We start from the raw sequence: 55,049 nt of genomic DNA, 5'->3' as shown, positions 1-55,049 counted from the left end.
GCGGGCGCGAGATCATCTGGAAGCAGGTCTGGCCCTGGCCCGGATTGGTTTCGATGATGCGACCACCCCAACGTACCGGGGTGCCCACCTGCTGGGTGGGAACCGCGTCGCGCGGGCTGACCATACTGAACTGCCCCTGCAACGGCTTCGGCGCGGTGGCGCAGGCAGCCAGTGCCAGAGAGGCAGCAAGGGGAAGCAGGATTTGAATCTTCATGGGGATGCTCCGGAGGTCGGGCGATGCCTGCGCAGGTCGCGCAATAATGAAGTGAGGTCGACGTCAGCGCCAGCGTAGCGCGCCTGGACGAAACGCGCGCTGAGCGACAGCAGCGCAGGATCGGGTCGCTGCCGGTCCACCCGGCGCGCCCACTCGCCAGCGGGTTCGGCGCTGGCGCGGGACAGCCCATAGCGTGCGTAACGGCGTCCCAGCCGATGCCAGGCCCGCAACAGCGGGTCGCGCTCGCGTTCGCCCCGGGCCAGCAGCCATGCCATCCAGCCTAGCGCGGTCAGCGCGAAGACGATGAAAATCCCGACCAGTTGGCTCGGATCCAGCCGTTTGAAACCAAACGGTTCAAGAAGCTGCTGCTGGCGGTTGGCGTCGAAGGACAGAACCAGGTCGTTCCAGCCCCGGCGCAGCCAATCGCCCATCTGTCCGATCTGCAGCCAGCGGCTGTCGAACATGGCGTCGGCTGCGCCGGCGGCCAGGCGGTCGTCGATCGTGTCGTAGACGCGTTCGGGCGCCACGGCGGCGGTCGGGTCGACCCGCACCCAGCCACGGCCGGGCAGCCACACTTCGGCCCAGGCGTGCGCGTCCATCCGGCGCAGCACCCAGTAGTCACCGTAGGGATTGCGCGTGCCGCCAGCGAAGCCGGTCACCACCCGCGCGGGGATGCCGGCGTTGCGCATCAACACGACGAAGGAAGAGCTGAAGTGCTGGCAGAAGCCGGCCTGCTGGTCGAACAGGAATTCGTCCACGCCATCGCGGCCCGGCTCGGGCGTATCCAGGGTGTAGACGAAGCTCGCCCGGACCCAGTCGAGCGCGCGCTGCACGATCACCGCATCGTTGCTGCCGGCCTCCTGTCGCCATTGGCGGGCCAGCACGGCCGTGCGCGGGTTCACGCCGGTGGGCAGCTGCAGCGTCAGCCGGCGCTCGTACGGCGTCAACGCTTCGGTATAGGTCACGGCCGGCGCGGAGGTCAGCCGCCAGCGGGTCAATGCGTTCAACGGCGCGCGACTGCGCAGGCTGTGGTTGGCATCCAGCTCGCTGCCCGGCGGCGCCTGCAGCGGCAGGTCCAGCGCGACCAGCTGGCGGCGGTCGGTCGGCTCGTAATCGATCTGGTACTCCCACTGGGTGGCGGCACGGGTCACCGCGGCGGGCGCGCGTTCGCTCTGCCGCGTGTCCTGTTCCCAGCGCTGGCCATCGAAACGGGTCAATACCGGGCCGCGCCAGTACCGCTGCTGCGGCGCCGGGATCGCACCGAAGAACTGCACGCGCAGCGCCGGGGTGTCATCGGCCATCAGGTCCAGCCACTGTCCGGGCTCCATCGTGTCCGACAGGCCGGGCTTGCCGACCGCGCGGTCCGGGATGCCCCACAGCGGTTCACTCAACCGCGGGAACAGCCAGAAGCCGGCCAGCGCCAGCGGCAGGCCGAGCAGGACCAGCCGGCCGATGCCGCGCAGTTGGCGCTTGAGCGGCGCCGGCGGTGCCTGGCCCTCCAGGTGTGCCAGCCGCTGCAGGGCGAGCAGGGCGACCAGGCCGGCCATCACCGCCAGCGCCATGGTCAGCGGCCCTTGGTCGAGCAGGAACGCAGCGAACGGGCCGAACAAGCCGAAGCCGACCAGGCTGCGGGCATCGCGCAGGCTGCGCAGCTCGCTGGATTTCAGCGCGAGCATGGCTGCCAGCAGCGCGCAGCCGGTGTCGCGGCCGGGGCGCGGGCCCATCTGCCAGTAGATGGCGGCGAGCATGCCCAGCACCAGCAGCAGGCGCAGCGCGCCCGGCAGCAGGCGCTGGCGTGAGGCGGCGGCGGTGAGCAGGGCGACACCGGCGATGACGACGGCCAGCACGGTGGGCAGCTGCAGCAGCAGCGGCACCAGGCCCAGCGCCGCGCTGGCCAGCGTCCAGGCGCGCGCCCCGGGGCTCAGCAGGGAGGCGGGCGTGTCAGTCATGGGGCAACAGCGCCAACGCGCGCTGGCACAGATGGTGATGGGCGCTGCCGTTGCCGGGGCCGAGCACCGGTTGGCCCGGCAGCTTGAGCGTGTAACGGCGGCCTTCGCGTTCGGCCAGGTCGACCCAGCGCGCCATCCGCGCGATCCGTGCTTCGGTGCCCAGTGGCGCCAGTCGCCACCAGTCCAGCACGATCTCCACCCCGACCGGTTTTTCGTACTCGCGCACCAGCAGGGTGTCGCGCCGCGCCGAGTGCTTCCACGCGATGCTGCGGGTGGGGTCGCCGGCGCGATAGGGGCGCAGCTGATGCAGCTCGTCGCCGCTGGCGTGCACGCGGGTATGCAGCGGATCGCCGCCGCTCTCGGGCAGTGCGGGGGCGTGCGATTCCGGTGCGGCATAGACCAGCAGGGGCGTCTCCGGCCACACCCACGACCACGCCCGCACCAGGCCGAGCGGTTGGGTGGTGGCGAGGCGGATCCGGTCCAGGTCGAACCAGCCGCGCTGGTGGGTGGGCAGATCGAGATCGACTTCGATCTGGTCACTGTCGACCAGGTGCCCGAACGCGCCGACGCCGGCGTGCTCCACATGCAGTCCGCGGCGGGCACGGGTATCGGCGCGGGACAGGCTGATGCGCAGCCGCAACGGCGCGCCCGCGGTGACCGGTTCGGCCGAGACCGCATCCACCTGCAGGCCGGACAGCTGCAGGTGCGCGCTGATCGCACTGGCGATGCTGACGGTGGCCAGCAGCAGCGCCAGCAGCAGGGCCGGGTTGTTGTTGTAGTTCAGTGCGCCGATCAGCATCGCCGATAGCAGTGCGGCGACGAACAGGCCGAAGCGCGTCGGCAGCACATAGATGCGGCGCCGGTCGAACCGGCACGGCAGGTGCTCCGGTCGGCGCGGCCGCGCCAGGTGTTGCAGTTGCTGCCAGCGGGCTCCCCAGCCGCGGCGCATCTCAGTCGACCTGCACGGTCTGGAGGATGGCGCGGGCCAGCGCGGGCCCGTTGCCGGCTTCGGCCTCCGGCACCAGGCGATGCCCGGCCACCGCGACGAACAGCGTCTGCACGTCTTCGGGCACCACGTGCGCGCGGCCCAGCAGCAGCGCATGCGCCTTCGCCGCGCGCAGCAGCGCCAGGCCGGCGCGCGGCGACAGGCCGACGCGCACCCCGGCGTGCTGGCGACTGCGCGCGAGCAGGGCCTGCACGTAGGTGATCAGGGCTTCGCTGGCATGTACCTGGCCGACCGCCTCGCGCAGCGTGCGCACCTCGATCTCGCTCAGGCGCGGGGTCGTCTGCGCGATCAGATGACGGCGATCGGTGCCGCGCAGCAGCTCGCGCTCGGATTCCGGATTGGGGTAGCCCAGCGCCAGCCGCAGCAGGAAGCGGTCCAGCTGGGAGTCCGGCAGCGGGAAGGTGCCGGACAGGTCGACCGGGTTCTGGGTGGCAATGACGAAGAACGGATCCGGCAGCGGATGGGTCACGCCATCCAGGGTCACCTGCTGCTCGGCCATCGCTTCCAGCAGTGCGCTCTGGGTGCGCGGTGGCGCGCGGTTGATCTCGTCGGCCAGCAGCACATGGGTGAAGACCGGGCCGGGGTGGAACTGGAACTGGCGGCTGCCGGCGTCGTACACCGAGACGCCGAGCACATCGGCAGGCAGCAGGTCGGAGGTGAACTGCACCCGCTGGAAGCCCAGCCCGAGGCTGGAGGCCATGGCATGGGCGAGGGTGGTCTTGCCCAGCCCGGGCAGGTCCTCGATCAGCAGATGGCCACCGGAGAGCAGCGCCACGAAGGCCAGCCGCACCTCCTGCGCCTTGCCCAGCACCAGCCCGTTGACCTGATCCTGGGCGGCGCGAAGGGACTGTCGCAGTACATCGGTTAGCATGGCTGGCACGGGGGGCGAATGATCCATGTCCGTCTCGATTCGATGATTCCACTGATTCTATAGAGCAATGCAGGGCGAACAACGCGCACGCACCATATTCCTGTTGTTGTGGACGCTGGTCACCGCCGTCAAATTGGTGGTGGCCGCACGTCTGCCCTTGTTCGTGGACGAAGCTTTCTATTGGCAGGAAGGCCAGCACCTGGCCGCGGCCTATTCGGACCTGCCCGGGCTGACCGCATGGCTGGCACGCCTGGGCGTGGAAGTGGGCGGCAACCATGTGCTCGCGCTGCGCCTGCCGTTCCTGGCGATCGGTGCGTGGCTGCCATGGCTGGTCTCGCGGATCGCCACGCGCTGGTTCGGCGCGGTGGCCGGCTGGCAGGCCGGCAGCCTGACGCTGTTGATGCCGCTGTCGGCCACGCTGGGCATGCTGGCCGTGCCGGATGTGCCGATGGCGCTGGCCGCGGTGCTGTGCCTGGATGCCGGCGCGCGCCTGCTGCGCAGTGTCGATGCGGCGGCGGCAGTGAAGCTGGCCGCTGGCCTGGCGATCGGCGCGCTCAGCCATTACCGCTTCATCGGCGTGATCGTGGTCGGCTTCATCGCGCTGCTGGTGCTGCCGCAGGGCCGGCGCATGCTGCGCGATCCGCGCGTGTGGGTCGCATTGGCCGTGGGCGTGCTGGCGTGGTTGCCGCTGCTGTCGTGGAATGCCGACAACCATGATGCGGGCCTGAAATTCCAGGTGGTCGAGCGCCACCCGTGGGCGTTCGAATGGAGCGGGCTGTGGTTCCTGGTGATCCAGCCGATGCTGGTCACCCCGATCCTGTGCATCGCGATGTGGAAGGTGGCCCTGGCCGGTACCCGCTCGGGCGGTGGCGCGCGCGCGCAGTGGCGTTACTTCGGCCTGATCGGCGCGGTATCGACGCTGTCCATCTTCGGCCTGGGCTTCTTCACCGATGTGGAGCGCATCAGTTTCCACTGGCCGCTGCCGGGTTACCTCGCGCTGCTGATCGCGGTGCCGGTGGTGCTCAACGGCTGGCCGCGCTGGCTGCGCCGCACCGGCTGGTGGTTGGCTGGTGCCGGGCTCGCCCTGGCCTTCGGCTACTACCTGATGGTCTCCATTCCGAGCGTGCGCGAGCAGCTGGCGGGCTACAAGTATTACCCGCGCAACTTCGCCGGCTGGGAACCGCTGGCCGGCGCAGTACGCGAAGAACTGAAACGCATGCCGCCCGGTACGCGCGTGCTGGCCGGCAACTTCAAGGTCGGCGCGGAACTTGGGTTCCAGCTGCGCGATCCCTCGATCGAGGTGCTGCGCCATCCGTTGAACGACAAGCATGGCCGCAGCGCACAGCTGGGCCTGTGGGGGTTGCTGCACGACGGCCAGCGCGATACGCCGATGCTGCTGGTGCTCTCGCCCAGCGATCAACGCTATCGCGATCTGCTGGAGCGTTACCACGCGGTCTGCGAGCAGGTGGGGCCGCTGCCACCGCCGCGCGTGGTCAGCAACGATCACGGCTATCAGCGCTTCCTGCTTTTCAGGCTGCCGGCCGAGCGCGCCGAAGGGCCGTGCGTGACCCCGGCGATGGCCTGGGTGGATACGCCGCAGCCCGGCGCCGCAGTCGGCGACCCACTCGAGGTGCGTGGCTGGGCCTTCAAGGATGGCGTCGGCATCGACCGGGTCGAGCTGCTGATCGATGGCATGCCGGTCGGCGATGCGGTCTATGGGCGCGCGTATGACATCACCGGTGCCTGGAAGATTTCCACCGATCCGCAGCACCCCAACGTGGCCTTCGATGCCACGCTGAAGACCAACCACCTCGCGCCGGGCCGCCACTGGCTGGGCATGACGCTGCACGGCAAGGACGGCAGCGTGGAGCAGTGGCAGGAACAGGCCTTCACCGTCCCCGCGCGCTGAGCGCACGTGCTCTTCCATGGATGACACCCTCATGCGCAATGCGCCGCAGGAATCTGCCCCCTTGTCTGCTGCCCACGCGCCTGCCGCGAAGGTGTCGCCCGTGCTGACGCGCCTGCTGTGGTGCGCGGTGGCGGCCGTCGTCGGGGTGGGCCTCGCGGCCATGGCCTGGCTCTCGCCGCGCGTGCTGTACGCCGATCCGTGGCGCTTCACCCAGAAGCTGCTGGAAATGCCCTGGCCGTCCAACGTGCTGGTATCGGACAACGGTCACCGCGAAATCCTGCCGAACCTGGTGCGCTACGCCGAGCTGTGCTGGCTGCACGGCAATCAATGGCTGCAGATCGGCACCGGCATGGTGTTGGCGCTGGCGACGGTGTGGCTGCTGGGCCGCATCCTCAAGGCCGATGCGCTGGCGCCGTCGGTGCGCGCCGCGGCAACCCTGGTCGGCGTGTTGTCGATCTTCTGGCTGGGCAGCCAGCGCGCGCTGACCCATGGCAACGAGTCCGTGCATGCCTACCTGATCACCGTCGCGCTGATGGCCGGTGTCGCCCTGCTGCTGCGTGGGGATCGCCGCGGTGCGGTGCTGGCCGCCGTGTGTGGCGTGGCGGCGACGTTCTCCTTCGGCAGTGGCGTGGCGGTGTTCGTCGGGCTGGCCGCGGTGCTGGCGGTGCGTCGTGCACCGGTGTCGCACTGGCTGCCCTTGATCGCCGGGCTGTTCGTGGCCGTCGGCCTGCACCTGGGCATGGGGCGCACGGGCATGCCTTCGCAGATGGGGTTGATGCCGTTGGCACAACTGGACGTGCTGCTGCGCTGGCTCGCCTCGCCCTTCATCTATCTGGCGTGGCCGGCACTGGATCCGGCGGCGGCCCAGCAGCTGCCGTTCGCGCCGGTGCGCAGTGCGGTGCATGCCGTGGCGAGCGCGTACCAGTCGCTGTTCGGACCGGTCATGACCTCGCGCTGGCCGCATCTGCTGATCGGCGCGGTCGGCGTGGTCGGCCTGCTTGGCATGACCTGGCGCAGCGGGCAGCGCGGGCGCGGCGCCGGGGCAGGGGAATCCGTCGCGCTGGCGATGGCCTGGTTCGGCCTCGCCGTGGGGGGCCTGGTCGCCCTCAGCCGCTGGTCCTATTTCGCCGACTTCCCCGCCCAGTTGGCCGCGCCGCGCTATGTGCCCTGGTCGTGGCTGTTCTGGTCCGGCCTGCTGCTGTGGACGCTCGTGCGCGTCGGCCCGCGCCGTCCCCGCGTGGTGGCTTGGGCGGCGCTGCTGCTGGCCGTGGCGGCCCTGCCGAGTACGGCATGGATGGCCTACCTGGGCGCCAGCATGCAGCGCGTGGCCAGCATGACCGCCACGGCCGCGGCGGCCGGCGTGGTCGATCCGGACCAGACCCATGGCGAGAGCGTGCCCGCCGAAGTGCAGGCCGCGCTGCCCAGCCTGCGTGCGCACGGCAGCGCGATGTTCGCCTGGCCGGAAACCCTTCATCTGCAGGGAGAGCGAACGGCGTCAACGGCCGTGGCCGTCCCGATCCGCGATGTGTCCCTGGTGGCCGTGCGCAACACGCTCGGTGGCACGGCGTGGCGCATCGACTTCACTGCGCAGAGCAGGGCGCCGCGGCTGGTCCTGCACTGTGCGGGACGGCCGGTGGGCCTGGCCATGCCCGTGGCCGGGCGCTGGGTCGGCTGGGCGACCGGCGACCTCGATGCGGGCTGCCTGCAGGCGCTGCAGCTGCGCTGAGGCTCAGGGCAGGGTGTAGCCGGCCTGGCGCAGCAGCTGGCTCAGCGCGATCAACGGCAACCCGATCAGGGCGGTCGGGTCGCGGTTCTCGATCGCCTCGAACAAGGTGATGCCCAGGCCCTCGCACTTGAAGCTGCCGGCGCAGTCCAGCGGCTGCTCGGCGGCCACGTAGCGGGCGATCTCGGCCGCGCCCAGGGCCCGGAAGTGGACCCGGGTCAGGTCACAGGTCTCCAGCGCCTCGCCATCGCGCACCAGGCTCACTGCGGTGTGGAACTCCACCACCTGCCCGGACATCGCGGCCAGCTGTGCATGGGCCGCGTCGACCGTACCCGGCTTGCCCAGCGGGGCGCCGTTCAGTTCCGCGACCTGGTCCGAGCCGATCACCCAGCGGCCGGGGTGGGTCCGGGCCACGGCCTCGGCCTTGGCCCGCGCCAGGCGCACCGCCACGGCGCGTGGGGCCTCGCCGGGGGCGGGCGTCTCATCCACCTCGGGGCGGGCGGTCTCCAGGGGCAGGCCGAGCCGCTCCAGCAGGTCGCGGCGGTAGCGGGAAGTGGAGGCAAGCAGCAGTGGGGTCATGCGACAATACCGGGCACGGAAGGTCGGCAGTCTGGGCCCTTCGGGCGGGGATCGGCAACCTGACTGCGCAGGTATTTGACAGCAGCCCGGACGATCCTTAACATTCAGCGGCTTATGTCCGCAAACGTGCCCGAAATGCTGGATGCTTGGCGGATGGTCGCAGCACGCAGGTGCTTCGACGGCCAGGTGGATCTAGCGCAATTGACCCGCCTCCAGGGCCTTGTCGCCGATACCGAAGGAACGTGCACCTATGCACTGGAATTCGCGCACGACGACATCCTGCAGGTATCCTATGTTGAACTGTCCATCGACACCGCGCTGCCGCTGATCTGTCAGCGCAGCCTGCAGCGTTTCCTGTTGCCGGTTTCGATGGTGCAGCGGCTCGGCCTGATCCGCAGCGAAGAGGAAGAGTCCTCGCTGCCGGAAGGCTGGGAACCGTGGCTGGTGCCGGAAGACGGCATGCTGCGACCGCTGGAACTGGTCGAGGACGAACTCGTCCTGGCCGTGCCCGTCGTGCCGCTGTCTCCCGATGGTGAGGCCGTGGACAAGGACTGGGCACCGACCGAAGAAGAAATCAGCAAGGCCAATCCGTTCGCGGCATTGGCGGCACTGAAAAAACAATAGCAGCCGGATTGTCGTCGGCGGCTGCGGCGAAAGCGAAAACTGTGCTGGGCGCTGGCGTCCTGCGCGACGATACGACGAAGCAAAACGAACCGAGTTTGGAGCAATCCCATGGCTGTGCAGAAATCCCGTGTCACCCCGTCCCGCCGCGGTATGCGCCGTGCGCATGACGCCCTGAGCGCCAAGCAGCTGTCCACCGATCCGACCACCGGTGAAGTGCATCTGCGTCACCACATCACCGCTGACGGTTTCTACCGCGGCAAGAAGGTGATCACGACCAAGTCGAACTCGGCCGTCGAAGAAGATTGATTTGTGAAGGCCGCTGCCCGGTCGGGCGGCGGCCTTTACCCCATTCTTCCCGATCACCACGTTTGGTGATCGTGCTACAGGACATGTAATGAGCAAGCGGATCTACTCGAGGATCGCGGGCACTGGTAGTTATTTGCCCGAAAAAGTGTTGACCAACCAGGATCTGGAGAAAATGGTCGACACCAGCGATGAGTGGATTCAATCGCGCACTGGTATCCGCGAACGGCACATTGCGGCCGAAGGCGAGACCACCAGCGACCTCGGCTACCACGCCGCGGTACGTGCGCTTGAAGCGGCCGGTATCGACGCTTCGCAGCTCGACATGATCGTGGTGGGTACCACCACGCCTGACCTGATTTTCCCGTCCACCGCGTGCCTGATCCAGGCCAAGCTCGGTGCGACCGGCTGCCCCGCCTTCGACGTCAACGCCGCCTGTTCGGGCTTCGTGTTCGCGTTGAGCGTGGCCGACAAATTCATCCGCTCCGGTGATGCACGCCACGTGCTGGTCATCGGTGCGGAAACCCTGACCCGTATCGTCGACTGGACCGAGCGCACCACCTGCGTGCTGTTCGGCGATGGCGCGGGCGCCGTCGTGCTCAAGGCCGACGAAGACACCGGCATCCTCAGCACCCACCTGCATTCGGATGGCAGCAAGAAAGAGCTGCTGTGGAACCCGGTCGGCGTCTCGGCCGGCTTCGGCGAGGGCGAGAATGCCCGCGGCGCGATCCTGATGAAGGGCAACGACGTCTTCAAGTACGCCGTCAAGGCGCTGGACTCGGTCGTCGACGAAACCCTGGAAGCCAACGCGCTGACCAAGGACGACCTGGACTGGCTGATCCCGCACCAGGCCAACCTGCGCATCATCGAAGCCACCGCCAAGCGCCTGGACATGTCCATGGACCAGGTCGTGGTGACGGTGGACAAGCACGGCAACACCTCCTCGGCCTCGGTGCCGATGGCGCTGGACCACGCGGTCCGCTCCGGCCGCGTCGAGCGTGGCCAGCTGCTGCTGCTGGAAGCTTTCGGCGGCGGCTTCACGTGGGGTTCTGCTCTGCTGCGCTATTGATAGCGTCAGTTACGACAACGTGACGCTGTCGTTACGGCCCCATTACGGGGCCGTATGCATTTCAGGAGAACTGTCATGGTTGAGCCCATCGTCATTGAAGGGCAGCGCGCCTGGCTGAAGCAGTACGGCGAAGGAAGCCGCGTGGTCGCGCTGGGCCTGCTGAACTTCATCGCCCGCCGCTTCCAGCTCGATGCTCTGCGCCCGCCGCCGCACCGTGGCGGCGACGCCGCGCGCGAAACCGAAGCCCGCCGCCTGTCCGAACTGCAGGCCCAGGGCGTCAACGTCCCCAGCGTGATCGGCAGCGGCCACGCGGCCCTGGTGCTGGGCGACAACGGCTCCTCGTTCAACACCTGCCTGCGCGAAGCCGACGATGCCGGCCGCGACCGCCTCGTGTCCGCGGCCATGCATGCGATCGCCCAGGCGCACAGCAAGGGCGCCTATTTCGGCCAGCCCCTGCCGCGCAACCTCACCTGGGATGGCAGCGCCATCGGCTTCATCGATTTCGAGGAAGACCCCCTGGAAGTCATGGACCTCGCCCAGGCCCAGGCCCGCGACTGGCTGATGTTCGGCTACGGCGTCGCCAAGTACTACGAGGACCGTCCGCAGCAGCTCCAGGCCCTCATGGCCCAGGCCATGGACGGCGCCGAAGCCCCGGTCCTCGCGCATGCCCACGACGTCACCGGCCGCCTTCAGGGCCTGGCCCGCGCCAGCCTGAAGATGGGCCGCTCCGCCCGCGCGCTGGCCCACTCCATCCTGATCGTCCACGGCGCCACCACGCTGGGCGTGCTGATGGTCGTGGCCCTCTGCTTCGATTTCTTCACCGACGGCGACCTGGACATCCTCCAGCTGTTCACCTGACGAAGGGCCCGACATACGCGGCAGTACAGACGAAGGGCGACGTTCCCCTTTATCATTCGCCGTTCGATTTTTGCAGGCGGATGATCGCGTGACCGATACCAATCTCGCATTCGTGTTCCCGGGCCAGGGCTCGCAGTCGCTGGGCATGCTGGCCGAACTGGCCGAGCTGCACCCGCAGATCCGCGAGGCCTTCACCGAAGCCTCCGACGGCGCCGGTGTCGACCTGTGGGCGCTGTCGCAGGGCGGTCCCGAGGAAATGCTCAACCGCACCGAATACACCCAGCCGGCCCTGCTCGCGGCCAGCATCGGCGTATGGCGCGCCTGGAACGCCGTGGGTGGCGTCCAGCCGGCCGTGCTGGCCGGCCACAGCCTCGGCGAATACACCGCCCTGGTGGCCGCCGGCGCGCTGACCCTGCGTGACGGCGCACACCTCGTGCGCCTGCGCGGGCAGCTGATGCAGGAAGCCGCCCCGACCGGCGTCGGCGCCATGGCCGCCGTGCTCGGCGCCGAAGACGCCCTGGTCGTGGAGGTCTGCGAGCAGGCCGCCGGCAGCCAGGTCGTGGTGCCCGCCAATTACAACTCGCCCGGCCAGATCGTCATCGGTGGCGACGCTGCCGCCGTGGACCGCGCGCTGGCCCTGCTGGCCGAGAAGGGCGTCCGCAAGGCCGTCAAGCTCGCCGTCAGCGTGCCCTCGCACACCCCGCTGATGCGCGAAGCCGCCAACCGCCTGGCGGAAACCATGGCCGGCCTGGACTGGCGCGCTCCGGCCCTGCCGGTGGTGCAGAACGTCGATGCCCGCGTGCATGACGGCGTCGACGCCATCCGCCAGGCGCTGGTGCAGCAGCTCTACCTGCCCGTCCAGTGGACCGGCTGCGTGCAGGCCCTGGCCGGCCGTGGCGTCACCCGCGTGGCCGAATGCGGCCCGGGCAAGGTGCTGAGCGGATTGATCAAGCGCATCGACAAATCGCTGGACGCGCGCACACTGTCCACGCCCGCCGATTTCGAGACGGCCCGCGAGACCTGGGCTGCCTGATGTCTTCCGATCGCGTCCGTGCTGGAATGGCTTCGTGCCAGGCCGGCCGGACCGGTCCCGTTTGAGGAAATGAGATGAGCAAGCCCCTTCAGGGTGAAATCGCACTGGTCACCGGCGCCAGCCGGGGTATCGGTGCCGCGATCGCCGACGCACTGGCCGCGCAGGGCGCGACCGTCATCGGTACCGCCACCACCGACGCCGGTGCCGCCGCCATCGGCGAACGCTTGGCCGCCGTGGGTGGCCACGGCCGCGCGCTGAACGTCACCGACGCCGCTGCGCTCGAGGCCGTGCTCGACGGTATCGCCAAGGAATTCGGCGCCATCAGCATCCTGGTCAACAACGCCGGCATCACCCGCGACAACCTGTTGCTGCGGATGAAGGAAGAAGACTGGCAGGCGATCCTGGACACCAACCTGACCAGCGTCTTCCGCACCTCCAAGGCCGTCATCCGCGGCATGATGAAGGCGCGCAAGGGCCGCATCATCAACATCGCCTCGGTGATCGGCGTGACCGGCAATGCCGGCCAGGCCAACTACGCCGCGGCCAAGGCCGGCATCATTGCCTTCTCCAAGTCGCTGGCCAAGGAAATCGGCTCGCGCGGGATCACCGTCAACGTGGTCGCGCCGGGCTTCATCGATACCGACATGACCAAGTCCCTGCCGGAAGAGCAGCGCACCGGCCTGGTCAAGTCGATCGCCCTGGAGCGGCTCGGCGAGCCGTCCGATATCGCCAACGCGGTGGCGTTCCTGGCCGGTCCTTCGGCCAGCTACATCACCGGCGAAACCCTCCATGTGAACGGCGGCATGTACATGCCGTAAGCATGTGGCGCATGGATTGCGCCGCAAGTGGTTGATCCGTTTGATGTTTTGCTGCAATGCAAGGTGTCGCTGGTTTCCACTACACTATCCCACGGTCATCCCTCACCGGATGGCGTCATTTTTGAACCACTACTCCATCTGGAGCGATATCCAATGAGCACCATCGAAGAACGCGTCAAGAAAATCGTCGTCGAACAGCTTGGCGTCAAGGAAGAGGAAGTCACCAACAGCGCATCGTTCGTCGATGACCTGGGCGCTGACTCGCTGGACACCGTTGAACTGGTGATGGCGCTGGAAGAAGAGTTCGAGTGCGAAATCCCGGACGAAGAAGCCGAAAAGATCAGCACCGTGCAGGCTGCGATCGACTACATCAACGCCCACGTCAAGGCTTGATGTCAGGCGGCTCGCGCGCGGCCGTGGCGATTGCCGCGACCGCGTGCGGCAAACCCATGGGGCCGCGCTTGCGGCCCTGTGCTTTTGAGCGTTATACCGCGTGATACCCGCAACATCCGGGTCAGGAGAATCTGCAATGAAGCGTCGCGTCGTCGTTACCGGCATGGGCATGGTCTCGCCATTGGGCAATGATATGGCCAGCAGTTGGAAGGGCATCACCGAAGGCCGTTCCGGCATCGGTCCGCTGACCAACGTTTCGCAGTCCTACCTGGACCGTTTCACCACCAAGATCGCAGGTGAGGTCAGGGACTTCGACATCACCGCCGACAACGAACAGTTCGGCAAATTCCGGGTCACTGGCAAGGATGCCAAGAAGATGGACCCGTTCATTCATTACGGCCTCGGTGCCGCCTTCATGGCCTTGAACGATTCGGGCCTGGAAATCACCGACGGCAACGCCGAGCGCATCGGCGCCATCGTGGGCGCGGGCATCGGCGGCCTGCTGGGTATCGAAGAGCAGACCATCGATTTCCACGAGGGCAAGAAGATCTCGCCCTTCTACGTGCCCAAGACCATCATCAACATGCTCCCGGGCCAGCTGAGCATCATCACCGGCCTGAAGGGTCCGTCGTTCTCGGCGGTCTCCGCCTGCGCGACCTCGAACCATTCGATCGGCACCGCGATGCGCATGATCCAGTACGGCGATGCGGACGTGATGGTGGTCGGCGGTGCCGAGCGCGGCTCCTCGCCGACCGCCCTGGGCGGCTTCTGCGCGATGAAGGCGATGAGCACCCGCAACGATGCCCCGGCAGAAGCCTCGCGCCCGTGGGACAAGGAACGCGACGGCTTCGTGCTCGGCGACGGTGCCGGCATCCTGATCCTTGAAGAGTACGAACACGCCAAGGCGCGTGGCGCGCGCATCTATGCGGAACTGGCCGGTTTCGGCGCCAGCTCGGACGCGTACCACATGACCGCCCCGAGCGAGAACGGCGAAGGCGCGGCACGTTGCATGACCATGGCGTTGAAGGACGCCGGCGTGACCCCGGACCAGGTCGGTTACCTCAACGCGCACGGCACCTCCACGCCGCTGGGCGACCTGGGTGAAACGATGGCCATGAAGACCGCGTTCGGCGACCACGCCTACAAGATGATGGTCAGCTCCACCAAGTCGATGACCGGCCACCTGCTCGGCGCGGCCGGCGGCGTGGAAGCGATCTTCTCGGTGCTGGCGCTGCGCGACAACATCATTCCGCCGACCATCAACCTGCATGAAGCGGGCGAGGGCTGCGACCTGGATTACGTGCCGAACACCGCACGCGAGGCCAAGGTCGATGTGGTGATGTCCAACGGCTTCGGCTTCGGCGGCACCAACGGCACGCTGGTGTTCAAGCGCGTCTGACCGCCCGTTCCGTGTCCTCCCACCCGGGCCGCCATCATGGCGGCCTTGGTGTATCTGGCCCCCGCGCACGCTGCGCGCCCTTCCGGTGTCCTGCCATGTTCCAGACGCTTCCGCTGCCCGCCACCACCGACCTGCTGGCCCTGCAGCGCCTGGCCCCGCAGCGCTACCCGCTGCTGATGGAGTCCACCGCCTCGGGCACCGCCCAGGGCCGCTGGGACCTGCTGCTGATGGGCAACGGTGAAGCGCTCGCACTGCACGCCGACGGCGTGGTGCGCGATGCGGACGGCGTCGCCCATGACGGCCGCTTCCTCGACGTACTGGACGCGCACTGGGCCGCGCTGCGGCTGCCGCGCGAAGAAACCACGCTGCCGTTCCGTGGTGGCTGGGCACTGATGCTGGATTACGAACTGGCTGGCCAGATCGAGGACGTGCTGGCCTTGCCGGCACGCGCCGATGGGCTGCCCGCCGCGCTGGCCCTGCGCTGCCCGGCAGCGGTGCTGCATGACCGCGTGCTCGGCCAGTTCCACGCCGTCTGCGAGACCGGGCAGGCGGCGCTGCTGCAGACCCTGCAGGACGACCTCGCCGCGGCCGCCACGTTGGCTCCGCTGCCGACGTGGCAGCCACCGGTCGCGATCGGTGAGGACGCGCCGCAGCGCTTTACCGATGGCGTCGGCAAGGTGATCGACTACCTGCGTGCGGGTGACGTGTTCCAGGTGAATCTCTCGCGGCGCTGGAATGCGCAGTTCGCCGGGACGCTCTCGCCGCAGGCGCTGTACGCGCAGCTGCGCGTGGCCAATCCCGCGCCGTTCGCCGGCCTGTTCATGGCGCAGGGCAGGGCGGTGGTCAGCTCCTCGCCCGAGCGCCTGGTCTCGGTGCACGGCGATGACGTGCAGACCCGCCCGATCGCCGGCACCCGCCCGCGCTTCGCCGGCGATGACGATGCCGCGCGCATCCAGGAGCTGGTCGGCCACCCCAAAGAGCGCGCCGAGCACGTGATGCTGATCGATCTCGAGCGCAACGACCTCGGCCGCATCTGCGCGCCGGGCAGCGTGGAGGTGGATGAGCTGATGACCGTGGAGAGCTACGCCCACGTCCACCACATCGTCAGCAACGTGCGAGGCCGCCTGCGCGAGGACGTGAGCCCCGGCCAGGTGATCGCCGCGACCTTCCCCGGCGGCACCATCACCGGCTGCCCCAAGGTGCGCTGCATGCAGATCATCGCCGAGCTGGAACAGAGCGCGCGCGGTGCCTACACCGGCGCGTTCGGCTGGCTGAACCGCGATGGCGACCTGGACCTGAACATCCTGATCCGCACCGCCGAAGTGGCCGCCGACACCGCCAGCTTCCGCACCGGGGCCGGGATCGTGGTGGATTCGGTCGCCGACAGGGAACTGGACGAAACCCGTGCCAAGGCCCGCGGCCTGCTGCGTGCGCTGGGCAGCGATGCCTGAGCCGTTTGGCGGTGTGCAGTACCCGCGCGGTATGCTGCGCGGCGAAGAATTTCATTCGAGGTGACCATGGCGGGTGCGAAACGCGGATGTCTGGCCGTACTGGCCGTGCTGCTGGTGGTGGCCCTGCTGGTCGCGGCTGCGGGCGCATGGTTCTGGCATCGCCAGGGCGCGTTTGCCGATGCGCCGGTCACCCCCAGCGCGGAGAGCGTGGTGATCGCCTCGGGCGATGGCTTCAGCACCGTGCTCGGCAAGCTGCGCCAGGCCGGCGTGGACGAGGGCAGCGACACCCAGTGGCAGCTGCTGGCACGCCAGCTCGACGCCGCCGGCAAGCTCAAGGTCGGTGAATACGCGCTCGATCCCGCGCTGACCCCGCGCGAGCTGCTGACCCGCATGCGCCAGGGCCGCGTCCTGCAGCACCGCGTCACCATCGTGGAAGGCTGGAACATCCGCCAGCTGCGCGCCGCGCTCAAGCGTGCCGATCCGCTGGTGCACACCACCGATGCGCTGGACGATGCCGCGCTGATGAAGGCGCTTGGTTTCCCCGGCGAACACCCGGAAGGCCGCTTCCTGCCCGAGACCTACGTCTACCAGCGCGGCGACAGCGACATCGACGTGCTCAAGCGCGCGCATGCCGCGATGGAAAAAGAACTGACCGCGGCGTGGGACAGCCGCGTGGACGATCTGCCGCTGAACTCACCGTATGAGCTGCTGATCCTTGCCTCGATCATCGAGAAGGAAACCGCACTGCCCAGCGAGCGTCCGCAGATCGCCGGGGTGTTCATGCGCCGCCTGAAGATCGGCATGCGCCTGCAGACCGACCCGACCGTGATCTACGGCATCGGCAGCAGCTACGACGGCAACATCCGCAAGCGCGACCTCACCACCGATACGCCGTACAACACGTACACGCGTGCCGGCCTGACCCCGACCCCGATCGCCATGCCCGGGCGCGATGCGCTGCATGCGGCCGCGCAGCCGGCCAAGGGCGATGCGCTGTACTTCGTGGCGGTCGGCGATGGCAGTGGCGCGCACATCTTCTCGGCCAACTACACCGACCACAACGCCGCCGTTGCCCGCTACCTGCAGCAGCTGCGCAGCAAACGTACCCAAGAGGCCGCACCCCGATGAGTCCCGCGCTGCACCGGCACCCGCATTTCGTCAGCCTGGAAGGGGGCGAGGGCGCCGGCAAGACCACCGCCATCAACGCGATCCGCGAGGCCCTGCAGGCGCGCGGGCATGAGGTGGTGCTGACCCGCGAGCCCGGCGGGACCGCGCTGGCCGAGCGCATCCGCGCGCTGGTGCTCAAGCCGGACGAGGAGATCGCCGCCGAGCCGCTCTCGGCCGAGGCCGAGCTGCTGCTGGTGTTCGCCGCCCGCGCCCAGCACGTGCGCCAGGTGATCGCCCCGGCGCTGCAGCGCGGTGCCTATGTGCTGTGCGACCGCTTCACCGATTCCAGCTACGCCTACCAGGGCGGTGGCCGCGGCCTGGACCCGGCGTGGATCGCGGATCTGGAGCGCCGCGCCGTCGGCCTGCTGCCCGGCCTGACCCTGCTGCTGGATGTGGACGTAGCCGTCGGCCGCGCGCGCGCCAACGGCCGCGACATGTGGCCGGACCGGATCGAGAGCGAGCACGATGATTTCTTCCAGCGGGTGCGCGCGGTGTTCCGTCAGCGTGCCAGCGAAGACCCCGCACGTTACCGCCTGATCGACGCCGGCCAGGACCAGGCCGGCGTGGCCGGCGCGGTGGTGGCGGCCGTGGATGCATGGTTGGCACAGGAGCCGGATCGTGGCTGAACCTTTTTCCCCCTGGCAGCAGCGCGCCTATGACCAGACCGTGGCCGCGCTCGACGCCGGTCGCCTCGGCCATGGCCTGCTGTTCTGCGGCCCGGCCGGCCTGGGCAAGCTCGGCGTCGCGCTGCGGCTGGCCGAGCACGTGCTGGGGCAGGGCGAGCCGGCCGCGGCCAAGCGCAGTGCCCAGCTGCTGGCCGCCGGCACCCACCCGGACCTGCAGCGGATCTCGTTCATCCCCAACAAATCGGGCGACAAGCTGCGCACCGAGATCGTGATCGAGCAGATCCGCGAGGTCTCGCAGAAGCTCTCGCTGACCCCGCAGTACGGCGTGGCCCAGGTGGTGATCGTCGATCCTGCCGACGCCATCAACCGCGCCGCCTGCAATGCCCTGCTCAAGACCCTGGAAGAGCCGCAGCCCGGCCGCTACCTGTGGCTGATCAGCGCCGACCCCGCGCGCCTGCCGGCCACCATCCGCAGCCGCTGCCAGCGCCTGGAGTTCAAGCTGCCGCCGCGCGAGGAAGCGCTCGCCTGGCTGCAGACCCTGGGCCACAGCGAAGCCAGCGCCCGCGAAGCACTGGACGCCGCCCGTGGTCACCCCGGCCTGGCCGACCAGTGGCTGCGCGAGGATGGCCTGGCCCTGCGCCGCCAGGTCGCCACCGACCTGGAAGCCCTCGTCGCCGGCCGCTCCGGCGCGGTCGAACTGGCCCAGCGCTGGACCGGCGACGACAACGCCGCGCTGCGCCTGCGCCACGCCGCCGATCTCGCCCTGGCCCAGGCCACCGGCGGTGGCTTGACCGATCCCGATCGATTGCACAAGCTGGCCGCCTGGTTCGATGCCGCCAACCGCACCCGCGACCTGCTGCGCACCACGGTGCGCGCCGATCTAGCGGTGGTTGAGCTGCTGCTGGCCTGGGGAAAGGTCAACGAACGGCACGCCAAGGGGAATAGAGCATGAGCGCCACCAACGCCCGACAGGGCATCCTGTCCCTTGCCGTCAAGGACAAGGCCGCGCTGTACAGCGCCTACATGCCGTTCGTGAAGAACGGCGGCATCTTCGTGCCCACGCCCAAGCGCTACTTCCTGGGCGATGAGGTGTTCCTGCTGCTCACCCTGCCGGACTCCAGCGAGCGCCTGCCGGTGGCCGGCAAGGTGATCTGGGTGACCCCCGCCGGGGCCCAGGGCAACCGTGCCGCAGGCATCGGCGTACAGCTGGCCGACGGCGCCGAAGGGGAGACCGTCCGCCACCGGATCGAGACCCTGCTGGCCGGCATCCTGACCGCGGACAAGCCCACGCACACGATGTGAAGAAATTTCGGTGAAACCGTTGACGTCGAAATTTGCCGCCCTATAATGAGCGGCTCAGCAGCATCGGGCGGTTAGCTCAGCGGTAGAGCATTGCCTTCACACGGCAAGGGTCACAAGTTCGAACCTTGTACCGCCCACCACGCTGCAACATGAAGAAGCCGGCCGTTTGGTCGGCTTTTTTGTTTGCGGCGCCCGGCGATCCCGGGGCACATGCCCGGTCAAGGAAGATCCATGCAGCCACGCCAAGCCCCGCTTGAAGCCCAGCACTACGCGCAGTTCCTGGAAGACCGCCAAGCGACGATCGCCTTTTCCCAGGAACACCGCTTCCAGTCCGATTCGGACACGGAAGAACGCTCGCTGCGCGCGCGCTGGTTCCAGCGGTTGGCTGCCGAGCACCTGTACATCACCTACACCGCCGGCCACCCGGTCGAGTCGCTGCCGCCGCTGCTGGAAGCGCTGGTGGAACACGTGGAGCATCGGCAGCAGATGCTTGCCCAGTACGAGCAGCAACCGCTGATTGCGCCGTTTGCGATCGATCACTGGCCGGATGAATACCTGGAATGCACGCAGCTGTTCGCGCTGTGCATCCTGTTGGGGCGTCCGGACCTGCTGGCGCGCGTGGCCGCCTTGATGGACCAGGCCAACTTCGTCGCCAGCGATACGCTGTATGAAGACCTGCTGATGCGCGTGCTGCCGGACCGGCATGATGTCGACGAGTGGTTCCACGACTACTGCACGCCGCTGGTCCAGGCCATCTACGCCGATACACCGGAAGAGGCCAGTACCCTGCTCGCCACCTACTGCGAGGGCTGGTACGCCGCCTTCGAGCACGCGCCCTGGCATGACAGCCATGTGGGCGACGATGGCCGCTTCGTCGGCTACTGGGCGTTCGAGGCGGCCGCCATCGCGTATCTCTACGATATCGACGACAGCGCCATCGACCATCGAGTCTATCCGCGCGACCTGGTGGACTACGCGCGCCGCCAGCGCCCGCGCTGAGGCCGGCCAGTCATGCGCAAGACGTTGATCTGGACGATCACGCTGCTTTCGCTGGGGCTGGTCGCGTGCGCGCCGCGCGCGCCTGAAGCGCCGGCGAGCACACCCTGGCCTGGTACGGTTGATGAAGCCGTCGATCGACTTCTGGGCGAACTTTCCGCCGATGACGTCGATTGGATGCGGCGGAACCCAAAGGACGCTGTCATCAGCCAGCTCTACATGGGGTACGGCACAGGCGTGCGCAACCAGTTCGGCTTGTGGGGTGGCAACGACGCCCTGCTCGCGTCCTGCGGAACGGACGATCCAGAGGGGTGTTCGATCGTCATCCTCGAGCGACTGTGGGACAGAGTGCAGGCGCAGACAGATCCCGTGTTACGCGCCTCCCTGCACTGTCAGTTCGCAACGATGCACAAGATCCGGATCGACACGACGGGTTGGTATCTGCTCACCGTTGGAGAAATGCTCGACGCCATGCAGGTGCAGATCGATCGCCAGGTGGCCGACGCAGCTGCGCCTGGCTGCCCCACTCAGTTGCACATCGCGCCCGTGGGCGACCTGAATCGCCAATGCTTCGTGCGTGCGGAATTCGAGCAGGAACAGCCGCTGGACACGGCGCTGATGTGGCTCGGGTTCCGAAACGGATTCACCCCTCGCCATGCACCGCCGAATCTGGAGTTCAGGTTCAACAAGGCATGCGCGTGGCCCGAGCGGCCGATGCAGTTTGTGCCTGAAGCCAAAACATCCACTCGCTGAGGGGGGAGTCGGAGAGGTCGCGGATGTCCGATTCTGGCCGGAAGCGAACCCTCGCTTCAGGACGATCTCTTTGGTGCGAGCGCTAGTCCCCCGCACCAGCTGCCAGGCTGTCCCAGATACGTCCGTCACGTTGCGCTTCAGTGGTGACGTTGATCACCGCCTGTTCGCCCAGACGATCACGTAACTGCTGCAGATACAGGCTGCGAGGTGTCACCACCTGGCCCATCGATTGCACGATCCCCGCAGGTTCCTCAGGCGGGAATTTCCCCGGTGCAATAGCGCCCACCTGTCCCACGCTCCAGTTCATCGCGAACGGCGGCGCCTGGATGACGTAGATGTCGTGCTCGGTGTTCCAGAACATCTGCTGCGCGCCCGCCCACCCATGCCCCGTTCCGCTGTACCGGCGGTTCTGTGCCCGCAGCATGTATCCCTTGGTGTTGTCGTACAGCGTGCCGGTGGACCAGCGATGATGTGGACCACTGTCATTGCTGTCACCTACGGCGAGGCAGTCCAGAAACACGTTGGGACCGGGCACCCGTGCGCCGATGACGAAGGTATGCCTGCCGCCCTGGTTGTAGCAGCGCTGGATCAGATTGAAGGCGGCGTTGCCCTCGTAAAGGAACACATAGCGGCGGGCGCCTTGGGTTTCGCCATACCTCGGGTCGAGATAGGCAATGTCCTGCAGGGTATTGAACTGCGCGCCGTTGCGGGTCACGAAGCCATGCGACACATAACGCACGGTCACGTCGCGAACCCATGAGTTGTAGATTGCACCCAAGCGGAGCGCGGTAAAGGGGCCGGAATCGGCGGTGCCGTTGACCGTGCCGGTCTCGGGGTTACCCTCAAGGCGGAGGTCTTCGATGCCGACCTGCGAGATACGGATGGGATGCGTGCGATAGACGCTGCCGCCACCGAAGCGCGTCGCGATGGCATCCATGATCGGCGCATCCAAGGTGATCGTGTCGTGGTCTACGGCGGTGACGACGCGTTCGCTGTACACAGCGTACTCGCTGGGCGTCCATCGGTATCGTGCGGTATCGATGCCCTCGGGGCCGACCCAGCGGGCATTGGGTTCCCTCGCGATCGATACCGTATCGCCCACGCGATAGCCGGCTGCGGACCTCACCGTGATCCGTATCGCCCCCACCGGCACATAGTCCATGGTGATGGCGGTCCGGCGTGGGTCCAGAGCGGCGCGGGGAACCGCGGATTCGCTATTCCCCACTTCAAGGATTTTGCCCTGTCGCTCATTGACTTCGGAGCGGATCACCGTGCCGTCGGCACCTCGACCTTCACCGCGCAACACCACGCCGCTGGCCCGGATGTTCAGCGTCTTGCTCAATCTATAGTGGCCGCGCCGCAGCAGAACAGCGCCGCGTAGGCCCCGGCTGTCCTGGACACGGACGGCGACCGCGTCGATGGCTGCCTGGATGCGGGGATAGTCGTCACCCTCCGCGTTTGGCTCAAGAACCTCGACAACACGAATGCTGGAGCGGGTGGGCAGACTGACGCCGCCGCCCTGATAGCCGGCGCGGGAGAAGTCCGGGACGATGTTGCGCGCGTGATCGCTACCGCGTTCGGAGTACAAGGCATAGCGCAGCAGGCCGTTGCTACCCAGTTCTACCAAGGGGGCGCCTTCGGCATTGTTGATGGGGTGGATGAAGGCGCGGGTCTCAGAAGCAGGCTCGGCCGCTGATAACGTAGAACACAGACAGGCTGGCAACGCCACGAGCGTCAGCGCTGCGACTCGGCGAAACGCCGGGAGGAAAGGCATGCGGGCGACGTCCTTCCAGGGAGGAGTAGCTTGCAATGTTAGCAACTGCTTCCACCGAAGCTGTCCGTGCTGAAGAGCCAGGATGGTCGGCTCTTGGCCGCAAACGGACCTCCCGCGGTGCTCGCAAGCATTCAGGCACTTGGTGGGAGTCGCTCCCAAGGTTGTTACATGCTGCCAGCCGCTCGCTGCTTACCGCCTGGTGGGCAAAGGAGCCGCGGGGATAGATTGCTTTCCCGCCTATGGTTTCACCCGCAGCCGTCGAATTCATCACGCAGGAAAAATTGATGTGCGAGAGAACCAGTTAGTGAGAATTGATGGGGTGGGTGATTAAAATGCGCGGAATGACTTGCAGTCTGATGCTAGCGATTGCCCATGGCAGCGTTGTTAGAGCTTCACAGGAAAGGCTGCATAGTGACGTCAGGGTCGAATTCCAGACCGGCTAACGACCAGAACACCTCGGAATCTCAACTGGTGTGACGGACGGTGTATGCTCGTGAGAGGCTCAGTGTTCCGTAGAGTTGTCTGTCGCGGCGAGGTATCTGCGGAAAACTCGGCGATTCAGTCGAACAACAATGGGAGGGGGTGTGCTGAATTTTATCGTGCACGCAAGGCCATATCTTGAGGCGGTTTACTTCTTGGCGAGTATCGGCTTGCTGATAGGCGTCGTGTTGTCACTCCGTCAGCTGCGACTGATGAAGACTGACATAGATTCGAGAAATATTAGAGAGGCCAGAGCTGCTGCACTTCATGCGCTTGATGCCTATGCCGCCAAGTTTGTGCCACTGTCCGGTTCATACTTTGATGAGTGGAAATCGATTGAAGGCCTCACGCCATACGTTGGCCCAATTGGGAACTTCTCGAAGGAATCGATTCCGCAAGATCACCGGAAGAACTCCGTAGCTCGCTTCGCTTTGACGAAATGGCTTGTAGCATTAAATCAGCTAGAGTCGATGTCGGCGAATTTTACGTCGGGTGTCGCGGATGAGGCTCTTGGATTCAAGTACATCGGCCGATCATTTTGTTTCTGGGTCGAGCGCAATTATGATGTCATAGCTGGCAGTAGATCTGAGGCCGCGATGCCTCATTGGCAGAGTATTGTAGAACTTTACCTGCTCTGGCGGCCACGCTTGACTACCGCGGAGCTGGAGGCGAAGAAAGATGAGCTAGTCGCCCGGCTTCGTGATCTCACAGTAGAACAAGCGGTCAGTAGTCGATGATCTTATTTGGGATGGCTCGTCGAGTCTTCTAGAATCCTCGAGAAATCTGTAGAGGGCCGCCGCGCCCTCAGTGTCCGCTCCTGGCCGAAAGCTGACTCCGGAGAGGGTGGGTCGGCCGGGGCTGGTGATAATATCCACTATAGACTCAAGGATGAGGTTCGCCCCGGTGCATACTCTTCAAGCTGCTGGAGTCGGTTTTACGTTGGGTTGTTGACCGAACTCAACTGCCCTAAGATCGAGCCGTATCAGGGGGTAGCTAACAGTACGGCGCGCCATGGATAATTCGCATAGCCGGACGCCGGGATCCGGCTAGTGGGTATTCTGCCTTTTTGTTCATCGTAGGGGGATTTAAATCATGTCAGAAGTCAACGTGGCCCATGGCCATACTGGAGGCGCGCGGCTTTAAAATGGAGTCTATCGGGGTATCCAATGCTCAGCGCACCATAGAAATCAGTTGGCGAAGGCGGATGGTTAACAAATAATCTAAGCGAGTCGCCGCTTCGCGCGGTCGACTTAATTCCGGATTTAGGACCTATGAAGATAAATGCAATAAATCGGATCGCCCTTGTTCTTTTAATACCCATGTTCCTGCCCTTTGTTTGGTGGCATTCAGGGAGTAAAACTGATGCTGCCTTCCAAATCTCCGGTATCGTTGCCACCCTTATTGGGACATTGTGGCTTGCAGCTGGGGTGTACGTGTCACAGCCAGAAGTACAAGTGATGCTTAAGGCTAAACCTAAAAAGGCAATGGCAATGCTGATCGGTGGAGCCAGAAATGCGTCGCATCCTTTGACAATTGCCGTAATTTACTTGTTCGTGGGGGCGCTCCTCCTCATTGTCCCTATTGTCGTTGGGGTTTTGTATCCGTAAAGCCGTTGCTGGCAAGTCGTTCAGGGCTGATCGCTTCGCCAGCGCTTAACTCTGACGTTAGGCTTCATCCAAATATCCAAGGAGCTCTAATGAGTAGGCCGGAAATTCCAAGTATGAGGGTGTGGCCCAGGAATCTAAGCACTTCACAGGGTGGGGGGCTATCGACTAGCCAATACGGAGGCATGTCAACTTCGCAATACGGCGGCGCTTCAACCTCCCAGTATGGCGGTCTATCCACATCGCAGTATGGTGGCATGTCAACCATTCAGTACGGCGGATTGTCCACATCACAGTACGGCGGGCTTTCCACTTCGCAGTACGGAGGTTTGTCGACATCCCAATACGGAGGGCTTTCGACTTCTCAATATGGCGGGCTCTCGACATCTCAAGGTGGCGGTATGTGCACCTCATCCGGGAGCGACTATAAGAGCAATATTCCGCCGTGGCCATACTTTGTTCGAGAGCTTGAGGCCCGCGGGTATCAGCAACAAGCAATTTTCATCCGTCAATATTTACCTGCATTCCTGTGGCCAGAAAACTATTTCTAACACCTGAGGCGTCACAACTCACTCAATCAGATGCCGCTTCGCTATGCGGCTTAATTCAGGCGTTGCAGACGTCCGCTTCTGGCCGAAAGCGGACATTAGTTATGCAGCGATCCTCTCAAGGAGCCTATAGCGACCCAAGCTCCCCACGCACTTCCTCAACAAACGCCCGCCCCACCGGCACCTCAGCCCCATCATTCAGCACCAACCAGTAACGGCTCCCCGAAGCCGCATGCAACGTCCGCACATGCGTCAGATTGACCAGATACGACCGATGGCAACGCACAAAGTCCGGCGGTAGCACGGCAGTAAGACTCGCCAGCGACTTGTCATGCAGCTCACTGCGTCCATCGCGCATCCGCACCTCGCTGTAATCCCCATCAGCACGAATCCAAAGCACATCGGCCAGCTCCACCATCGCCGTCCCCTGCGCATGCCAGATGCCCAGGTAACGCGCCGCGCCAGACCGATAGCGCCCAACATCCAGCAGCCGCTCCAGCGCCTGCCCCAGCCGTTCGCGTGAGAAGGGCTTCGGCACGAAATCCAGCACCCCATGCTCAAACGCCTGCAGCGCCCGCTCCCGATGCGCGGAGACCACCACGCAGTGGTATCGCCCAGCGACCACGCGCTTCAGCAGGTCGAAGCCATCCTCGCCCCCCAGATTCAAATCCAGCAGCAGGCCGTCATACACGCTGCGCTGCAGGCGGTCACCCGCGGCGTCCAGGTCGGCCACGGCATCGAATCGGGCGCGGCTGCCAGCCAGTTCGGTGCACATCCGCAGCAACCGCTGGCGAACCAGCAGTTCGTCCTCGACGATCAGGATGCGCATGTCAGCTCCATGCGGCCGTACCAGTCGTTGCCATCGGGACCTTGTTCAAAGCGCCAGCTCTCGGGGCAGGTGGCGGCCAGGCTTGCCTCGATGTAGCGGGTGCCCGTGCCTTGCCCGCGATGTGGGGCAGTGCCACGTGCACTGCGCAGTTCCAGCATCCAACGGTCGCCCTCGCGTTGAATGCGCAGGCGGAACGGATGCCCGGCACACGCCCCCGCCCCCGCATGGGTGAGCGCATTCTCGACCTGCGCATGCAGCACGCCGGGTGGCAGCCACAGGCCCGTGTGTTCGCCCTCGACCTCAAAGCCGATGTGGCGATCCAGTGCGAGCCCGACGATGTCCAGGTGGTTGCGGCACAGCGCCAGCTCTTCCTCCAGCGGCACGCTGGGGCGGGTGCTGCTATCGCGCAGGCGGTCGAACTGCTCGGCCAGGGATTCGACCAGGCGGCCGGCGCGCATCGGTGCCTGTTCGATCAGTTCCTGCAGGCCGGTGAGGGTGTTCATGAGCCAATGCGGCTGGATGCCCCGTTGCAACAGCTGCAGCGAGAGGCGCGCGCGCTCTTCGCGCAGCTGCGCGTTGTGGTGGTCCAGCGTACGCAGCTGGGCGGCGTGGCGGATCAGCAGGAAGCCCATCAGCACGGCCAGGAACAGGAAGTAGGGGCCGTCGAGGAAAATCCCGCCAGCGAGCGGCACCGCGAGTGCACCGGCCACTACGAGGGTCAGGATCGGCCAGCGCTCGTCGGGCTCGCCGCGGGCGCGCAGCAGCACGTAGGCGGAGGTCAGCAGGCTGAGCAGCAGCAGTGCGGCACCGCGGCCGTCGAAGCTGGGCACGAAGGCGGCCAGCGCCAGCAGTGTGGCGAGATAAGCGATGCGGGCTGTCTTCGGCACCGCGACGCCGAAACGACGCGCCAGGTAAGCCGGCAGCAGGATCGCCGCGGCGAGGTGCAGCAGAAGCAGCATGAGCAGTCGTGGGCCGTGCCACGGATAGGCATAGCCGACCAGCGGCCGCCATGCTTCGACGATGGGCAACGCAAGGCCGACGACACCCAATGCGAGCAGCAGGCGCGCACCCGGCACCCGTGGACGGCCGCGCTGTGCAGCGAGGAAGTAGAGGCAGGCCGCACCCAGCGCCCCCGTGGCAAGCGCGGCGATCAGCCACGGTCCAAGGTTGAGGCTGTAGATCGAGGCGGCCGGCCCGACCGCAACGAAGGCATCCGCGCCCCGCAGCTTGAACCACTGATGATGGCTGGAGGCGAGCAGCACCAGCGCGTCGGTGCCGCTGGAGGAAGAGGGCGGAAGCACACGGATGATGTCCACCTGTCCCGGATGCTCTTCGTCCGCGTTGCGGCCGACGGTGCCATTGGCGGCCAACGGCTGGCCATTCCAGAAGGGCTGGCTGGCGGCGCGCACCGAGATGCGCAGTGCACGGTCGGCCGCGTGGTGTGCTGACTGCGCAGGCAGGCGCCAGCGCAGCCAGTAGGGGCCGCGCCACTGCACCAGTTCGCGCTGGTTGGCCGGTTGCCACGCCAGTGTCTTGGGTGGAGCGGTGGGGAATGCGCCGTCAGCGCCCAGCGTGGCGGGTGCCATCTCCTGGGCTTCGTAGTAGCGCACGCCCGGCGGAGGCGCGACCAACAGCAGCCACGCGGCGACCGCGATGATCAGGACGGCGAGAGCGGTCAGGGTGCGTGGCATCTGCATGCGCCCATCGTATCGGGTGCACGGAGTCACTGGACCCCCGCCTGGAGCTGTTCGGCGGACGGGCGGTCCTCGGCTGCCTTGGGGAAGGTAATGCTGGCGGCGTGGTGCATGCGCCATCACTCGGCGCCCGAATCCCTTACCTCCCACCCGGAGTCCATCATGTCCAACGTCCCGATGTCCCTGTTCCGTTCTCCTGCTCCCGGCCTGTGCCTGCGGGTCACGCATTGGGCAGCGCTCTGCCTGACCCTGGTCGGTGCGGCACCCGTGCTGGCAGCTGATGCGCCGGCGCCGTTGGTGTTCACCCCGTATGCGTTCGAGACACAGAAGCACGGCACGATCGCGGCCGAGGCGGGCTACCTGGAGGTGCCGCGCCGACATGCCGATCCGAACGGACCGCGCCTGCGCCTGCGGGTGGTACGCCTGCCAGCGACCGGTGGCGATGGCCGCGCCGCACCGGTGGTGTATCTGGCCGGTGGTCCGGGTGGCTCGGGGATCGGGACCGGGCGCGGACCGCGCTGGCCGGTGTTCGATCAGGTCCGGCGCGAGACCGACGTGCTGCTGCTCGATCAGCGCGGGGCGGGTGAGTCCGAGCCGCCGCCGGCGTGCCCGCATGCGCACACGTTCGATGATGCGCAGCCACTGCAGCGCGATGCTGCGCTCGCCGCGCTGCGTGATGTTGCCGCCCGCTGCGTGGCGTACTGGCGGGAGGCGGGCGTGGATCTGGCTGCCTACACCACCGCCGAGAGTGCCGGCGATCTGGAGGACCTGCGGCGCGCGTTGAAGGTGCCGAAGATCAGCCTGTGGGGCATGAGCTACGGCACCCATCTGGCGCTGGCCACGGTGCGCCTGCACGGCGCAGGTCTCGAGCGCGTGGTGCTGATGGGGAGCGAGGGGCCTGATGACACGTTGAAGCTGCCGCTGTCGGCCGATGCGTTGCTGGCGGAGTTGGGCGTGCTGGCCAAGGCGGCGGGATTCGATGATCTCACCGGCTCGGCCACGCGCGTCCTGGCAGCACTGCGCGAGCAGCCGCGGCAGGGCCGCAGCGTCATGCACGGTGGCAAGCAGGTGACCATCGGCGAGTACGACGCACAGCTGGCGATCACCGCGTGCCTCGGGCGACGCATGACCCAGCAGTGGCTGCCGTTGATCCTCCGTGACGCCGAGCACGGCGACTACGACCTGCTGGCGGCGATGGTCCTGCTGCTGCGCAGTGAGTACGGCAGCTACGGCGCGATGTCGCTGGCGATGGATGTGGCGTCCGGCCAGACCCCGCAGCGCCGCGCCTTGGCCGAGGCGCAGGCCCGCGAGAGCCTCTTCGGTGATGCGCTGAACTTCCCGTTCCCGGCACTTGGGGATGGCCTGGGGCTGGTCGATCTTGGCGACGCTTTCCGCGGGCCGCTGCGCAGCAAGGTGCCGGTGCTGTTCATCAGTGGCACGCTGGATGGGCGCACGCCGCCGGCCAACGCCGAGGCGCTGCGGCCGGGCTTCAGCGACAGCCGCACGCTGCGGGTGGGTGGGGCCAGTCACGACAATGAACTGTGGGTGGGGAACCCGGAGATCGCGGCGGGCATCAGCGACTTCCTGGTAGGTCGGCCGGTGGGTGACAAGGCGTTGGACGTAGCGGCACCGGTGTTTGCGCGGAGCAAGGCTGATCTGGTGGATCCGCACGGTCGCTGAGGATGATCCGATGTCGTCCGTGTGTGCAGGTGCTGGGGACCGGCCGAGGTGTATGGTTTCGGCTGGCTCCCGGCGCGCTGCGCCAACACAGGAGGACGCGATGACCGATCCAACGGTGGATTCCGTGCACGGCACCCCAAGGGATTACGGCGACACGCTGTACCGGGTGTATTTCGAAGTCGGGGAATCGGAGAACATCGCCCGCGATGCGATCACCACGTTCCTCGTTCAGCGCGCCAGCGACAATCCTGCCTTCGATTGCGATGCCTCGCTCCTGCACGCGCGTCCGCACGGCTACGAAGTGGACCTGCCGATGCAGCTGATTCCCGAGGTGGTGCGCGCGCTGGCAGACAAGAATATGGCGGTGTACCAGGTGGTCAGGCTCGGTGGGGTATAGCGGCGCCGGCAGGCGAGTGGACGTCACATCCGTGCGCGTCTTGGCGCTATCCTTCCGCCACCTCCAGCCGCACCCTGCGCGCTGGCCTGACCGATGCACTCACCCTGGATAGAGGCAGCAATGGCGGATCCTTACAACAGCGGTGGCCGCGCGAGCCCTGCAACCCGGCTCGATGATGCGATGGTGACCACGGCGATGGAGCTGCCCGGCTTCCGCGTTGTGCGCAGCCTGGGCGTGGTGCGTGGCATCACCGTGCGTTCGCGTTCGATCGTGGGCAACTTCCTCGGCGGGCTGCAGACCATCTTCGGCGGCAACATCACCATCTACACGCAGCTGTGCGAGCAGGCGCGCGAAGAGACCTACCGGGACATGTCCAACCATGCGCGCATGCTCGGTGCCAACGCGATCATCGCGATGCGCTATGACGCTACCGATGTGATGACCGGCCTGACCGAAGTGCTGTGCTACGGCACGGCAGTGATCGTCGAGCCCACGCACGTCTAAGTATCCCGCGTGTGATACGTCCTGCGTATCGCAGCAAGCTCTCATCGGTATTGGCATCCGCGCGGCCCAGGGCGGATGCTGTCCGCATGACGATCAACGACACACTTTCTTTCGCCGAGCAGGTCGCCCTGGTCACCGGCGCCGCGGGTGGCCTCGGCTTCGCTTACAGCCGGATGCTGGCGCAGCGCGGCGCACACGTGGTGATGCAGGACGTGGGCGCCACGCTGGACGGTACCGGCCGTGATCCGCAGCGGATCGATCACGCTGTTGCGCGTCTTCGTGCAGAGGGGCTCTCTGTCGAGGCCAGCCACCAGGACATCCAGTCCCGCTCCCCGGCCGCCGCACTGGTCGCCGATATCCTGCAGCGGCATGGCCGCCTGGACGTGATCCTGCACAACGCGGGCTGGGTCGAATACCAGCGGATCGATGCGGTGGACGAGGATCGTTTCGACCACATGATGGCGGTCGCGGCCAAGGCGCCGTTGTGGCTCGCCCAGGCCGCGTGGCCGGCGATGCAGGCGCAGGGGCATGGCCGCATCGTGCTGACCACCTCCGACCGCGCGCTGTATCCGCAGTACGTGCAGCACGGGCTGGCGGCCTACGCGGCAGCGAAGTCGGCCGCGGTCGGCATCGTCAACGTCCTGGCTGCCGAAGGCGCAGCACATGGGATCGTGGTCAACGCGGTTTCGCCCGTGGCCAAGACCCGTATGTGGGGTGTGGAAGGCGAGCCGGATGAGCTGCACCCGGAGGCCGTGGCGCCGGGCGTCGTGTTCCTGGCCTCGCGCGCGTGCATCGAGGGTGGCTGCATCTTGCGCGCCAGCAACGGCCAGTTCCATGCCACGCGGCTGAGCGAGGCCGAGGGCGTGCGCTATCCGCGTGATCTGCGGGCCGTAGTGGCCGGTAACATCGAGGCGGTCGCCAGGCAGTGGCCGCAGATCGCCAAGTCGGCAGTCGAACCACGCTGACACCCGCACACGTCCTGACGCCCTACGCGTGCCGGATTTCCCGACACGGCCCGCGGGTGGCAGCCGTCGAGCGTCAGCGCGTCAGCACGGCCTCCAGCGCGGCCATGGCCTCACGTGCCACCGCATGTGGATCACGGGCCTTCAGCGCGTCGTTGAACACCTCCAGCCCGATCGGCCCGCTGTAACCCATCGCGGCCAGCGCATCGATCAGCGCCTCCAGCGGCCAGAGGCCATCGCCCGGCAGGCAGCGGTGATGCCGCGCCTGCGTGGTGACCTGGCCGGGCAACGGCTGGGTCAGCACGTCCGACAGCTGCACCAGCGCGATGCGCTCCACCGGCACGTCGCGCAGATCGTCGGCGGTGCGCCCGGCGGCGAACAGGTGGAAGGCATCGACCACGATGTCCAGGTTCGGCGCGCCGACCTGCTCGATCTGCTGCCACGTCGAGGGCAGGGTGGAATGCAGGCGGCTCCAGGCCATGCCTTCGTAGGCGATGCGCAGGCCACGTTCGGCAGCACGCGCGCACAGCCAGCGCAGGTCGTCGGTGACGCGGTCTGGCACGTAGTCGGTCGCGGTGCAGGCGGGGACCAGCACGGTGGCTGCACCCATGTCCTTCGCCAGCGCGAGCAATGACAGGGCCTCTGCACGCTTGCCCTCGCGGGTGGCAGCCGAAGCGCCATCAAAATCCAGCAGCACCTGCACGTCGGTGAGCTGCAGGCCGGTGCGTGTCAGGGCTGCACGCACGTCGGCGACGGATGAGGACTCGACATCCTCACGCCACAGCTCCACTTGTGTGAAACCTGCCGCGGCGGCGGCATCGAGTTTCCCGGTCGTGTCGCCGCCAAGCAGGATGGTGTTGAGGAAGCGGGGGCCAGGTAGTCGTGTCATCGGGCGAAGCCTTTACGCGAAGTGGATCTCGCGCTCCATGCTATTGGCTCAGTGCGGCGCGGCAGTGAACAAATGCGCGGTCATGTAGTCGATAAACACGCGCAGCCGCGCACTGGGCTGTCGATTGCCCGGCCACAGCAGCGAAAACTGGCCGGATTGACGCGGCCAGTCAGGCAGCAGTTCCTGCAGGCGGCCATCGGCCAGCGCCTCGGCGGCCAGGAAGTCGGGCATCCAAGCCACGCCCATGCCGCCTATCGCCGCGGCCAGTAGTGCTTCCATGTTATTGCAGGTCATCACCGTGGCCAGCGCGGCGCCGGCATCGCTCTCGTGGCCGGGCAACGCCCAGGCCTGCAGCTTGCCGGTGGTGGGAAAGCGGAAGCGCACCGCCGGGTGCACGGCCAAGTCGGCCAACGTGCCGGGCTGGCCGTGCAGTTGCAGGTGCGCGGGTGAGGCGCACAGTAAGAAGCGGAAACTGCCCAGGCGGCGCACCATCAGGCTGGAATCGGCCAGGTCGCCGCTGCGGATCACCACGTCCAGGCCTTCGCTGACGACATCGACCAGGCGGTCGTTGAAGTCCAGTTCCAGTTGCACGTCCGGGTAGCGTTGCTGGAAGGCCGGCAGCGCCGGCAGCAGGAAGCGGTAGCCGATGGTGGGCAGGCCTATCCGCAGCAGCCCGCGTGGGGCCTGCACGCGCTGGGCCAGTTCGGCCTGCGCTTCGGCCAACTCCTCCAGTGCGCGCCGGCAACGCTGTAGTAGCAGCTCGCCTTCCTCGGTGAGATGGACACGGCGGGTGGTGCGTTGGAACAGGCGCACGCCCAGTTCTTTCTCCAGCCGCGCGATGCGCTTGCCGATGGTGGAAGCAGACAGCCCCAAGCTGCGCGCTGCGCCTACGAAGCTGGAGGTTTCGGCGGTACGGACGAAGGCGAGTAGAGCGGTGATCGAATCCATGTGCGGATGATTGCGGAATAAGTGTCCGTAATCAAACGAAGGTGACGGCATTTATCCGCGATAGCGGCACCTATATCGTCAATACTCGTTCCTGTCGGTATCCCCATGTCTGCGTCCTCTCTTGTCCTCCTGCCGCGCGACCCGCGCCTGGGTCTGCTGTCGGTCTGCCTGGCCGCGCTGGCCCTGCCGCTGTCGTTCTCCGCCGGTGCAGTCGCGGTGCCAGCACTGGCCAACCAGCTGCACGGCGGCCCCGTTGCGCTGGCGTGGGTGACCAACGCCTTCATGCTCACCTTTGGCAGCCTGCTGTTGGCTGCTGGCGGGCTGGCCGACCGCTTTGGGCGGCGGCGTCTATTCCTTGGCGGCAGCGGTGCCTTCGTGCTGGCCACGCTGGCAGTCTGTCTGGCACCGGACCTGCTGTGGCTGGACCTGGCCCGCGGCGCGCAGGGCGTGGCCGCGGCGGCGGCGCTGGCGGCGGGCAGCGCGGCACTGGCGCAAGGCTTCGACGGTCACGCACGCATCCGGGTGTTCGCGCTACTTGGCACCGTGTTCGGCGCGGGATTGGCGCTGGGGCCGTTGCTGGCCGGGCTGCTGTTGCAGGCGCTGGGCTGGCGCAGCGTGTTCGCCGGCGGTGGCGCGCTGGCCCTGGCGGCGCTACTACTGGGCTGGCGCCACTTGGATGAGAGCCGCGGCCAGCACGCGCGGCTGGACGTGGCCGGGATGCTTTGTTTCAGCCTGATGCTGGCGGCGTTGACCGTGGCCCTGCTGCTGTCGGCGGAGCACGGAATGGGCACCGCCTGGGTGCGTTGCGCATTCTGCGCGGCGGGGCTGTTGCTGCTGGCCTTCGTGCAGATCGAACGCCGCCAGCGGCAGCCGCTGCTGGATCTGTCGTTGTTCACGCAGCGTGACTTTGTCGGCGTGCAACTGCTGCCGGTGGCAACCTGCCTGGGCTACGTGGTGCTGCTGGTGATCCTGCCGCTGCACCTTCTCGGTGTGCAGCGGCAGTCGCCTGCGCAGGTGGGCGTGCAGATGTTCGCGCTGTCCGCGCCGATGTTGGTGCTGCCACTGCTGGCGGCGGGCTGGGCGCAGCGCGTGGGCGCGGCACGGTTGTGTGCGGCCGGCCTGCTGGTCTGCGCGTCGGGTTTGTACGCCTTGTCCCAGCGCGTGCTGCATGCACCGCCCACGCAGTGGTGGCCGGCGCTGCTGTTGATTGGCGCAGGCACGGCGTTGCCTTGGGGGCTGATGGATGGGCTCTCGGTCAGTGTGGTGCCGGTCCAGCGCGCCGGCATGGCGGCAGGCATTTTCGGCACGGTACGGGTGGCCGGCGAGGGCATCGCGCTGGCGGCGGTGACGGCCGTGCTGGCGATGCTGGTGACCCATCGGCTGGCGGTGACCAGCGGCCTGCCGACGGCATCGCTGGCAGGTACCGGTGCCTACCTGGCCACCGGAGCGCTGGCGCAGGCCGCGGCCGGGGTGCCGGATCTTTCAATGGCGCTGCTGCGGCAGGCCAGCGGCGAGGCGCTGGCCTGGCTGCTGCGTGGGCTGTGCGGTCTGACCGTGGGCAGTGCCGTGCTGGTGCAGGCACTGCTGGGCCGTGCGCCCCCGCCGGCGCGGGTCAGAACCGATAGCTGACGTGTGCGGCGCGTGCAGGGTGACCGCTCAAAGAAGCCCGTCGGTCGCGGCGCGGATGCTCAACCAGGCACCGCCGCCCGGGGCGCTGCCGGCGCGCAAGCGGAAACCGTGGAGCCCGGCGATCGCCGCCACGATCGACAGGCCCAGGCCGAAGCCGCTGCCTTGCGCAGCGTCGCTGCTGCCGCGGAAGAACCGCTGGTAAATCAAGCTGCGCTCCTCTGGCGGTATGCCCGGGCCGTTGTCGATGACGTCGATGCGTACTGCGCCGTCATCGTCCAGCGCGCGCAACAGCACCTGCCCGTGTTCTGGGGCGAAGTGCAACGCGTTGGACAACAGGTTGGCCAGGGCTTCGAACAGCAGTTCACGATCGCCACTGATCATGCTGATCCCCGGGACAACCCGCAGCGTGAACTGCTGCTGTTTTTCCTCCGCCAGCGGCAGGTAGAACTGGTGTAGTTCCTGCAGTAGATCGGTCACGTCGATCTGCACGAAGGCCGAACGGCGCTGGTGGCTTTCCAGTTCCGATACGCGCAGCAGTGCGGAAAAACGCGCCATCAACATATCGGTTTCGGTCAGCGCCTTGTCCAGCTGCGCGGCACGCGGATCGTCCTCCTCCAGCCCGACACGGGTGCGGTAGAGATGCGCGCGCAGGCGGGTGAGCGGGGTCCGCAGATCATGCGCGATGCTGTCGCACACGCCCTTGACCTCGGTCATCAGCTGCTCGATGCGTTCGAGCATGGCATTGACGATGCTCGAGAGACGGTCGATCTCATCCGGGCGGCCGGAGACGGGCAGGCGCTGGCCGAGATCGCCGGCGATGATGCGGTTGGTCGCGGCCTCGATTTCCTGGATCCGTCTGAGCGGCCGCCGGCGCAGGATGTGCCAGCCGGCCAGGCCGGGAAGGACGGTCAACGAGACGCCCCACAGCAGCGCATCGAGGATGATGCTGTTGACCGCCGTCAGCTTGCCGCTCTGGCGCACGAACACCAGCAGGCGGCCGTCCTGGGTTTCCACGCCGAGCGCGCGCCCGGGCGCCTTGATCGGCCCACTGCGCAGGGACCAGCGTTCCACCGCCTGCGCGTGCCCGTCGATGCGCAGCCCATCGGGAATCGCCAGCAGGGGGCCGGCCAGCGGCTGCCCGTTGCGGCTGAAGATGCCGTAGGCATACGCCCCGTGCAGGTCGTAGCGCAGGCTGTCGCGCAGCGCATCGTCCAGCGCCTGCCCCTCGAACTTCTCGAACAGGTGCGCGCGCTGCTGCAGGCCGGATTCGGCGAGGTCGTTGAGGTAGTCCGAGACGCGCCAGTACATCACTCCCAGCAGTACGCTGGACCAGGCGACGAACAACACGCAGTACAGCCCGAGCAGCCGGCTGCTGGACGAGCGCCAGTGATCAGACATGGTCGTCCAGGACATACCCGGTGCCCCGCACGGTGCGGATCGGCTGGTGGCGCCCGGGCTGGTCGATGCGCTTGCGCAGGCGGCCGATGTGGACGTCGATCAGGTTGGTGCCGGGGTCGAAGTGGTAGCCCCACACGTCCTGGAACAGCATGGTGCGGGTGACCACCTGGCCGGCGTTGCGGACGAGGAATTCCAGCAGCTTGAACTCGGTGGGCAGCAGCGCGATCTCCTCGCCGGCACGGCGCGCGGTGCGGGTCATCAGGTCCAGTTCCAGGTCGCCGGCGCGCAGCTGGTTCTCCGCCACGGCGGGCTGGCCGTGGCGACGGATCAGCACCTCCACGCGGGCCGCCATTTCATCGGAGGCGAACGGTTTGGTCAGGTAGTCATCGCCGCCGGCGCGCAGGCCACGCACCCGCTCATCTACGTCCGACAATGCGCTGATCATCAGCACCGGCGTGGTGATGCCCTGGCGGCGCAGCGCGGTGACCAGGGCCAGGCCGTCGATCCCGGGCAGCATGCGGTCCAGGGTGATCACCGCGTAGTCGCCGCGGCAGGCCATCGCCAGGCCGTCCTCGCCGTTGCCCACCCGGTCCACCTCGAAGCCGTGGCTGCGCAGTTCCGTGGCGATTTCCTCGGCGGTGACGAGGTCGTCCTCGATGGTGAGTACGCGCGGCATGGGCCACTTTGACAATGGGGACGGGTGCATCGTCGCAACCCCCCGGAGGGACTGCAAATGAAAAATGTTTCATGCGGTTTTCGCCGGATCGTCCCCCCGGTTCTCCTATATTCGCCTCGAGCAGTGGCCCTGCTGCCCGGGCCGCGTGCCCCGTTCACGCCTGGAATACCGTCCCCCATGACCGACCCGCTCCCGTCCTCCCCGGCCCTTGGCCCGTTGCCCCGACCCTGGCGCCTGCCACTGCTGGGGCTGGCCGTGGTGTTGGCGCTGGCCGCCTGCAGCCGGGAGGCGCCGAAGGCGAAGGGACCGGCGCCGGAGGTGACGGTGCTCACCCTGCAGACCCGATCGCTGGCGCTGGCCCAGGAACTGCCCGGGCGCACCGTGGCCTCGCAGGAGTCGGATGTACGCCCGCAGGTCTCCGGGGTGCTGCAGGCGCGGCTGTTCGAGCAGGGCGAGGTGGTCAAGGCCGGGCAGCCGCTGTTCCAGATCGAACCGGCGCTGTACCAGGCCTCGGTGAACGAGGCGCAGGCCAACCTGCGCACGGCCGAGGCCTCCGCGGTCGCGGCGCGGCTGCGGGCCCAGCGCATGCAGCAGCTCGGCGTCGGTCAATTGGCGGCGCAGCAGGATGTGGATGATGCCGTGGCCACCCACCAGCAGGCCGAGGCCGCCGTGCAGGCGGCGCAGGCGGTCCGCGATACCGCGCGCACCAACCTGGGCTTCGCCCGCGTGACGGCGCCGATCAGCGGGCGGATCGGCCGCGCACTGTTCACCCCGGGTGCGCTGGTGACCAACGGCCAGGCCGAGCCGCTGGCGCGGATCCAGCAGGTGGATCCGATGAACGTGGACATCACCCAGTCCAGCAACGAGTACCTCGCGCTGCGCCGCGCGATCGCCGACGGCGGCGTGGAAGCGACCACCGCGCCGGTGCAGCTCACACTGTCCGACGGCACCGATTACCCCGTGACCGGCACGCTGGAGTTCGCCGACATCGATGTCGACCAGGAAACCGGCAGCATCACCCTGCGTGCGCAGTTCCCGAACCCGCAGGGCCAGCTGCTGCCGGGCATGTACGTGCGCGCCCAGGTCGGGCAGGGCACCCGCCAGCAGGCCCTGCTGGTGCCGCAGGCCGCGGTGGACCGCAGCCCGAAGGGCGAGGCGCTGGCGTGGGTGGTGGGCCCGGACGGCCGCGTGCATCAACGGACCTTCTCGACGGCGCGTGCGGTGGGCGACCAGTGGCTGGTGCTCGATGGCCTGCGTGCCGGTGAGCAGGTCGTGCTCAGTGGCCGCCAGGGCCTGAGCGAGGGGGCCACGGTGCGGATCAAGCCCGCGGGCGCAGCCGCACCGGCCGCAGCACCCGCCACCGTGCCGGCCGGCGAAGGCTGAGCCGATGCTGCCGCGCTTCTTCATCCACCGCCCGGTCTTCGCCTGGGTCCTGGCCATCTGCATCATGGCGCTGGGCACCATCGCGGTGACCCAACTGCCGGTGGAGCAGTACCCGGACATCGCGCCACCGCAGGTCAACATCACCGCCAATTACACCGGCGCCTCGGCGCAGACGGTGGAGGACAGCGTCACCCAGGTGATCGAACAGCAGATCAAGGGCATCGACCACCTGCTGTATTTCTCCTCCACCAGTTCGTCCTCGGGCCAGGCGCGGATCACGGTCACCTTCGACCAGCGCGCCGACCCGGACATCGCCCAGGTGCAGGTGCAGAACAGCGTCAACCAGGCGATCAACCGGCTGCCGCAGGAAGTGCAGCAGCAGGGCGTCACCGTGGCCAAATCGCAGGGCGATTCGCTGATGGTGGTGGCGCTGTACGACACCCACCGGCGCATGGAGCGGGTGGACGTCTCCGATTTCCTGGTCAGCAACGTGCAGGACCCGATCAGCCGCATTCCCGGCGTGGGCGAGATCAACGTGTTCGGTTCGCCGTATGCGATGCGCATCTGGCTGGACCCGCACAAGCTGCGCGCGTTCGATCTGATGCCCTCGGATGTGCGCACCGCGATCCAGGCGCAGAACACCCAGGTCACCGCGGGTGAGTTGGGTGCGCTGCCCACCGGGCCGGAGCAGGCGCTCAACGCCACCGTCACCGCACAGTCGCGGCTGCAGACCGCCGAGCAGTTCCGCGCGATCATCCTGCGCACCCTGCCCAGCGGCGCCGCGGTGCATCTGGGCGATGTCGCGCGGGTGGAGATCGGCGCGGAGAACTACCAGACCAGCAGCTTCCTCAATGGCTATCCCGCGGCCGGCTTCTCGGTGACGCTGGCCTCCGGCGCCAACGCACTGGAAACCGCCGATGCGGTGCGTGCCGAAATCGAGCGTCTGCGGCCCAGCTTCCCGCCGGGGCTGGAAGTGGCCTATCCGCGCGACAGCACGCCGTTCGTGCGGGTCTCCATCGAGGGGGTCATCCACACCCTGATCGAGGCGATCGTGCTGGTCGTGGTGGTGATGTTCCTGTTCCTGCAGAACCTGCGCGCCACCTTGATCCCGGCGATCACCGTGCCGGTGGTTCTGCTGGGCACGTTCGGCGTGCTGGCGGTGGCCGGGTTCACCATCAACACGCTCACCCTGTTCGCGATGGTGCTGGCGATCGGTTTGCTGGTGGACGATGCGATCGTGGTGGTGGAGAACGTCGAACGCATCATCCACGAGGAACACCTGCCGCCGCGCGAGGCGACCGAGAAGTCGATGGGCGAGATCACCGGTGCGCTGGTCGGCATCACCGTGGTGCTCGGTGCGGTGTTCCTGCCGATGGCGCTGTTCGGCGGTTCGACCGGCATCATCTACCGGCAGTTCTCGATCACGATCGCCTCGGCGATGGCGCTGTCGGCGCTGGTCGCGCTGACCTTGACCCCGGCGCTGTGCGCGACCCTGCTCAAGCCGGCCAGCGCAATGAAGCCGTCCGGCCGCTTCTTCGCCGCGTTCAACCGCGGCGTGGAGCGCAGCCAGAATGCCTACCGCGGCAAGCTGGGTGGGATCGTGGCGCATCCGCGGCGCTGGATGGCGTTCTACGTGCTGCTGGTGATCGGCGTGGTCGTGTTGTACGCACGCATGCCGACCGGCTTCCTGCCGGTGGAAGACCAGGGCCAGGTGACGTTCCAGTTCTCCACTCCCGAAGGCACGCCGATGGCGCGCACCGAAGCGCTGGGCGAGCAGATCAGCCGTTACTTCATGGAGCATGAGAAGGACAGCCTGGACGTGGTGTTCGTGGTGGTCGGCCGCAACAACGCCGGCACCGGGCAGAACGCAGGGCAGGGGTTCATGGCGCTCAAGCCGTGGGCCGAACGCGATGCCAGGCACAGTGCCGGCGCGATCATCGCCCGCGCCAACGCCTGGTTCCGCCACCTGCCCGATGCGAAGGTCAACGTGCTGGCCCCGCCGGCGGTGCGCGGGCTGGGCCAGTCCAGCGGCTTCGAGCTGTGGTTGCAGGACAACAGCGCCGCCGGGCGCCCGGCGCTGCAGGCCGCACAGGAAAAGGTGGTGCAGGCCGCCGGCGATGACGACCGGCTCACCTCGGTCCGGCTCAACGGTCTCGGCGACAAGGCCGAGCTGCATCTGGACATCGACCAGGCGCAGGCCAGCGCGCTGGGCCTGGCCCAGGCCGACATCAATTCAACGCTGTCCTCGGCGTGGGGTGGCACCTACGTCAACGACTTCCTCGACCGCGGCCGGGTCAAGCGCGTGTATGTGCAGGGCGACCAGCCCTACCGCAGCGTGCCCGACGACATCGGCCAGTGGTACGTGCGCGGCAGCAGCGGACAGATGGCGTCGTTCGCCAGTTTCGCCAGCAGCCACTGGTCGCGCGGGCCGCAGCTGCAGCAGCGTTTCAACGGCCTCCCGGCGATGCAGGTGCAGGGCAGTGCCGCCGAAGGACGCAGCTCGGGCGAGGCGATGCAGACGATGCAGGCGCTGGTGGCCGAACAGCCCGGATTCGCACTGCAGTGGAGCGGGCTGTCCTACCAGGAGCAGCTGTCCAGCAATGAGACCTTGTGGCTGTACGCGGCTTCGATCGCCTTCATCTTCCTGTGCCTGGCCGCGCTCTACGAGAGCTGGACCGTGCCGGTGGCGGTGATGCTGGTGATCCCGCTGGGGGGGATCGGCACGGTGATCGCCACCACCGCAGCGGGCTTCGTCAACGACATCTACTTCCAGGTGGGGCTGCTCACCACGATCGGCCTGTCCGCCAAGAACGCGATCCTGATCGTCGAGTTCGCCGAGGCCGAGTACCGCGCGGGCAGCTCGGCGGTGGACGCGGCGCTGAAGGGCGCGCGGCTGCGCCTGCGGCCGATCGTGATGACCTCGCTGGCCTTCGTGGCCGGCGTGATCCCGCTGGCGCTGGCGACCGGCGCCGGTGCGGTCAGCCGGCGCGAGATCGGCGTCAGCGTGATCGGCGGCATGCTCTCCGGCACGCTGCTGGCCATCCTGCTGGTGCCGCTGTTCTTCGTGCTGGTGCGGCGGCTGGGCAAGGCGAAGCCGGTGTCACCGCCAACGCCCTGAACGGCAGGGCGTTGGCCGCGCGATTTCATCTTTCTGACCCATTCCATTCACGGTTTCCATGCCGGCGCGGCAGTAGCGTAGATCGTCCCCACACCGGTTGGAGACATGCCATGAATCCCCTGCAGACGGCGGCCCGCGCCATGCGTAATGGACTGGAAGAAGTGGCAGCGCTGCTGGTCGGCCAGCGCGCCGAGTCCCTGCGCGAGGACGATACGGCCGCACCCGGGGTGGGCATCCCGATGCCGCGCCGGCTGCCGCTCAAGCGCCCGCTGCTGCATGGGCGCAAGGGCATGGCCCCGTGGCAGAAAATCGGCCCGGGCCGCGAGCGCCGCTAAGCGCGGGTGGCATCGGACGGATGATTGACCCCGTCGTTGACCGGCACCTCGCCGATGTCGAACGGATTCACCCCGTCCAGGCAGCCGACGTTGTAGCCGTATTCGTCCGGCGACGAGCGGCGCTGATGATGCGTGTAGATGCCGCACACGCTGCAGAAGTGATGGCGCGCGACGTGGGTATTGAACTGGTACAGGCGCAGGACGTCATGGCCCTGCACGACCTCCAGATCGGCCAGCTTGACCGAGGCGACGATCGCGCCACGTCGCCGGCACATCGAACAGTCGCAGCGGCGGGGCGACACTACGCCGTCGGGCAGGTGCAGGCGCAGGACCACGGCCCCGCAATGGCAGCGCAGCAGATGGTGGCGCTGGATGGGCACCCCGCCCACGGTGGTCAGACCCTGCATGCTTGGCGCTTCCTTGATGGCCGTTGATCGCGCAAGTATGCGACCGGCCCGGGGGGCGGAGCCAGCCCGTGCGGGCTCCCGGGGTGAACGGCGGCCCGAAGCTGAACAGGCTCGACATGCGGCGCACACAGGGGTTATGGCTAACTAGCGCCCCGGATAGACGACGGATCGATGCGTGAAGAAGGCAGGACGATGGGGGCTGGCGCTGCTGATGCTGCTGGCGGCGCTGTGGATCACCGGCTTGCTGGCCTACCAGCTGCCGGGTCCGGGCTGGGTGCGGTATCTGCTGGTCGGGCTGTGGGTCGTGTTCGCCGTCACCGGGGCGATCGGCGTGGCGCGCGCGCGCGCCGGGCGCTGGCCGGGCGTGCTGTACGGCGTGGCGCTGGTGCTCTCGGGCATCTGGTGGCTGCTGCTGACCCCGCGCCAGGACCGGGTCTGGGCCGATGATGTCGCCCAGCGCCTGAAGGTGGCGCAGGTCGATGGCTCGCGCGTGGTGCTCGACAACGTGCGTGACTTCACCTGGCGCAGCGAGACCGACTACGACGCGCGCTGGGTGCGCCGCGAGTACAACCTGGACCAGCTGCGCTCGGCCGACCTGATCCTGTCCTACTGGATGGGGCCCATGATCGCGCACACGCTGATCTCGTTCGGCTTCGATGACGGCCGTTACCTGGTGTTCTCGCTGGAGATCCGCAAGGAGCGCGGCGAGTCCTTCTCCGCGCTGGGCGGCTTCTTCCGCAAGTTCGAGATGACCCTGGTCGCCTCGGAGGAAACCGACATCGTGCGCACGCGTACCAACGCACGCGGCGAAGATGTCTATCTGTACCGCCTGCACGGCATGACCCAGGAGCAGCTCAAGGCACTGTTCGTCTCCTACCTCGGGGAGGCCCGCAAGTTGGATGCCGCGCCAGCGTTCTACAACACGCTGACCAGCAACTGCACGACCATCGTGTACGAACTGGCCAAGCAGATCGCGCCGGGCCTGCCGATGGACTACCGGCTGCTGGCCTCGGGCTACTTCGCCGAGTACGCGCGCGATCTCGGTGTGCTCACGCCGGGCGTGCCGTTCGAGACGCTGAAGGCGCGCGGGCGGATTACCGATCGTGCGCGGGCGAGCAATGAAAACGATGATTTTTCACAGGTGATCCGCCGGGATGTTCCGGGGACAGGGCAGGGAAGCGTTCCATGAGGTTCATTGTGAAACTGCTCGCGCACCGCGCGTTGCCGATGACGGCCGTGGTGCTCTCGCTGCTGCTCTCCAGCGGCTGTGCGATGGTCACCATGAAGCAGGTGGCCCCGACCGAGTACCTCGCCAACAAGCGTGGCGACGTGCTCACCTCGGGCAAGCTCAGCGCCGCCTCGCAGGAAACGCTGAGCGTGATCGGCATGGACGTGGCGCAGTGCGAAAAGGATGTGACTGCGTGCCAGAAGACCCTCGCCGACACCGATGTCCTGCCCGAGGAGCAGCGCTTGTCGGCGCAGTCCGAGCTCTGGGTGAAGACCGCGCTCGCGCTGACCCCGAAGCCCAAGGACCGCGAGAAAACGCCGATGTCCGATGCCGCGCTGGATGCGTGGCTGGAAGCGGCGCGTTATGCCTATGCGTACCTGTTCTTCAGTGGCCGTACGCCGTCCGACCGCGCCTTCGAGGATCGCCAGACCCAGGTCCGGGATTACTACAACTACGCCGCCGAGCAGACCGCCGCGGTGGTGTTCAAGCGCAGCCGCGAAAGCGCGCTCGAGGGCGAGGATTACAATGCCGCCGTGGCCGGTGAGCGCTGGACGCTGACCTCCGATTTCGATGAGCTGCGCATGCAGAGCATCCCGACCCGGATGGTGTCCGCCTCGGCAGTGAGCTTCGCCGGCTTGCGCAGTACCTATCGGCGCGATGGCTTTGGTGCCGAGCTGGTGGTGATCATGGATCCGCCCAAGCTGGTGGCCCCGGCCGATGGCGAGAAGGCGGAGATTCCGCAGTACAGCGAGATGTCGGCGATCAACGCCACCGCGCTGCTGCGCTTCAAGGGCAACGACCTGCGGCAGGTGCTCGATACCACCCAGGTGCTGTTCGATGTGTACTCGCCCGAGTCCACCGAAAGCGTGGACCTGCACGGTGAGAAGGTGCCGCTGGCCGGCAACTTCACCGCCGCCTACGGTATGTGGCTGGCGCAGTCCGGCTTCGCCACGCAGTCGCTGCGTACGCTGTTCGGCCTGAGCGAAGGCATCGGCGCGCCGCACATGTACCTGATGCAGCCGTGGGATCCGAACCGCCGCATCATCTTCATGCTGCACGGCCTGGGCAGCAGCCCGGAAGCCTGGGTGAACGTAGCCAACGAGATCATGGGCGATCCCGAGCTGCGCCGGCATTTCCAGGTCTGGCAGGTGTATTACCCGACCAATGCCCCGATCGCGCTCAACCGCTACGAGATCAACCAGGCCTTCGACAACACGCTCAAGCACTTCGATCCGACTGGCAGCACGCCGGCATCGAAGGACATGGTGTTCATCGGCCACAGCATGGGCGGCGTGCTTGCGCGCCTGCTGGTGACGTCTTCCGGTGATGTGCTCTGGAACGACCTGCTGGCCAACTACGACCTCAAGGGCGAGCGCCTCAAGCGGGTCGAAACCAAGCTGGGCCCGCTGCTGCACTTCACTACCGAACCGAACGTGGAGCGGGCGATCTTCATCGCCGCCCCGCACAAGGGCACGGATATCGCGGGCAATCGGGTAGGGCGTCTGATCGGCCGGCTGGTGCGGCTGCCGATCACCATCCTGGGCAAGTTCGAGGATGTGTTCCTGACCCTGCAGGAATCCGAATCGGCCAACACCACCACGAAGCTGCAGGTGCCCAACAGCATCGACAACCTCAAGGCCAGCGATCCGTTCGTGAAGGCCGCTGGCGCACTGCCGATCACCCCGGGGCTGAAGTACCACTCGATCATCGCCCAGCGCAAACCGGACGTGCCGCTTCTGCAGTCCGACGATGGCCTGGTGCCGTACTGGAGCGCGCACCTGGACGGCGCGGTCTCGGAGAAGGTGATCATTTCCGGGCACAGCGTGCAGGAAACCCCGCAGGCCGTGCTGGAGATCCGCCGCATCCTGCGTGAGGACCTGAAAGAGGTCGGCGACACGCACCCGTAAGGGGCGTGTCCCGCTGACGGTCAGATGCGCCGCGCGACGACGACGCTCAACAGCGCCAGCACCAGCATGATCGCGAAGGTCAGCAGGTAGCCCAACGCTTCCCGGCCGTCCAGGAACAGCGCGAACAGCGAGCCGGACACGGCCAGCGTGGTCGCCACGCCCAAGGCTTCGCTGAGCTGCAGGGCGGAGGTATTGGCGCCCTGTTGTGCCGGCGGTGACAGCGACAGGGTGAGCACCGAGAGGCTGGGATAGATCAGGCCCATGCCCAGCCCGGTCAGTACCCAGCCGATCATCGCCGACCACAGTGGCATGCCCGGTTGGATCGCCAGCGACGTGGCCAGGATGCCCACGCACATCAGCAGCGCGCCGGCCTGCAGCAACTGTCGGCGCGACCAGCCACGCTGCTGGTGGCCCTGCAGCCACGAGCCGGAGAACCAGCCCAGCGCGCCCAGGCTCAGCGCGATACCGGCCACGACGGGCGTCAGCCCCCGTTCGCGCTGCAGCAGCAAGGGCAGGAATGCTTCGCAGCCAAAGAACGCGGAGGCCGCGATCCCGCGCAGCGCGATCACGCTGGGCAGCCCGCGGCGCAGGGTCAGCGTGCCGGTCGGCAACAGCTTCCAGCTGCACAGTGCCAGCACGCCCAGCGCCGGCATCAGCAGCGCCACGGCCCGCCATCCCTGCTGCTGCCCGCCGATGTACAGCGCCAGCGCGCCCAACGAGGCACCCACTGCCCACGGCACGACGTTGCGGCCGGTGCTGCCCGCAGTCACTACGCCGACCTGCCGCAGGGCGGGGCGCAGCAGCAAGGCGGCCGGGATCGCCAGCAGCGGCACGATCAGGAACACCCAGCGCCAGCCGAGGTGCTGCACGATGAGGCCGCTGATGCTGGGGCCGATCAGCGAGGGCACCACCCAGCCGGCGGAGAACGCCGCGAAGACGCGGGGCCGCATCGGCTCGGGAAACGAGCGCCCGACCAGCACGTACAGCGCGACCGAAATCGCACCGGCGCCCAGGCCCTGCATCAGGCGCCCGAGCACCAGCACCGGCATGTGCTGGGCGAAACCGGCCACCAGCAGGCCCGCGATGAAACAGGCCAGGCCCAGCCACAGCGGCCGCGCCGGGCCGCGCTGGTCACTCCAGCGCCCGGACAGCGTCATCCCGATCACGCTGGTGGCCAAGGTGCCGCCGAACGCCAGGGCGTACAGGCGCAGTCCGTCCAGGTCGTGGGCCACGGTCGGCATCGCCGCGGCCACGGCGAGCGCCTCGAACCCATGCAGCGAGACCAGCGCGACCATCCCGATCGTGGTCGCGCGATAGGCCGGCGACAGGATCGACGGGATCGGGGCGTCCTCCACCGGAGCGGTGGTGGGCGGGGAGGAGGCTTCAGCAGACATGCGGATTCCAGACATCGGGAGGAGGGCCGGGCTTGCAGTACACCCCCGGCGGCGCGCAGGATGCCACCTGAACCATGGTTGAGGTCAAGCAGTGATCGCGCAGGAATTGAGTGTAGGCGAAGTCGCCAAGCGGAGCGGCGTGGCCGTCTCGGCGTTGCATTTCTACGAACGCAAGGGCCTGATCCGCAGCCTGCGTACCGCCGGCAACCAGCGCCGTTTCGCGCGCGACGTGCTGCGCCGGCTGGCGGTGATCCGCGTGGCCCAGCGGGTCGGGATGCCGTTGGAAGCGGTGGCGACCGCCTTTGCCGCCCTGCCCGAGAACAAGACGCCGACCAAGGCCGAGTGGGCGAAGATGTCGGCGCTGTGGCGCAGCGAGCTGGACCAGCGCATCGAGCAGTTGCTGCTGCTGCGCGACCAGCTCACCGACTGCATCGGCTGTGGGTGCCTGTCGTTGAAGCGCTGCCGCCTGACCAATCCCGGCGACACGCTGGGCGATCAGGGCGACGGCCCCCGCCGCTGGGAGTAGTGCCGGCCGCTGGCCGGCTCGCGTAGTTCCATCCGTCGCCAGGAGCCGGCCAGCGGCCGGCGCTACCGGGTACTCGGCGGCCGTTCTAGCTAGAATTCCGGTTCCTCGGATTCCTGCAGTGGGAAAAGGCCACCATGGATAGGTATGAACGCCTGCGGATGCTTGAAAACGCGTCGACATCGAACAAGCAGCTCTTCGGCGCCGCCTGTCTGTACCAGTACTGCACTGCGAAAGGGATCCAACACTGTGCATGCGTCGTCGAACTGCTGGCGCATCTGAAGTCCATGCCCATCTCGGAGAATCTGCCTGCATGGGCGGCGGCCGGAGCCGCACTTCAGCTGAGTGGACGAGGCGATGCCCTGCCTGCCGAGATCGAGCACCTGCTGAGCGGGGAGGACGCGGATGAGTTCGGCATGCTTGTCGAATGTGTGGTGGAGATCGGCCTCGTGGACATGTTTGGCGGGAGCACCGACCTTCCGCTGCAGTTTGCTCGACGGACCATCGAGATATTGGAGCGGGCAGGGATACAGATTCCAGACCCTTCCCTCGAATAGGATCTCTTGAAGAGGCGAACCTGCGCCTCACCAGACGGTGAACACCTGCCCGCTCTGTATGCCTTCCACGCTACGCTGGTATGCCAGCGACGCGCGCTGCGCCGTCACCGGTTCAAAGCCCGGGAAATACGCGCCGTAGTCGTCCATCGACTCGGCCAGCACGTTCGGGCTGACTGCATTGATGCGCAGCCCGCGCGGCAGTAGCTCGCAGGCGGCGGCACGCACGAATCCTTCCAGCGCGGCGTTGGCGGCTGTGGCGTTGGCACCGTCGCGGATCGGCTGGGCACTGATGATGCCGCTGGTCAGGGTGATCGAGCCGCCGGTGTTCAGGTGATGCTGGGCGGCCAGGCTCAACCGCACCTGACCGAGCAGCTTGTCCTGCAGCCCCAGGTTGAAGTCGGCCGGCCGCATCTGCGCCAGCGGACCGAAGTGCACCTGGCCGGTGGTCGCGATCACCGCATCGACCTTGCCTACCTTCGCGAACAGCGCGTCCACGCTGGCGTCGTCGGTCAGATCGACCTGCACGTCGCCGCCGTGGCGACCGGCGCGGATCAGTTCGTGGTGGACGCCGAGGGTGTTGGCGACCGCCTGGCCCAGGGTGCCGCTGGCACCGACAAGCAGGATCTTCATGTGCATGTTTCCCTTAAACGTAGGGGGTAGTGCCACGCGATGCGTGGCTGCGTCTGGTCGTCAATCATTCGCCGCCGACAATGCCTGCCCGCGCGTCGTCGCCGCGTCGATCGCGCGCGCGACCATGGCTTCAAAGCCGTCGGCCTGGAAACGCTCGATCGCGGCCTGGGTGGTGCCGTTCGGCGAGGCCACGCGGCGGCGCAGCTCGGCCGGGGCTTCGCCGGATTCGTCCAGCATGCGCGACGCACCGAGCAGGGTCTGCACGACCAGCGTGCGGGCCGCGTCGGCGGGCAGGCCCTGGGCGATGCCGGCGGCTTCCATCGCTTCGGCCAGCAGGAACACGTAGGCCGGGCCACTGCCGGAGACGGCGGTGACCGCATCCATGCGCGCTTCGTCGTCGATCCACACGGTGCGCCCGGCGCTGGCCAGCACGGTATCGGCCTGCGCGCGCTGCGCGTCGCTCACCGCGGCGGTGGCGAACAGCCCGGTGACGCCGGCGCCGAGCAGGGCCGGCGTGTTGGGCATCGCACGGACCACGGCCTGGCCGCCACCCAGCCAACGGTCCAGCTGGCCGCTGGTGATGCCGGCGGCGATGGAGACCACCAGCGGCTGCTTGCCGTGGGCGATATCGGTCAGCGAAGCGCAGACATCGCGCAGCACCTGAGGCTTCACGGCCAGCACCCAGACCGTGCCCTGCGCGGCGGCTTCGCTCGCGCTGGCGTAGGTCCTGATGCCGAACTCGGCAGTCAGCTGATCACGCAGTCCGGTCACCGGCTCGGCGACGTGGATGCTGGCCGGGGCCACGCCCTGGCGGACCAGGCCGGCGATCAGGCTGCGGGCCATGTTGCCGCCGCCGATGAAGGTGATGGGGGACGTGCTCATGAACTCTCCTTGGAACGGGCGGGGCGCTCAGGCGGGTCGCGGGCGGGCGCCGAACAGCGCGGTGCCGATGCGGACCATCGTGGCGCCATGGGCGATGGCTTCAGGGTAGTCGCTGCTCATCCCCATCGACAGCGTATCCACCTGCGGATGCGCTGCGGCCAGCGTGGCGAACAACGCGGCCATGGTGGTGAAGGCCGCCTGCCGGCGGTCCGTCTCCGGCCAGGGCGCCGGGATCGCCATCAGCCCGCGCAGGCGCAGCTGCGGGGCGGCGGCAATGGCAGCGGCGAGGGTCTGGATGTCCTGTGGGGCGCAGCCGTGCTTGCTGTCCTCGTCATCGATGTTGACCTGGATCAGCACATTCAGCGGCGGGTGGGTGGCCGGGCGGTGCGTGGCCAGCGCTGTGACCAGCTTGGGCCGGTCCACGCTCTGCACCCAGTCGAAATGGCGGGCGGCCAGCTCGGCCTTGTTGGACTGCAGGTGGCCAATCAGGTGCCATTCCAGGCCCAGTGTCGCCAACGCCTCGATCTTGGCTACCGCTTCCTGCACGTAGTTCTCGCCGAAGGCCCGCTGGCCCTGCGCGGCCAAGGCCTGCACGGCCTCGGCCGGCTGGGTCTTGGAGACCGCCAGCAGGACGGGGTCTGGCCGCCCGGCGGCCACCGCCGCGTTGTGCAGGTTCGTCAGGATGGCAGGCAGGGTCTGGGCGGTCACGGCGGGTCCGGTGGATCAGGGGCTGGAGCGTATTGTGCACATCTCGATCTATACTGCCGCCCGGGGAAAGAACCTTCCAGTCGCAGCAGTCATGGGGAGTAGCAGCGCATGGATATCGCCGAACTATTGGCGTTTTCTGTAAAGAACAAAGCGTCGGATCTTCATCTGTCGGCCGGCCTGCCGCCGATGATCCGCGTCGACGGCGATGTCCGCCGCATCAACATTCCGGCCCTGGACCACAAGCAGGTCCACGCGCTGGTGTACGACATCATGTCGGACAAGCAGCGTCGCGATTACGAAGAGTTCCTCGAGGTCGATTTCTCGTTCGAGATTCCCTCGCTGGCGCGCTTCCGTGTCAACGCCTTCAACCAGAACCGCGGCGCGGGTGCGGTGTTCCGTACCATTCCGTCCGAGGTGCTCACGCTGGAAGACCTGGCCGTGCCGCCGATCTTCCGCGAGCTGATCGACCAGCCGCAGGGCCTGATCCTGGTGACCGGCCCGACCGGTTCGGGCAAGTCGACCACGCTGGCGGCGATGATCGACCACATCAACAAGAACGAATACGGCCACATCCTCACCGTCGAGGATCCGATCGAATTCGTGCACACCTCGCAGAAGTGCCTGATCAACCAGCGCGAAGTGCATCGTGATACGCACGGCTTCAACGAAGCGCTGCGCTCGGCCCTGCGTGAAGACCCGGACATCATCCTGGTCGGCGAACTGCGCGATCTGGAAACGATCCGTCTGGCGCTGACCGCCGCGGAAACCGGCCACCTGGTGTTCGGTACGCTGCACACCAGCTCGGCGGCCAAGACCATCGACCGCATCATCGACGTGTTCCCCGCCGGTGAAAAGCCGATGGTGCGCTCGATGCTGTCCGAGTCGCTGCGCGCGGTGATCTCGCAGGCACTGCTGAAGAAGGTCGGTGGCGGGCGTACCGCAGCCTGGGAAATCATGGTCGGCACCCCGGCCATCCGCAACCTGATCCGCGAAGACAAGGTCGCGCAGATGTACTCGGCGATCCAGACCGGCCAGCAGATGGGCATGATGACCCTGGACCAGCACCTGCAGGATCTGGTCAAGCGCAGCCTGATCACCCGCAACCAGGCGCGCGAGTACGCCAAGGACAAGCGGATTTTCGAATAGTGGTAGTGCCGGCCGCTGGCCGGCTCCTGAAAACCTTCGGAGTACACCGCGATGAGCACCACCACCATCGACTTCACCTCGTTCCTCAAGCTGATGGCGCACCAGAAGGCGTCGGACCTGTTCATCACCGCGGGCATGCCGCCGGCGATCAAGGTCAACGGCAAGATCTCGCCGATCACCCAGACCCCGTTGACGCCGCAGCAGAGCCGCGACCTGGTGCTGAACGTGATGACGCCGGCGCAGCGCGAAGAGTTCGAGAAGACCCACGAATGCAACTTCGCCATCGGCCTGTCCGGTGTCGGCCGCTTCCGCGTGAGCTGCTTCTACCAGCGCAACCAGGTCGGCATGGTGCTGCGCCGGATCGAGACGCGCATTCCCACCATCGAAGAGCTGAGCCTGCCGCCGATCATCAAGACGCTGGCGATGACCAAGCGCGGCATCATCCTGTTCGTGGGCGCCACCGGTACCGGCAAGTCCACCTCGCTGGCGGCGATGATCGGCTACCGCAACCACAATTCGACCGGCCACATCATCACCATCGAAGACCCGATCGAATTCGTGCATAAGCACGAGGGCTGCATCATCACCCAGCGTGAAGTCGGCATCGATACCGACAGCTGGGAAGCCGCGCTGAAGAACACGCTGCGCCAGGCGCCGGACGTGATCATGATCGGCGAAGTACGTACCCGCGAGGGCATGGACCACGCCATCGCCTTCGCCGAAACCGGCCACCTGGTGCTGTGCACGCTGCACGCCAACAACGCCAACCAGGCGATGGACCGCATCATCAACTTCTTCCCGGAAGACCGCCGCAACCAGCTGCTGATGGATCTGTCGCTGAACCTCAAGGGCGTGGTCGCCCAGCAGCTGATTCCGTCGCCGGATGGCAAATCGCGCAAGGTCGCGATGGAGATCATGCTGGGTACGCCGCTGGTCCAGGATTACATCCGCGACGGCGAAATCCACAAGCTCAAGGAAGTGATGAAAGAGTCGGTGCAGCTGGGCATGCGCACCTTCGACCAGAGCCTGTTCGAGCTGTACCAGGCAGGCGAGATCAGCTACGAGGACGCGCTGCGCTACGCCGATTCGCAGAACGAAGTCCGCCTGCGGATCAAGCTCTCGCAGGGCGGCGATGCACGCACGCTGTCGCAGGGCCTGGATGGGGTGGAGATTTCGGAGGTCCGCTGAGGCGGGGCGGTGGGGCGCACGACCAACGGTCGTGCGCTACCGGTGCCACGCATCCCCGGTAGGTGCCGACCGTTGGTCGGCACACGCGATACGGGCCAGAGCATTCGGGTAGGTGCCGACCGTTGGTCGGCACACGCGACACGGCCAGCGCATTCGGGTAGGTGCCGACCGTTGGTCGGCACACGCCTCACCCGCGGATGAAGGCCAACAGGTCCGCGTTGATCACGTCCGCATGCGTCGTGCACATCCCATGCGGATAGCCCTTGTAGACCTTCAGCTTGCCGTGCCTGAGCAGCGTGATCGCCAGCTCCGCCGAATCGGCGATCGGCACGATCTGGTCGTCGTCGCCATGCATCACCAGCACCGGGACGTCGATCTTCTTCAGGTCCTCGGTGAAGTCGGTTTCCGAGAAGGCCTTGATGCAGTCGTAGTGCGCGTTGATCGCGCCCATCATGCCCTGCCGCCACCAGTTGTCGACGATGCCCTGCTGCGGGGGCGTGCCCTCGCGGTTGAAGCCGTAGAACGGAATCGGCACCTCGCGGTAGAACGCGGCACGGCCGGCCACCAGTGCCTGCCGGAAGCCATCGAAGACCTCCTTCGGCGTGCCGCCCGGGTTGGCGTCACTCTTGACCATGATCGGCGGCACCGCCCCGATCAGCACGGCCTTGGCCACGCGTCCGGGTTTGGCCTGCGCCACGTAGTGCGCGACTTCGCCGCCCCCGGTGGAATGCCCGATGTGGATCGCATCGCGCAGGTCCAGGTGGTCGGCCAACGCATTGACGTCGGCGGCGTAGGTGTCCATGTCATGCCCACCACTGGTCTGCGATGAGCGGCCATGGCCGCGGCGGTCGTGGGCGATCACGCGATAGCCCTGCAGCAGGAAGAACTGCAGCTGGGTATCCCAGTCATCGGCGCTGAGCGGCCAGCCGTGATGGAACACGAGCGGCTGCCCCTTGCCCCAGTCCTTGTAGAAGATCTCGGTGTTGTCGGCGGTGGTCACGTAGGGCATGGCACGGAACTCCTGAGGGAGGGAGGGGCACAGCGGGGTACCCGTGCATGCTGCAGCCGCAGGGTGTTCAGCCGGGATGAACGGCGGATGTCGATTTCGGGTCCCTGGGCCGGCTGAATCGATTTCAGCAGCATCTGTCACGCCGATCGTGTCTAATACCGCTCCCCACGTCACACCCCCCACCCCCATGTCCCTTGATTCCCATGGCCCCGCGCCGTGCGACGACGCTGACGGCCACCTGGTCACCGCAGGTCCGCTGACCCCGCCACCGGACAGCGCCGGCACCGTGGCCGACGAGAAAGCCCTACGCCATTCCGTGGCCGAGGACGTGCAAGGCATGGTCCTGGCGACCCTGGTCGCTTCGCTCGGCCTGGCGATCTTCGCCAAGGGCGGGCTGATGATCGGTGGCATGGCCGGGCTGGCGTTTCTGGCCCACTACGCCTTCGGCTGGAACTTCGGCATGGTATTCGTGCTGGTCAACCTGCCGTTCTACTGGGTGGCCGTGCGGCGCATGGGCTGGGAGTTCACCCTGAAGACCTTCGCCGCGGTCACCGCCTGCGGCGTACTGACCGACCTGCTGCCGCGCTGGGCCGATTTCGCCCACATGAGCTCGCTGTACTCGGCGATCGTCGGTGGTGCGCTGGCCGGCCTGGGCATCCTGTTCTACATCCGCCACCGGGCCAGCCTCGGCGGCATCGGCATCCTGGCGGTGTACCTGCAGCGCACCCGCGGCTGGAGCGCCGGCAAGGTGCAGATGTCCTTCGATACGCTGCTGATGTGCGTGGCGTTCTCGGTGCTGTCCCCGTCCAAGGTGATGTACTCGGCGATCGGCGCGGTGGTGCTCAGCCTGGTGCTGATGTTCAACCACCGCCCGGGCCGCTACATGGGCGTCTGACGCCCGGTCATTCCCCCTGCGGCGGCACCGGCACGAGGGTCACGCCGGAGACCCAGCGGCGGCTGCGCAGGTCCAGCGTGGCCACCTGCTCGCCGGGGCCGCGGTACAACCACAGCTGGCAGCACAGCGCATGGTCGCCGGCATAGCTGCTGCGCAGGGCGATGAGGGTGGCGCTGTAGCACTGTCGGCCCGAGCGGATCACGGTGTCCGCAGCGGTGTCGAAGGTGTAGCTGCCCGCGCCCCGCCACGGCCAGATCTCCGCTTCACCGGGGTCGGTGCCGGCCGGAACCGGGCAGCGTCCCTGCTCATCGCCGAAATGCGCGACGCCGTCGCCGTCGACGGTCAGCGCGCCCAGCAGCCGCTCGATGTGCCGGAGCAGGCGGCGGTCGGTGGCGATCGCCGTGGCCCGGACATCCAGCGGATCGCCGTCGACATGCATCACCGGATCGGCCAGCCGATGCTCGCGGCCGTAGCGCACCTTCAACTGCTGCGTGGGGCTGCGCTCGCGCGGGTCGGCCGACAGCGGCCGGTTCAGCAGCAGGGTGTCGCCGTAATAGTCGCCGTCGCGATAGGCGATGTAGCTGACCCCGTCGATGCGCAGCCAGTAGAGGCCCTGGTCGCTGCCGCGCCCGCTGAGGCCGTACTGGCCCTGTGCCCACGGGCGCTGGGGGTCCAGGCTGTCCG

At 67.2% G+C, this 55,049-nt stretch carries 53 protein-coding genes and 1 tRNA gene (2 of these 54 cut by a window edge); 35 read left to right on the top strand and 19 right to left on the bottom strand.

What is annotated here, in order from left to right:
- The 4 genes in view from AB9O74_RS14885 to AB9O74_RS14870 are tightly spaced (at most 1 nt apart) and all read right to left on the bottom strand, a layout consistent with a single transcriptional unit that may run on beyond the window.
- A protein-coding gene (locus AB9O74_RS14885; RefSeq protein ID WP_019185338.1) for a Slp family lipoprotein crosses the window boundary here: on the bottom strand, nt 1-214 show its start. Its footprint begins 311 nt before the window's first position; the window shows 214 of its 525 coding nt (coding positions 1-214); it begins with the start codon at nt 212-214; its stop codon lies beyond the left edge, outside the window.
- Nucleotides 211-2,163 carry a DUF3488 and DUF4129 domain-containing transglutaminase family protein gene (locus tag AB9O74_RS14880; protein ID WP_369349762.1) on the bottom strand — a complete coding sequence of 651 codons (1,953 nt, stop codon included), beginning with the start codon at nt 2,161-2,163 and terminating at the stop codon, nt 211-213. The genes AB9O74_RS14885 and AB9O74_RS14880 overlap by 4 nt, the downstream gene beginning before the upstream one ends.
- Nucleotides 2,156-3,112: a DUF58 domain-containing protein gene (locus tag AB9O74_RS14875; protein ID WP_369349761.1), complete on the bottom strand. Its 957-nt coding sequence runs from the start codon at nt 3,110-3,112 to the stop codon at nt 2,156-2,158. Before AB9O74_RS14875 ends, AB9O74_RS14880 begins: the two co-directional genes overlap by 8 nt.
- A 1-nt stretch (nt 3,113) precedes the next feature.
- Nucleotides 3,114-4,067, bottom strand: a complete 954-nt coding sequence (locus AB9O74_RS14870) for an AAA family ATPase (RefSeq protein WP_369349760.1) — start codon at nt 4,065-4,067, stop codon at nt 3,114-3,116.
- Nucleotides 4,068-4,107: 40 nt separating this feature from the next.
- On the opposite strand from AB9O74_RS14870, the gene AB9O74_RS14865 reads away from it, so the two are divergent.
- Complete coding sequence (locus AB9O74_RS14865; protein ID WP_369349759.1) at nt 4,108-5,949, top strand: glycosyltransferase family 39 protein; 1,842 nt, start codon at nt 4,108-4,110, stop codon at nt 5,947-5,949.
- A gap of 61 nt (nt 5,950-6,010) precedes the next feature.
- Complete coding sequence (locus AB9O74_RS14860) at nt 6,011-7,675, top strand: hypothetical protein (RefSeq protein WP_369349758.1); 1,665 nt, start codon at nt 6,011-6,013, stop codon at nt 7,673-7,675.
- A gap of 3 nt (nt 7,676-7,678) precedes the next feature.
- Here AB9O74_RS14860 and AB9O74_RS14855 read toward each other — a convergent pair whose 3' ends face one another.
- Nucleotides 7,679-8,251 (bottom strand): nucleoside triphosphate pyrophosphatase, encoded by a 573-nt coding sequence (locus AB9O74_RS14855; RefSeq protein WP_369349757.1) that lies wholly within the window; start codon nt 8,249-8,251, stop codon nt 7,679-7,681.
- Between the two features lie 114 nt (nt 8,252-8,365).
- Between AB9O74_RS14855 and AB9O74_RS14850 the strand changes: the two genes are divergently transcribed.
- The 16 genes from AB9O74_RS14850 to AB9O74_RS14775 all read left to right on the top strand — a co-directional run bounded on the left by AB9O74_RS14850 (nt 8,366) and on the right by AB9O74_RS14775 (nt 21,043).
- Nucleotides 8,366-8,875 carry a DUF177 domain-containing protein gene (locus tag AB9O74_RS14850; protein WP_369349777.1) on the top strand — a complete coding sequence of 170 codons (510 nt, stop codon included), beginning with the start codon at nt 8,366-8,368 and terminating at the stop codon, nt 8,873-8,875.
- 108 nt (nt 8,876-8,983) lie between these two features.
- Complete coding sequence (rpmF, locus tag AB9O74_RS14845; protein ID WP_017357626.1) at nt 8,984-9,181, top strand: 50S ribosomal protein L32; 198 nt, start codon at nt 8,984-8,986, stop codon at nt 9,179-9,181.
- A gap of 88 nt (nt 9,182-9,269) precedes the next feature.
- Entirely contained in the window at nt 9,270-10,247 is a 978-nt protein-coding gene (locus AB9O74_RS14840; RefSeq protein ID WP_176990974.1) for a beta-ketoacyl-ACP synthase III, read from the top strand.
- A gap of 75 nt (nt 10,248-10,322) precedes the next feature.
- Entirely contained in the window at nt 10,323-11,105 is a 783-nt protein-coding gene (locus tag AB9O74_RS14835; RefSeq protein ID WP_346492705.1) for a serine/threonine protein phosphatase, read from the top strand.
- A gap of 88 nt (nt 11,106-11,193) precedes the next feature.
- On the top strand, nt 11,194-12,138 hold the full coding sequence (gene fabD / locus AB9O74_RS14830) for an ACP S-malonyltransferase (RefSeq protein ID WP_176990976.1): 945 nt from the start codon (nt 11,194-11,196) through the stop codon (nt 12,136-12,138).
- A 74-nt stretch (nt 12,139-12,212) separates the two neighbouring features.
- Entirely contained in the window at nt 12,213-12,956 is a 744-nt protein-coding gene (fabG, locus tag AB9O74_RS14825) for a 3-oxoacyl-ACP reductase FabG (protein WP_346479297.1), read from the top strand.
- A gap of 153 nt (nt 12,957-13,109) precedes the next feature.
- Nucleotides 13,110-13,349, top strand: coding sequence for an acyl carrier protein (acpP, locus tag AB9O74_RS14820; RefSeq protein ID WP_017357544.1), 240 nt, complete (start codon nt 13,110-13,112; stop codon nt 13,347-13,349).
- 136 nt (nt 13,350-13,485) lie between these two features.
- Nucleotides 13,486-14,748 (top strand): beta-ketoacyl-ACP synthase II, encoded by a 1,263-nt coding sequence (gene fabF, locus AB9O74_RS14815; RefSeq protein WP_176990978.1) that lies wholly within the window; start codon nt 13,486-13,488, stop codon nt 14,746-14,748.
- Nucleotides 14,749-14,843: 95 nt separating this feature from the next.
- A complete protein-coding gene (locus tag AB9O74_RS14810) occupies nt 14,844-16,199 on the top strand; it encodes an aminodeoxychorismate synthase component I (RefSeq protein WP_369349756.1) in 1,356 nt (451 codons plus the stop codon).
- 66 nt (nt 16,200-16,265) lie between these two features.
- Nucleotides 16,266-17,327 (top strand): endolytic transglycosylase MltG, encoded by a 1,062-nt coding sequence (gene mltG, locus AB9O74_RS14805; RefSeq protein ID WP_346488698.1) that lies wholly within the window; start codon nt 16,266-16,268, stop codon nt 17,325-17,327.
- Nucleotides 17,324-17,992: a dTMP kinase gene (gene tmk / locus AB9O74_RS14800; RefSeq protein ID WP_346492703.1), complete on the top strand. Its 669-nt coding sequence runs from the start codon at nt 17,324-17,326 to the stop codon at nt 17,990-17,992. Before mltG ends, tmk begins: the two co-directional genes overlap by 4 nt.
- The gene (locus AB9O74_RS14795) at nt 17,985-18,944 is read left to right on the top strand and encodes a DNA polymerase III subunit delta' (RefSeq protein WP_319210732.1); all 960 of its coding nucleotides are present in this window, start codon (nt 17,985-17,987) and stop codon (nt 18,942-18,944) included. Before tmk ends, AB9O74_RS14795 begins: the two co-directional genes overlap by 8 nt.
- Nucleotides 18,941-19,294, top strand: coding sequence for a PilZ domain-containing protein (locus AB9O74_RS14790; RefSeq protein WP_088432861.1), 354 nt, complete (start codon nt 18,941-18,943; stop codon nt 19,292-19,294). Before AB9O74_RS14795 ends, AB9O74_RS14790 begins: the two co-directional genes overlap by 4 nt.
- A 65-nt stretch (nt 19,295-19,359) precedes the next feature.
- A tRNA-Val gene (locus AB9O74_RS14785) sits at nt 19,360-19,434 on the top strand.
- Between the two features lie 91 nt (nt 19,435-19,525).
- On the top strand, nt 19,526-20,293 hold the full coding sequence (locus tag AB9O74_RS14780) for a PoNe immunity protein domain-containing protein (protein ID WP_369349755.1): 768 nt from the start codon (nt 19,526-19,528) through the stop codon (nt 20,291-20,293).
- A gap of 12 nt (nt 20,294-20,305) precedes the next feature.
- Nucleotides 20,306-21,043, top strand: coding sequence for a DUF6794 domain-containing protein (locus AB9O74_RS14775; RefSeq protein WP_369349754.1), 738 nt, complete (start codon nt 20,306-20,308; stop codon nt 21,041-21,043).
- Between the two features lie 82 nt (nt 21,044-21,125).
- On the opposite strand, the gene AB9O74_RS14770 is transcribed toward AB9O74_RS14775, so the two are convergent.
- Nucleotides 21,126-22,817, bottom strand: coding sequence for a hypothetical protein (locus tag AB9O74_RS14770; RefSeq protein ID WP_369349753.1), 1,692 nt, complete (start codon nt 22,815-22,817; stop codon nt 21,126-21,128).
- 584 nt (nt 22,818-23,401) lie between these two features.
- On the opposite strand from AB9O74_RS14770, the gene AB9O74_RS14765 reads away from it, so the two are divergent.
- Both AB9O74_RS14765 and AB9O74_RS14760 read left to right on the top strand, forming a co-directional pair.
- Entirely contained in the window at nt 23,402-24,034 is a 633-nt protein-coding gene (locus tag AB9O74_RS14765; RefSeq protein ID WP_369349752.1) for a hypothetical protein, read from the top strand.
- Between the two features lie 534 nt (nt 24,035-24,568).
- The gene (locus AB9O74_RS14760; RefSeq protein ID WP_369349751.1) at nt 24,569-24,904 is read left to right on the top strand and encodes a hypothetical protein; all 336 of its coding nucleotides are present in this window, start codon (nt 24,569-24,571) and stop codon (nt 24,902-24,904) included.
- A 672-nt stretch (nt 24,905-25,576) separates the two neighbouring features.
- Here the strand turns inward: AB9O74_RS14760 and AB9O74_RS14755 are convergent.
- Together AB9O74_RS14755 and AB9O74_RS14750 are read right to left on the bottom strand one after the other, a co-directional pair.
- Nucleotides 25,577-26,278 carry a LytR/AlgR family response regulator transcription factor gene (locus tag AB9O74_RS14755; RefSeq protein ID WP_369349750.1) on the bottom strand — a complete coding sequence of 234 codons (702 nt, stop codon included), beginning with the start codon at nt 26,276-26,278 and terminating at the stop codon, nt 25,577-25,579.
- Nucleotides 26,266-27,975, bottom strand: a complete 1,710-nt coding sequence (locus tag AB9O74_RS14750; RefSeq protein WP_369349749.1) for a histidine kinase — start codon at nt 27,973-27,975, stop codon at nt 26,266-26,268. The genes AB9O74_RS14755 and AB9O74_RS14750 overlap by 13 nt, the downstream gene beginning before the upstream one ends.
- A 159-nt stretch (nt 27,976-28,134) precedes the next feature.
- Between AB9O74_RS14750 and AB9O74_RS14745 the strand changes: the two genes are divergently transcribed.
- The 4 genes from AB9O74_RS14745 to AB9O74_RS14730 all read left to right on the top strand — a co-directional run bounded on the left by AB9O74_RS14745 (nt 28,135) and on the right by AB9O74_RS14730 (nt 31,518).
- Nucleotides 28,135-29,652, top strand: coding sequence for an alpha/beta fold hydrolase (locus AB9O74_RS14745; RefSeq protein WP_369349748.1), 1,518 nt, complete (start codon nt 28,135-28,137; stop codon nt 29,650-29,652).
- Nucleotides 29,653-29,752: 100 nt separating this feature from the next.
- The gene (locus AB9O74_RS14740) at nt 29,753-30,049 is read left to right on the top strand and encodes a hypothetical protein (RefSeq protein ID WP_369349747.1); all 297 of its coding nucleotides are present in this window, start codon (nt 29,753-29,755) and stop codon (nt 30,047-30,049) included.
- A gap of 120 nt (nt 30,050-30,169) precedes the next feature.
- On the top strand, nt 30,170-30,553 hold the full coding sequence (locus tag AB9O74_RS14735; protein WP_369349746.1) for a YbjQ family protein: 384 nt from the start codon (nt 30,170-30,172) through the stop codon (nt 30,551-30,553).
- An 86-nt stretch (nt 30,554-30,639) separates the two neighbouring features.
- Nucleotides 30,640-31,518, top strand: coding sequence for an SDR family NAD(P)-dependent oxidoreductase (locus tag AB9O74_RS14730; RefSeq protein ID WP_369349745.1), 879 nt, complete (start codon nt 30,640-30,642; stop codon nt 31,516-31,518).
- Nucleotides 31,519-31,591: 73 nt separating this feature from the next.
- On the opposite strand, the gene AB9O74_RS14725 is transcribed toward AB9O74_RS14730, so the two are convergent.
- The gene (locus AB9O74_RS14725) at nt 31,592-32,404 is read right to left on the bottom strand and encodes a sugar phosphate isomerase/epimerase family protein (protein ID WP_369349744.1); all 813 of its coding nucleotides are present in this window, start codon (nt 32,402-32,404) and stop codon (nt 31,592-31,594) included.
- 48 nt (nt 32,405-32,452) lie between these two features.
- Nucleotides 32,453-33,352: a LysR family transcriptional regulator gene (locus AB9O74_RS14720; RefSeq protein ID WP_369349743.1), complete on the bottom strand. Its 900-nt coding sequence runs from the start codon at nt 33,350-33,352 to the stop codon at nt 32,453-32,455.
- A 105-nt stretch (nt 33,353-33,457) separates the two neighbouring features.
- Between AB9O74_RS14720 and AB9O74_RS14715 the strand changes: the two genes are divergently transcribed.
- Entirely contained in the window at nt 33,458-34,981 is a 1,524-nt protein-coding gene (locus AB9O74_RS14715) for an MFS transporter (RefSeq protein WP_369349742.1), read from the top strand.
- A gap of 27 nt (nt 34,982-35,008) precedes the next feature.
- Here AB9O74_RS14715 and AB9O74_RS14710 read toward each other — a convergent pair whose 3' ends face one another.
- Together AB9O74_RS14710 and AB9O74_RS14705 are read right to left on the bottom strand one after the other, a co-directional pair.
- Complete coding sequence (locus AB9O74_RS14710; RefSeq protein WP_369349741.1) at nt 35,009-36,379, bottom strand: sensor histidine kinase; 1,371 nt, start codon at nt 36,377-36,379, stop codon at nt 35,009-35,011.
- On the bottom strand, nt 36,372-37,055 hold the full coding sequence (locus tag AB9O74_RS14705; RefSeq protein ID WP_176990992.1) for a response regulator transcription factor: 684 nt from the start codon (nt 37,053-37,055) through the stop codon (nt 36,372-36,374). The genes AB9O74_RS14710 and AB9O74_RS14705 overlap by 8 nt, the downstream gene beginning before the upstream one ends.
- A gap of 177 nt (nt 37,056-37,232) precedes the next feature.
- On the opposite strand from AB9O74_RS14705, the gene AB9O74_RS14700 reads away from it, so the two are divergent.
- The 3 genes from AB9O74_RS14700 (at nt 37,233) to AB9O74_RS14690 (ending at nt 41,891) form a co-directional block, all read left to right on the top strand.
- A complete protein-coding gene (locus AB9O74_RS14700) occupies nt 37,233-38,438 on the top strand; it encodes an efflux RND transporter periplasmic adaptor subunit (RefSeq protein WP_369349740.1) in 1,206 nt (401 codons plus the stop codon).
- A gap of 4 nt (nt 38,439-38,442) precedes the next feature.
- Nucleotides 38,443-41,556, top strand: coding sequence for an efflux RND transporter permease subunit (locus AB9O74_RS14695; RefSeq protein ID WP_369349739.1), 3,114 nt, complete (start codon nt 38,443-38,445; stop codon nt 41,554-41,556).
- A 110-nt stretch (nt 41,557-41,666) separates the two neighbouring features.
- On the top strand, nt 41,667-41,891 hold the full coding sequence (locus AB9O74_RS14690; RefSeq protein WP_241696635.1) for a hypothetical protein: 225 nt from the start codon (nt 41,667-41,669) through the stop codon (nt 41,889-41,891).
- Here the strand turns inward: AB9O74_RS14690 and AB9O74_RS14685 are convergent.
- The gene (locus AB9O74_RS14685; protein ID WP_346479318.1) at nt 41,888-42,298 is read right to left on the bottom strand and encodes a GFA family protein; all 411 of its coding nucleotides are present in this window, start codon (nt 42,296-42,298) and stop codon (nt 41,888-41,890) included. The two genes, AB9O74_RS14690 and AB9O74_RS14685, sit on opposite strands and share 4 nt — an antisense overlap.
- A 211-nt stretch (nt 42,299-42,509) precedes the next feature.
- On the opposite strand from AB9O74_RS14685, the gene AB9O74_RS14680 reads away from it, so the two are divergent.
- Nucleotides 42,510-43,487 carry a DUF4105 domain-containing protein gene (locus AB9O74_RS14680; RefSeq protein ID WP_369349776.1) on the top strand — a complete coding sequence of 326 codons (978 nt, stop codon included), beginning with the start codon at nt 42,510-42,512 and terminating at the stop codon, nt 43,485-43,487.
- Nucleotides 43,488-43,525: 38 nt separating this feature from the next.
- Nucleotides 43,526-45,433 carry an esterase/lipase family protein gene (locus tag AB9O74_RS14675; protein WP_369349775.1) on the top strand — a complete coding sequence of 636 codons (1,908 nt, stop codon included), beginning with the start codon at nt 43,526-43,528 and terminating at the stop codon, nt 45,431-45,433.
- Between the two features lie 20 nt (nt 45,434-45,453).
- Here AB9O74_RS14675 and AB9O74_RS14670 read toward each other — a convergent pair whose 3' ends face one another.
- A complete protein-coding gene (locus tag AB9O74_RS14670; protein WP_369349738.1) occupies nt 45,454-46,827 on the bottom strand; it encodes an MFS transporter in 1,374 nt (457 codons plus the stop codon).
- Nucleotides 46,828-46,918: 91 nt separating this feature from the next.
- Here AB9O74_RS14670 and soxR point away from each other — a divergent pair, with 91 nt between their 5' ends.
- Together soxR and AB9O74_RS14660 are read left to right on the top strand one after the other, a co-directional pair.
- Entirely contained in the window at nt 46,919-47,353 is a 435-nt protein-coding gene (soxR, locus tag AB9O74_RS14665) for a redox-sensitive transcriptional activator SoxR (protein ID WP_176990998.1), read from the top strand.
- Between the two features lie 134 nt (nt 47,354-47,487).
- A complete protein-coding gene (locus AB9O74_RS14660; protein ID WP_369349737.1) occupies nt 47,488-47,907 on the top strand; it encodes a hypothetical protein in 420 nt (139 codons plus the stop codon).
- A gap of 27 nt (nt 47,908-47,934) precedes the next feature.
- On the opposite strand, the gene AB9O74_RS14655 is transcribed toward AB9O74_RS14660, so the two are convergent.
- From AB9O74_RS14655 to AB9O74_RS14645, 3 genes are read right to left on the bottom strand one after another with little or no spacing between them, the layout of a single operon-like run.
- Nucleotides 47,935-48,537 (bottom strand): short chain dehydrogenase, encoded by a 603-nt coding sequence (locus AB9O74_RS14655; RefSeq protein WP_176991069.1) that lies wholly within the window; start codon nt 48,535-48,537, stop codon nt 47,935-47,937.
- 60 nt (nt 48,538-48,597) lie between these two features.
- Nucleotides 48,598-49,419: a pyrroline-5-carboxylate reductase gene (gene proC / locus AB9O74_RS14650; protein WP_369349736.1), complete on the bottom strand. Its 822-nt coding sequence runs from the start codon at nt 49,417-49,419 to the stop codon at nt 48,598-48,600.
- A gap of 27 nt (nt 49,420-49,446) precedes the next feature.
- Nucleotides 49,447-50,127 carry a YggS family pyridoxal phosphate-dependent enzyme gene (locus tag AB9O74_RS14645; protein ID WP_369349735.1) on the bottom strand — a complete coding sequence of 227 codons (681 nt, stop codon included), beginning with the start codon at nt 50,125-50,127 and terminating at the stop codon, nt 49,447-49,449.
- Nucleotides 50,128-50,235: 108 nt separating this feature from the next.
- On the opposite strand from AB9O74_RS14645, the gene AB9O74_RS14640 reads away from it, so the two are divergent.
- Entirely contained in the window at nt 50,236-51,273 is a 1,038-nt protein-coding gene (locus AB9O74_RS14640) for a type IV pilus twitching motility protein PilT (RefSeq protein ID WP_038690018.1), read from the top strand.
- A 51-nt stretch (nt 51,274-51,324) separates the two neighbouring features.
- Nucleotides 51,325-52,461, top strand: coding sequence for a PilT/PilU family type 4a pilus ATPase (locus tag AB9O74_RS14635; RefSeq protein ID WP_369349734.1), 1,137 nt, complete (start codon nt 51,325-51,327; stop codon nt 52,459-52,461).
- Nucleotides 52,462-52,648: 187 nt separating this feature from the next.
- Here the strand turns inward: AB9O74_RS14635 and AB9O74_RS14630 are convergent, their stop codons facing one another.
- Complete coding sequence (locus tag AB9O74_RS14630; protein ID WP_369349733.1) at nt 52,649-53,470, bottom strand: alpha/beta fold hydrolase; 822 nt, start codon at nt 53,468-53,470, stop codon at nt 52,649-52,651.
- A 187-nt stretch (nt 53,471-53,657) separates the two neighbouring features.
- On the opposite strand from AB9O74_RS14630, the gene AB9O74_RS14625 reads away from it, so the two are divergent.
- The gene (locus AB9O74_RS14625) at nt 53,658-54,365 is read left to right on the top strand and encodes a YitT family protein (RefSeq protein ID WP_369349732.1); all 708 of its coding nucleotides are present in this window, start codon (nt 53,658-53,660) and stop codon (nt 54,363-54,365) included.
- 7 nt (nt 54,366-54,372) lie between these two features.
- Here AB9O74_RS14625 and AB9O74_RS14620 read toward each other — a convergent pair whose 3' ends face one another.
- A protein-coding gene (locus AB9O74_RS14620) for a hypothetical protein (protein WP_369349731.1) crosses the window boundary here: on the bottom strand, nt 54,373-55,049 show its 3' portion. 463 nt of this gene lie beyond the right edge of the window; 677 of the gene's 1,140 nt are visible here — the last part of the coding sequence; its start codon lies beyond the right edge, outside the window; its stop codon occupies nt 54,373-54,375.

The organism is Stenotrophomonas sp. JAG2 (genome assembly GCF_041080745.1).
Lineage (GTDB): Bacteria > Pseudomonadota > Gammaproteobacteria > Xanthomonadales > Xanthomonadaceae > Stenotrophomonas > Stenotrophomonas maltophilia_AA.
Note: the sequence above shows the minus strand (reverse complement) of the source record. Positions and strands in the feature narration are given on the sequence as shown.

Excerpts from the sequence above, each read along its gene's own strand:
- AB9O74_RS14880 (WP_369349762.1), bottom strand. The coding sequence starts at position 2,163 with ATGACTGACACGCCCGCCTCCCTGCTGAGCCCCGGGGCGCGCGCCTGG.
- AB9O74_RS14875 (WP_369349761.1), bottom strand. The coding sequence starts at position 3,112 with ATGCGCCGCGGCTGGGGAGCCCGCTGGCAGCAACTGCAACACCTGGCG.
- AB9O74_RS14870 (WP_369349760.1), bottom strand. The coding sequence starts at position 4,067 with ATGGATCATTCGCCCCCCGTGCCAGCCATGCTAACCGATGTACTGCGA.
- AB9O74_RS14865 (WP_369349759.1), top strand. The coding sequence starts at position 4,108 with ATGCAGGGCGAACAACGCGCACGCACCATATTCCTGTTGTTGTGGACG.
- AB9O74_RS14855 (WP_369349757.1), bottom strand. The coding sequence starts at position 8,251 with ATGACCCCACTGCTGCTTGCCTCCACTTCCCGCTACCGCCGCGACCTG.
- AB9O74_RS14850 (WP_369349777.1), top strand. The coding sequence starts at position 8,366 with ATGTCCGCAAACGTGCCCGAAATGCTGGATGCTTGGCGGATGGTCGCA.
- rpmF (WP_017357626.1), top strand. The coding sequence starts at position 8,984 with ATGGCTGTGCAGAAATCCCGTGTCACCCCGTCCCGCCGCGGTATGCGC.
- AB9O74_RS14840 (WP_176990974.1), top strand. The coding sequence starts at position 9,270 with ATGAGCAAGCGGATCTACTCGAGGATCGCGGGCACTGGTAGTTATTTG.
- AB9O74_RS14835 (WP_346492705.1), top strand. The coding sequence starts at position 10,323 with ATGGTTGAGCCCATCGTCATTGAAGGGCAGCGCGCCTGGCTGAAGCAG.
- fabG (WP_346479297.1), top strand. The coding sequence starts at position 12,213 with ATGAGCAAGCCCCTTCAGGGTGAAATCGCACTGGTCACCGGCGCCAGC.
- acpP (WP_017357544.1), top strand. The coding sequence starts at position 13,110 with ATGAGCACCATCGAAGAACGCGTCAAGAAAATCGTCGTCGAACAGCTT.
- fabF (WP_176990978.1), top strand. The coding sequence starts at position 13,486 with ATGAAGCGTCGCGTCGTCGTTACCGGCATGGGCATGGTCTCGCCATTG.
- AB9O74_RS14810 (WP_369349756.1), top strand. The coding sequence starts at position 14,844 with ATGTTCCAGACGCTTCCGCTGCCCGCCACCACCGACCTGCTGGCCCTG.
- mltG (WP_346488698.1), top strand. The coding sequence starts at position 16,266 with ATGGCGGGTGCGAAACGCGGATGTCTGGCCGTACTGGCCGTGCTGCTG.
- tmk (WP_346492703.1), top strand. The coding sequence starts at position 17,324 with ATGAGTCCCGCGCTGCACCGGCACCCGCATTTCGTCAGCCTGGAAGGG.
- AB9O74_RS14790 (WP_088432861.1), top strand. The coding sequence starts at position 18,941 with ATGAGCGCCACCAACGCCCGACAGGGCATCCTGTCCCTTGCCGTCAAG.
- AB9O74_RS14780 (WP_369349755.1), top strand. The coding sequence starts at position 19,526 with ATGCAGCCACGCCAAGCCCCGCTTGAAGCCCAGCACTACGCGCAGTTC.
- AB9O74_RS14775 (WP_369349754.1), top strand. The coding sequence starts at position 20,306 with ATGCGCAAGACGTTGATCTGGACGATCACGCTGCTTTCGCTGGGGCTG.
- AB9O74_RS14770 (WP_369349753.1), bottom strand. The coding sequence starts at position 22,817 with ATGCCTTTCCTCCCGGCGTTTCGCCGAGTCGCAGCGCTGACGCTCGTG.
- AB9O74_RS14760 (WP_369349751.1), top strand. The coding sequence starts at position 24,569 with ATGAAGATAAATGCAATAAATCGGATCGCCCTTGTTCTTTTAATACCC.
- AB9O74_RS14755 (WP_369349750.1), bottom strand. The coding sequence starts at position 26,278 with ATGCGCATCCTGATCGTCGAGGACGAACTGCTGGTTCGCCAGCGGTTG.
- AB9O74_RS14750 (WP_369349749.1), bottom strand. The coding sequence starts at position 27,975 with ATGCAGATGCCACGCACCCTGACCGCTCTCGCCGTCCTGATCATCGCG.
- AB9O74_RS14745 (WP_369349748.1), top strand. The coding sequence starts at position 28,135 with ATGTCCAACGTCCCGATGTCCCTGTTCCGTTCTCCTGCTCCCGGCCTG.
- AB9O74_RS14740 (WP_369349747.1), top strand. The coding sequence starts at position 29,753 with ATGACCGATCCAACGGTGGATTCCGTGCACGGCACCCCAAGGGATTAC.
- AB9O74_RS14735 (WP_369349746.1), top strand. The coding sequence starts at position 30,170 with ATGGCGGATCCTTACAACAGCGGTGGCCGCGCGAGCCCTGCAACCCGG.
- AB9O74_RS14730 (WP_369349745.1), top strand. The coding sequence starts at position 30,640 with ATGACGATCAACGACACACTTTCTTTCGCCGAGCAGGTCGCCCTGGTC.
- AB9O74_RS14725 (WP_369349744.1), bottom strand. The coding sequence starts at position 32,404 with ATGACACGACTACCTGGCCCCCGCTTCCTCAACACCATCCTGCTTGGC.
- AB9O74_RS14720 (WP_369349743.1), bottom strand. The coding sequence starts at position 33,352 with ATGGATTCGATCACCGCTCTACTCGCCTTCGTCCGTACCGCCGAAACC.
- AB9O74_RS14715 (WP_369349742.1), top strand. The coding sequence starts at position 33,458 with ATGTCTGCGTCCTCTCTTGTCCTCCTGCCGCGCGACCCGCGCCTGGGT.
- AB9O74_RS14710 (WP_369349741.1), bottom strand. The coding sequence starts at position 36,379 with ATGTCTGATCACTGGCGCTCGTCCAGCAGCCGGCTGCTCGGGCTGTAC.
- AB9O74_RS14705 (WP_176990992.1), bottom strand. The coding sequence starts at position 37,055 with ATGCCGCGCGTACTCACCATCGAGGACGACCTCGTCACCGCCGAGGAA.
- AB9O74_RS14700 (WP_369349740.1), top strand. The coding sequence starts at position 37,233 with ATGACCGACCCGCTCCCGTCCTCCCCGGCCCTTGGCCCGTTGCCCCGA.
- AB9O74_RS14695 (WP_369349739.1), top strand. The coding sequence starts at position 38,443 with ATGCTGCCGCGCTTCTTCATCCACCGCCCGGTCTTCGCCTGGGTCCTG.
- AB9O74_RS14690 (WP_241696635.1), top strand. The coding sequence starts at position 41,667 with ATGAATCCCCTGCAGACGGCGGCCCGCGCCATGCGTAATGGACTGGAA.
- AB9O74_RS14685 (WP_346479318.1), bottom strand. The coding sequence starts at position 42,298 with ATGCAGGGTCTGACCACCGTGGGCGGGGTGCCCATCCAGCGCCACCAT.
- AB9O74_RS14680 (WP_369349776.1), top strand. The coding sequence starts at position 42,510 with ATGCTGCTGGCGGCGCTGTGGATCACCGGCTTGCTGGCCTACCAGCTG.
- AB9O74_RS14675 (WP_369349775.1), top strand. The coding sequence starts at position 43,526 with ATGACGGCCGTGGTGCTCTCGCTGCTGCTCTCCAGCGGCTGTGCGATG.
- AB9O74_RS14670 (WP_369349738.1), bottom strand. The coding sequence starts at position 46,827 with ATGTCTGCTGAAGCCTCCTCCCCGCCCACCACCGCTCCGGTGGAGGAC.
- AB9O74_RS14660 (WP_369349737.1), top strand. The coding sequence starts at position 47,488 with ATGGATAGGTATGAACGCCTGCGGATGCTTGAAAACGCGTCGACATCG.
- AB9O74_RS14655 (WP_176991069.1), bottom strand. The coding sequence starts at position 48,537 with ATGAAGATCCTGCTTGTCGGTGCCAGCGGCACCCTGGGCCAGGCGGTC.
- proC (WP_369349736.1), bottom strand. The coding sequence starts at position 49,419 with ATGAGCACGTCCCCCATCACCTTCATCGGCGGCGGCAACATGGCCCGC.
- AB9O74_RS14640 (WP_038690018.1), top strand. The coding sequence starts at position 50,236 with ATGGATATCGCCGAACTATTGGCGTTTTCTGTAAAGAACAAAGCGTCG.
- AB9O74_RS14635 (WP_369349734.1), top strand. The coding sequence starts at position 51,325 with ATGAGCACCACCACCATCGACTTCACCTCGTTCCTCAAGCTGATGGCG.
- AB9O74_RS14630 (WP_369349733.1), bottom strand. The coding sequence starts at position 53,470 with ATGCCCTACGTGACCACCGCCGACAACACCGAGATCTTCTACAAGGAC.
- AB9O74_RS14625 (WP_369349732.1), top strand. The coding sequence starts at position 53,658 with ATGTCCCTTGATTCCCATGGCCCCGCGCCGTGCGACGACGCTGACGGC.